The organism is Nitrogeniibacter aestuarii (assembly GCF_017309585.1).
Lineage (GTDB): Bacteria > Pseudomonadota > Gammaproteobacteria > Burkholderiales > Rhodocyclaceae > Nitrogeniibacter > Nitrogeniibacter aestuarii.
In genome coordinates, this window is the sequence record NZ_CP071321.1 from 4594237 (window position 1) to 4649119 (window position 54883).

A 54883-nucleotide genomic window follows, 5' to 3' on the forward strand; every position below is an offset into this window, starting at 1 on the left:
GCCATGCTCAGCCTCCGATGGCGGTGGCCGGGTCCACCCGCAGGGCGGCGCGGATGGCCATGAGGCTGGCCAGCCCGCAGATCACCATCACGATGATGAAGCCGCGCACCGCGTCTTCGGGCAGCAGCAGCACGTATTTGGGAAAGATCGGCGCCCACACGGTGGCGGCGATCTTGCCGACCACGAAACCGATCACCCCGAGGCCCAGCGCCTGCTGCAGGATCATGCCGGCGATGGTGCGGTCACGCGCGCCGATGAGCTTGAGCACGGCGATCTCGCGGATCTTGCCGAGGGTCATGGTGTAGATGATGAAGGCCACGATGGCGGCGCTCACCACAGCGAGGATGACCAGAAACATGCCGATCTGGCGGGCCGAGGTGGCAATGAGCTTCACGAGCAGGATCTGCTCCATCTCGGCGCGGGTGTAGGCGCTCAGGTGCTTCCAGCGGCGCACGGTGTCAGCGACGGCGTCCGGCGAGTGACCGGTGGCGACGCGCACCAGCACGGCGTTGACGCTGTGGTTGACGGTCTGCGCGTCGATCACCGAGTCGAGCAGGCCGGGCACGCCGGGGCGATTGAAGCTGGGGTTGGCGGCCAGGCGCTCGCGCTCGTTCACGATGGCGTCGTTGTCCTTGAGGAACTGGGCCTCCTGCGCGTCCTTGAGCGGCACGAACACCATCGGGTCACCCCCGGACGAGACCATGCGGCGGGTGAGCCCCACCACGGTGAAGTCCTTGCGGCGGATGCGGATGCGGTCACCCAGCCGGAAGCCGGTGCGCACATCGGCCACCGCCTCGTAGTGGCCGCGGGTGATGTGACGGCCGTCGATGAGATAGGCCGGGGCGCCGGGTTCCCCGGGCTCGAAACCCACCACCATGGCGCGCACGTCGCGCTCGCCCAGCGCCACCTGCATGGTGAAGTAGGTGACGTTGGCCGCCTGCGCCACGCCCGGCAGGCCCTTGATCGAGCGCACCACGTCGTCGCGGAGGCTCGACGATTCGGCGTAGGGGCCCTGGGTGTCCTGCTGCACCACCCACAGGTCGGCGCCGCTGTTGCCCAGCAAGGCCTGCGCGTCGTCCACCATGCCGCGGTAGATGCCGGCCATGGAGAGCGTGACGCCAATGAGCAGCCCCAGCCCCATGCCGGTGAACACGAACTTGCCCCAGCCGTGGAGGATGTCGCGCCCGGCGAGGCTGATCATCGCTTGAGCCCCGTGATGACCTCCACCGGTTTGATGCGGGCGCCGTCCTTGAGCGGGCGCTCGGCGTGCACCACCACGGTGTCGCCCGACGACAGGCCGTTGAGGATGCGGATGTTGCCGTCCAGGCTCTCTGCCCCGGTGCTGACCGGCACGAAGCGCGGCTTGCCCTCGGTGATGCGCCACACGCCCTTTTCGCCATTGATGTGGCGCAGGGCCGCGTTGGGCACGATGGGTCCGGCATCCGACGGTGGCAGGCTGATGGTCACTTCGGCCATCTCGCCCACCGAGCCTTCCTTGAAGGCTCGGTCACAGCGCACCCGGGCGATGCGCTCTTCGGTGACCGGGTCGCTCAGCAGCTCGACGCGTACCACCTTGCCCATATGGGCATCGCCGGCGTGCGAACGCAGCTCAATGCGTGCGTCCAGCCCTTCGGCCAGCCCGTTGGCCCGATTCTGGTCGATGCGGGTGCGCACCCACAGGCTGCTCGGGTCGATCATCTGCAGCACCGCCTGACCGGCCACCACGGTGTTGCCCGGTTCGGCCTGGCGAGCCGTGATGACGCCATCGACCGGCGCCACCAGGGTGAGATTGCGCTGCTGCGCGACCAGCGCCTCGCGCTCGGCCTGCAGGCGGGTCAGGTCGTCCTGGGCGGCCGCCACCGAGGCTGCGGCCGCATCGACCGCCGCGCGCGCCGAGGTGTTGGCCTGGGCGCGGGCCTCGACAGCGCTGGGGCTGACGAATTTCTGGTCGGCGAGGGTGTCGTAGCGCTTGGCCTCGATGGCCGTCACCTTGGCCTTGGCGGCCGCATCGCGCTGCTGGGCCTGGGCCGCGACCACCGCGTTGCCCGCGCGGGCGAGCGAGGCGTCCAGCGCGGCGACGCGAGCGTTCAGATCCACCGGGTCGAGCCGCCCCAGCACCTGTCCGGCCGTGACCGTGTCACCCACGTCCGCCTCCACACTGAGCAGGCGGCCGGCGGCGGTGGGGCCGATGGCATAGCTGCGCTGCGCTTCGACCGTACCGATGCCGAACAGGCTGGGCGTGACCGTGCCATCGGCGACCGTGTGCACGGTCACCCGGATCGGTGCCAGCGGGCCGGTACGGAACATGGCAAAAGCGAAGGCGCCAAGCAGCACGACAGCCAGCAGAATGAGCGGCCAGCGTCGGCCCAGGGCGAATTTCATGGCAGGTGGCTCCAACGGACGGGCGCTGCGAAGCATACGTGTATATCAGACTCTACTGATACACATTTTGGGTGCCGGACGATTTGATGCAACTCAACACGAAGCGATCGCGCCACGGACGGTTCAAGGCCAAACAGGGGGCATCGAGTTGTCTATAATCGGCGGCTGATCCACTTCCATCGCTGGTGACCGTGTCCGACACCCTGTTCGTCCTGTCGCAGTATCTGCTGCCCAAGAAGGCACTCACCCAACTGGCCGGCCGCCTGGCCCGCGCCCGTGCCGGCAAGGCCACCACCGGCGTCATCAAGTGGTTCATCGGCCGCTACCAGGTGGACATGTCCGAAGCCGAGAACCCCGACCCGGGCAGCTACCCGAGCTTCAACGAGTTCTTCACCCGCGCCCTTCGCGCCGACGCCCGGCCCCTGGCCGACGCCGAGATGCTGTGCCCGGTCGATGGCGCCATCAGCCAGTTCGGCCCCATCAAGGGCGAACAGATCTTTCAGGCCAAGGGGCATGACTATTCGGCCACCGCGCTGGTCGGCGGCGATCATCAGCTGGCGACACAGTTCGAGAACGGCCTGTTCGCCACCCTGTACCTGAGCCCGCGCGACTACCACCGCATCCACATGCCCTGCGACGGCGATCTGCGCGAGATGATCTACGTGCCTGGGGAGCTGTTCTCGGTGAATCCGGCCACCGCCCGCGGCGTGCCCGGCCTGTTTGCCCGCAACGAGCGCGTGGTGTGCGTGTTCGACAGCGTCGAAGGGCCTTTCGTGCTGGTGCTGGTGGGGGCGACCATCGTGGGCAGCATGGCCACCGTATGGCACGGCACCGTCAATCCGCCGCGTCGGCCGGATGTGACCAAGTGGCGCTACGCGGCTGGTGAGGTCAGCCTGAAGAAGGGCGAGGAGATGGGCCGCTTCCTGCTCGGCTCGACCGTGGTGATGCTGTTCCCTGAGGATCGCTTTCACTTCAATCTGGCCTGGCACCCCGCCGGGGCGATCCGCATGGGTGAGGCCATGAGCGCGACACCGGTCGAGGCCTGACGCACGAACACCCGGTGTCGGGCCAACTGCCTGTCACCGGGTTGTGTGCGTTGATGCGTGCGACTTACTTGCGCATGCGACGTCGTGCGATCGTGCCCATGAGACCCAGACCCGCCAGCATCATGGCGTAGGTTTCGGGCTCCGGCACCGGCGCGATGGCGAAGCTGATGCCGTAGATCGGCGTGGCGCCTTCGAGCTGTGCGTCGAAGGTATAGCCGGCGGCCGTGGTCAGACCGTTGTAGCCGTAAAACTCCGCAAAGTTGAAGGCGACGACCGAGTTCTGATCGGTTCGGTTGGCATTGGTGGAGCCTTCGATGAACGCCGCCGCGGTGGGATCGAACTGCTCGGAGCCGGCATCCCAGATGTCGCGACCGTACTGGGCAATGTGGTCGATCTGCAGCACACCGCTGTCATCGAACAGGCGATACGCGGTGGGGTCGTCATTGCCGATGAAGAAGTCGTTGCTCGGCACCACCATGGCGGCAAAACTGAAGTAGGGGTTCAGCTCGGTATCGATGGTGAAGGTGGTGGTGGCGGTCTGACCGGGCAGCAGCGGTCCGGGCAGGATGGAGCCGACCACGGCATCCGGGTCGGCGGCTTCGAACGCCGGGCGCCACAGGGCATCGCTTCCCCCTTCGGCGATGGTCTGGATTTCCGGGCCGGCCACGCCACCCAGATCGAAGCTGTCGAAGATGCCACTGTGGAAACCGACGCGAAGCGGCGCAAACGTCACGCTGTTTTCGGGCGCGAAGTTTTCAACCGTGACGGTGAGATTCACCTGGGCGGCCATGGAAGCGGAGCTGGCCAGCAGGCCGGCGGCGAGCGCCCACACCTGCGGACGTGAAACGAAACGGGAAGTCATGCGCAATTCTCCTTGGAAATGTTTCGAGCACCAGCGCAGGCGCCGACGGGCGCCCGAGCACTGAAGTTCGGGGAGATTGTTCGGCGGCGCACGTCACGCAGTCCTCACGGATGTCTAACTTTTCCGTGATAGTTTTGCGGCGCAACATGGATGTAAGTTTTCGACAGGCCAAGGGGTCAGACTTCATGTATTCGGCATTCCGGACATCCATTCGCCATGGCCAACGACGACATCCTGCTGATCGACAGCGACCAGAGCACCACCACCTTGCTGCGAACCCGGCTGGAAGCGCTGGGTTTTTCCGTCACCCATGCCAGTAATGGTCTCGAAGGGGCGCACCGCATCAGCCATGGCCGATGGCGGGCGGTGGTGCTCGAGCTGGACCTGCCCGGCGTGCATGGGCTCACGCTCATCAACCAGTTGCGCGAGACCGACCCGCTGACACCGGTGATCATCGCCAGCGCCAATGCCGATGCGGCGCACCGGGTGCTGGGTCTCGATCAGGGCGCCGACGACTACCTGGCCAAACCCGTGTCCGTACGCGAACTGGCCGCCCGCATCAAGGCGCTGGAGAGACGCGCCGAAGCCTTCCGCCAGGCCGGCAGCGAGGCGGTCAGCAACGGGGATCTGTGCATTGACCTGCTTACGCGCGAAGTGCGGGTGGACGGCACGGCGGTCACGCTCACCACCCGCGAATTCGAACTGCTGCGCTTCATGGTGCGGCATCCGGGGCGGGTGTTCTCGCGGGTCGACCTGCTCGACCAGGTGTGGGGCTATCGCCACCAGGGCTATGAGCACACGGTCAACACCCACATCAACCGCCTGCGCAACAAGCTCGAACGCAACCCGGCCCAGCCCCAGCGCATCCTCACCGTGTGGGGGGTGGGTTACAAATACGCGGCCGAACGCCCCGGCCCTGAATCACGGGCGTGAAGCGCGTCAGGACTCATCGACGAAGGGGACGAACAGGCATGCAAGGCCGATCGCGATGAAGAAAGCGCACCAGAAATAGAAGCGAAGGGGCGACGCGGCCCGATGGATGGTGGTCACCCCCCCGGTGTGCGAGCGCGACCCGACCCGGATCGAGCCCTTGAGCACGCCGTACAGGCTGTAACCGATCAAGACCAGCGCGAGCGGGTAGCGCAGGAATTCGAATATATGGATCAAGGGTGAGCCACCTTTGGCGTGATGAGCACCCACTGCCCGAATGCCGCCAGGACAGGTTCGAACACCCATCGCAGTCCGGGGAGACGGGTGCCGCCGGAGCGACGTTCGTCGTCCTGCAACAGCCAGAACGACACCGGTGCATCGTCCTCAACGATCGAAGAAACCTCGGCTTTCATCCGCGCTCATTCATTGTCGGCGACACGCGGACCCTGAACGAAGCGCAGCCTGTCACGTGCCGAGGGCACGACGCACTGTTCGTGTTTGCCGAACAGCCGATAGCGGTTCAGCGCGATCCGGTCGTACAGAAAATCCCGGAGACTTTCGGGCACCACGCGCAAGCTCGCGAGCCACCGCCACGGCGTCGGCAAGCGTGCGACGACGCGAAGAAAAGCGTCACTGCGCTCAAACGCCTTGCCGTCCTCGACCAGCAACATCGTGTCGTAGTGGTCGGTCGGGTAACCGAACCAGGCGAGAATGGCCTGGCCTTCGTCTGACTGGACGCTGCAAAGCTTGAACCGATGCGCCGTATCATGCTGAATGATGAACCGGCTCCAGCCGTTGCACAGCTTGCAGACCCCATCGAAGAGGATGACCTTCTCATCAGGACCGATGTTCGGAGGCAGTTTCACGCAGATTTCCCCAGTATTCCCGTCGGCCGGGCTCACTGCACCACCGCCCGGCTTGCCACCAGCATAGCCCCGCAGGTCGGCGTCAGCAACGACGCACCCGAACGGCTCACTCGTGTCACGCAACATGAACTCAAGCTTCCCCATCCGCTACGTCGAACCCGTCTACCGCCCGCCCAGCGAGGCCCGCTCGTTGATCCTGCCGGTCACCGACGGGTGTTCCTGGAACCACTGCACCTTCTGCGAGATGTACACCGCGCCGCAGAAGAAATTCCGCGCGCGCGACGAAGACGAGGTGATGCGCAACATTCAGGAGACCGGCGCGCGCCTGGGCGACGCCGTCCAACGCGTGTTTCTGGCCGATGGCGACGCCCTGGTGTTGCCGACGCGACGGCTGCTGAGCATTCTCGAGGCGATTCGCACCCACATGCCGTCGGTACGGCGCATCTCCAGTTACTGCCTGCCGCGCAATCTGCGCAAGAAGTCGCAGGCCGAGATCGACGCGCTGGCGCAGGCGGGGCTGAAGATGGTCTATGTGGGTGCCGAGTCGGGTGACGACGAGGTGCTTGCAAGGGTCAACAAGGGCGAAACCTTCGACACCACCCGCGAGGCGCTCGACAAGCTGGGCCAGGCGGGGATCACCCGCTCGGTGATGATTCTCAACGGCCTGGGCGGCCCGGCACTGAGCGACCAGCATGCCGACAACTCGGCCCGGCTCATGAACGCCACCCAGCCGGAGTATCTCTCTACGCTGGTGGTGAGCTTTCCGCTGGGCGAGCAGCGCTTTCGGGCGGATTTTCCCGAATGGACGCCGCTGGATCAGCCCGGCCTGTTTCGCGAGATGGAGCGCTTGCTGTCCGCGCTTGAGCTTAACAAGACCGTATTCCGCTCCGACCACGCCAGTAACTGGCTGGTGCTCAAAGGGACACTGGGGGCCGACAAGGCGCGATTGCTGGCGCAGGTACGCAGCGCCATTGAAGCGCCCGAGGCCGCGCCCCTGCGCCCGGCATGGGCACGCGGGCTTTAGGTGATCATTGCCACCTGATCCACCGGATCACTGATTGTGTGTTGCCGACCCCGACGCCATCCACCGTGTCGGTGCGCGGCTCAAGCGTCGGCCGATGGCGTCTCGTCTGTGGTTTCGGCGGCCGCAGAAGGCGGCGGTGGCGGCGGAGCGGTCCCCGACAGCAATTCGATCACCCGATCGGCAAGCACACCGGGCTTGAACGGCTTGATCACGTAGCCCTGGATACCCAGCTGGACGAAGCGTCCGATCATGCCCTTGTCGGCTTCCGCGGTCAGGATGATGATCGGCGTGGTGTCACCCTTTTCGCGGAGGGTCTTGACGACCTGCTCACCGCCCATGTTGGGCATGCCGATGTCGCAGATGATGAGATCGGCGGGCATTGACTCATGCATGTCCAGTGCCTGGCGCCCGTCCGACGCTTCGGCAATGCTCACCTTCAACTCCACGAGTGCGGATTTGACGAAGCCCCGGATGACCGAGATATCGTCAGCAACGAGAATCCGTTTATCCGCCATGAAAATGCCCGCAATGGAAGGTCGAGTCGACAATAACGACCATCGGCCCGTGGCCTTGAGGGTCACGAGTCGCTCTTCCCTGAAGCGCGCGGCTGTCGCATCATGGACGTCATGGCCTATCAGCAACAGATTTCAATCGAGACAGGCGGACGTGGCACCCGCAACATCACCGAAGCGGTGGACGCGGTGGTGCGCAGCAGCGGAGTCGATACCGGGCTGTGTCACGTGTTCGTGCAACACACCAGCTGTTCGCTCACCATCACCGAGAATGCCGATCCGGACGTGCGCCGCGACCTGGAAACGGTCCTCGCGCGTCTGGCACCGGATGGCGATCCGGCCTACGTGCACGACCTTGAGGGGCCCGACGACATGGCGGCCCACGCGCGCAGCGTGCTGACCGACACCGGGCTGACGGTGCCGGTGGGTCGCGGCCGCTTGCTGCTGGGCACCTGGCAGGGCATTTTCCTCTGGGAACACCGCACTGCTAGGCACCGGCGCAAGGTCGTCGTGACGGTGATCGGCTGAACGCCCTGCCATCAAACTGACAGAATGATGCGGCAGCATGGAGACCATGCTTCACGCATCGACACACAGGAGACACGCGTGACCACTGCACTGAGCCAGGACGTGCTCGAACAGGCTTTCCTGTCCGCACGCACCTACAACAGCTTCACCCCCCGCCAGATCGACGACGAGACCATCCTCAAGCTCTACGACCTGCTGCGCTGGGGCCCCACCTCGATGAACTGCCAGCCGGCACGCTACGTGTTCGTGCGCAGCGCCGCCGCCAAGGAGCGCCTCACCAGCACGCTTGCCGAAGGCAATATTGCCAAGACCATGGCGGCGCCACTGACGGTGATCGTGGCCAAGGACACCCGCTTCTACGAGCACCTCCCCAGCCAGTTTCCCCATGCCGAGAACGCCCAGGCAATGTTCGCCGACAACGAGGCTCTGGCGCAGACCACCGCGTTTCGCAACAGCACCCTGCAGGGCGGCTACCTGATCATGGCGGCCCGGCTGCTGGGTCTGGACTGCGGGCCGATGAGCGGCTTCGACGCCGACAAGCTCGATGCCGCGTTTTTCGCCGATGGGCGCTGGAAGGCGAACTTCCTGGTCAATCTCGGCTATGGAGATCCTTCGGGGAATCACCCGCGGGGGCCGAGGTTGGCGTTTGATGAGGTGGCGAAGATCGTCTGAGCAGGCGTGCTGCCAGCAATGGCCGTGGCGTGACCTCGAATGCAATTGCGATTGCGGAAGGATTGACCTTGCCTGTTCGTTGGTGGGGTTTCGCACCGGCGGGCGACCTACTTTCTTGGCGCGCAAGAAAGTAGGCAAAGAGACGCATCCCGCTTTTCGTGGCCCTTCGGGCTGCCCTCCCTGCCCGAACGCTCAGCAGGTGACTTCGCAAACTCGCCCTGCGGGCTCAGACAGCGAAGTCACTTACTCTGCTGATCATCCGGACGACTCGGCACGACAGAGGGATTGGGGCCGTGCCAACTGTTACGGCCGTACGTTCAAGTTTCGCTGTTCCCGGCGTCGCTGCGCTCGGCCGGGCGACGAAACCCACCCGAAAGGCACGCCCGGAGTGCCCTCGAAAGCGCCAATCGACAAGCACCGGGGGCGGGGAAACGGGCTTCGCTGTCTGAGCCCGAAGGGCGAGTTGGCGAAGCACGCCGCCACCGGGGTTTGGCGGTTGGGGATCGCCGCAGGCGACGCGACCGTGGGCTGTGCTTCTTTGCCTACTTTCTTGCACAAGCAAGAAAGTAGGTCGCCCGCCGGGGCGAGACCCGGCCAAGGCAAGCCAGGCACAGCCACAACCCCCGCAGCCAACAAAAAACCGGGCACACGGCCCGGTTCTTCATTTCGCTGAACAGCGACCCCAGCTTACTGCACCCGCACTTCCACCCGACGGGCTTCAGCCGGCTCACCTTCACCGAGGGTCACTTCAGGCTTGCGCAGCTGGATCATTGCCGCAGGCACGCCCTCGGCGATGAGTGCGTCACGCACGGCCATGGCGCGGTTCTTGGCGACTTCGGCATTGACCTGGGCAGTGCCCGACTCGTCATGGAAGCCGGAAATCAGCACCACGGCGTCGCCTGCTTCCATCTTGGTGATGACCTTGGACAGGGCCGCCACGTTGGCACGGGCATCGTCGGACAGGTCGGTCTGGCCCACGTTGAAGTACACCTTCAGCTGAGCATCACCCACCGGTGCGATGTCGGAGAACACCATGGTGGTCTCGGTCACCGGCGCATAGGGCTGCGCTTCGGCTTGAGCCTCGGCAGCGGCTTCGGCCTTGATCTCGCCCACCGGGGTCGGCACAACCTCGACCACTTCCACCCCCTGGCCCTGGTTCACTTTCCAGATCCCCAGGCCGATCACCAGCGCAATCACCAGCGCGATGACAAAGAAAACCACGCCAAGGGGAATACCCAGTTCGTCTTGTTCGTCCATGTTTACTGACCTCGATTCGAGCGTTTATGCAAAAGTCGTGTTGCGCGGCATTCTAGCGCAGGCACATGACACTGTCTGTGAGCATCTGATACCGGCTCAGGCGGTTTCCACCTTCTGGCCATGTTCGCGGGTGGCATTGAAGCCCACGTCCGGCCATTTCTCCATGGTCACCTGCAGGTTGTAGCGGGTGCTGGCGAGATAGACCGGGTTGCCGTCCACGTCGTTGCCCAGGCGCATGGCCTGTTCCTTTTCGAACTTGCGGCGGGTGGCCTCGTCCGGGAACACCAGCCAGCGGGCGGTGTAGATGTCGGCCGTCTCGAAGATCGCGTCCACCTTGTACTCGTCCTTCAGCCGCTGGGCCACCACTTCGAACTGCAGCTGGCCGACGGCACCGAGCAGCATCTGCCCGCCGATGGCCTCGAACACCTGGATGGCGCCTTCCTCGCCCAGCTCCTGCAGGCCCTTCTGCAGCTGCTTGGTCTTGAGGGGGTCCCTGAGCCGCGCGGCGCGGAACATTTCCGGCGCGAAGTACGGAATGCCCTTGAAGTGCAGCGCTTCGCCTTCGGTCAGGGTGTCACCGATCTGCAGCTGGCCATGGTTGTGAATACCGATGATGTCGCCGGCGTAGGCGGCCTCCATGTGCACCCGTTCGTTGGCCATGAAGGTCAGGGCGCTGGCGATCTTGAACTCCCGGTCCAGCCGCTGGTGGCGGGTTTTCATGCCCGGCTCGTACTTGCCCGAGCACACACGGAAGAAGGCGATACGGTCCCGGTGCTTCGGGTCCATGTTGGCCTGGATCTTGAACACGAAGCCGGAGAATTTCGGTTCGGCCGGCGCGATCATGCGCGCGGAGCCGTCCCGCGGCTGCGGCGGCGGCGCCCAGTCCACCAGCGCCTGCAGAATTTCCTGCACACCGAAGTTGTTGATACCGGAGCCGAAGAACACCGGCGATTGCTGGCCTGCCAGGAAGCGCTCGATGCTGAAGGGCTCGGTCGCCCCTTCGATCAGCTCCACGTCATCGCGCACCTGCCCGATCTCGTTCGGGAACAGCTCGTCGAGCTTGGGGTTGGACAGCTCGGTGATGATCTCGGCGCTGCTCTTGCGCTCCTCGCCGGCGGTAAAGCGCAGCAGGCGGTTGTCGAGCAGGTGATACACGCCCTTGAAGCTCTTGCCCATGCCCACCGGCCAGGTCACCGGGGCACATTCGATCTTGAGCGTTTCCTCGATTTCCTGCAGCAGGTCGAAGGGCTCGCGCACCTCGCGGTCGAACTTGTTCACGAAGGTGATGATCGGCGTGTTGCGCAATCGGCACACGTCGAGCAGCTTGATGGTCTGCGCCTCCACGCCCTTGGCGGCGTCGATCACCATCACCGCCGCGTCCACGGCGGTGAGCACCCGGTAGGTGTCTTCCGAGAAGTCCTCGTGGCCCGGGGTGTCGAGCAGGTTGATGGTGTGGTCCTGGTACTCGAACTGCATCACCGACGAGCTCACCGAGATGCCGCGCTGCTTTTCCACCTCCATCCAGTCGGAGGTGGCATGGCGGGCGCTCTTGCGCGCCTTCACCGTCCCGGCCAGCTGAATGGCGCCGCCGAACAGCAGCAGCTTTTCGGTAAGGGTGGTCTTACCCGCATCCGGGTGCGAGATGATGGCAAAGGTGCGCCGGCGCTGGGTCTGTTTGACCAGTTCGGGCGGATAGGGGGTGGCGGTCATGGTCGCGATCGATGGTTTGCCCCGAAAAACAGACTTTCGAAGCATGGAAGACAAAGCAGGGCTTTTACCGAAAGCAGGGCGCCGCGGCAAGTCTGTGCGACTGGCGGGCTCTGTCAAACGGCATAAAAACCCTTTTGACAGTGTGTAAACTTCCGTATTCTGTCGGTTCGACAAAAATCAACAGCCGTTTCGCGTGCCGAAGTCATGAACCAGACAACGCAGCCGCAGGCCCGAAAACACTCCCTGGTCAGCGCCCTCATGTGGCGCTTCACTTCGGTGATCGTGTTGTGCTTTGTCGTCTTCGGCATTTCGCTCTATCTCTTTGTCGTGGCACCCGCCACCCGCGAGCTGGCCGATAACGAAGTGCGCCAGGCGGCGCGCGAGGTGGCGGTGCGGCTGCGCCACGACGTCACCCAGCTCGAGCAGACCCTCATGACGGTGGCCGAGTGGTCTCAGCAAGGGCTGCTCTCGCGCGGTGACGTCACCGGCTTCAACCGGCTCCTGCAGCCCATCCTCTCCAACGACCCGCGTCTGTCCACCGTGCTGGTGGCGCAGGACGATGGCAGCGAGATCATGCTGCTCGAGCAAAGTGGCGGGCGCTGGAGCAATCGCCTGACCCAGCCCGCCAACAGCGAGAATCGCTACCGATGGCTGGTGTGGACCGAAGGCGACCCGTTGCCACGCGAGGAGACCCGCGAGAGCCATTACGACCCGCGCACGCGCCCCTGGTTCAAGGGCGCCATGGGGCTCGAACAGGAGATGCGCCCCTTCTGGACCGAGGCCTACCAGTTCTTCACCACTCGCGAACCGGGCATCACGCTCGCGACCCGCTGGACCGGTGCCGACGGCGCAACCCGGGTGGTGGCTCTCGACGTCCTGCTGGCCGATCTGTCGCGCATCACCACCGCCATCTCGGTGGGCGTGCGCGGCGGCGTGATGGTCTTCACCCAGGACGGCGAGACCATCGGCTTGCCGCGCTACCCCAGCTTTGCCAACCCGACCGCCATCCGCAATGCCGTGTTCCAGCCCGCCGACGCGCTGGGCGTGGAATTTGTCACCGCCGGCGTGGCCGCCTGGAACACGGCCGGCAGTGTTTCGGGCGCGGTGGGCTTCGATGCCGAACAGACACGCTGGCGTGGCTACTTCCAGCCGGTCGAACTCGGCGGGCACAGCCTGTGGATTGCCGCTTTCGCCCCCGAGGAAGACTTCGTCCCGGCCGGCGCCCGCGACATGGCGATCTTCGCCGGCCTGCTGCTGGCGGTCATGGCGCTGGGCGTGCTGCTGGCCGCGCGGCTGGCGCAACGGGTCAAACGCCCGCTGCGGGCGCTGGTGGCCCAGAGCGAACGCATCGGCAAACTGGACCTGCGCCCGGGCGAACCCATCAATGCCCCCTGGCAGGAGCTGGCCACCCTGGTCAGTGCCCAGAACAAGGCCCGTGAGTTGCTCGACGCCGCCCGCGCGGCAGAAGATCAGGCGGTCGACCTGCTCGAGGCCCAGGTCGCCGAACGCACCGATGAGCTCGCCCGCGAGCGCACCGCCCTGACCGATCAGTTGCTGTTCGTTCAGATCCTCATCGACGCCGTCCCCAACCCCATTTTCTACAAGGGGCCCGATGGCCGCTTCCTGGGGTGCAACCGGGCCTACGAGGCCACCTTCGGTACCACCCGGGCCTATCTGAACGGCAAGACGGTGCTCGACCTGGATTACCTGCCACCCAGCGATCGCGTGCTCTATCACGACGAGGACATGCGCGTGATCCGCAGCGTGGGACAGGTACAGAAGGAAATCGCCATGCCCTTCGCGGACGGCGAGGTGCACGACACGCTGTACTGGGTGTCGGGCTTCACCCTGTCGGACGGACAGCCCGGGGGCCTGCTGGGCATCATCGTGGACATCTCGGCGACCAAGCGCGCAGAGCGTCGCGCGCGCGACGCCGAGGCCCAGCTGCGCGCCATTCTCGAATCGAGCCCCATCGCAGTGGTCATCAGCAACACCAGCGGCATGCCGCTGTTCGCCAATTCCCGGGCCTGCGAGCTGGCCGGCATGAGCCACGAGCGTTTCATGCAGTTGCCGGTGTCGCAACGCTTCATCGATCCGGAGCAGCGCGACCAGGCCCTGACCCTGCTCGACACCCAGGGCGAGGTCCGTGACCGCGAGGTGGCCCTGCGCCACGCCAGCGGCGAGACGCGCTGGGCGCTGCTGACCATGGAACGGGCCGAGCTGGGCAGCGAATCGGTCATCCTCGCCTGGACCTACGACATCACCCCGCTCAAGCAGGTCGAGCGCGAGCTGCGCAAACTTTCCCTGGCCGTGGAGGAAAGCCCGGTGATGGTGGTCATCACCAGCCCGCGCGGCGATATTCAGTACGTGAATCCGCACTTCACCAAGGTCACCGGCTACACGCAGGCCGACGTGGCCAACGACCCGCCGGACATCTTCGACGCCAGCGGCAACAAGGATGGCGTGTTCGCCACCCTCTGGGACACCCTGCGCCAGGGCAGCGTGTGGCGGGCCGAATGCCAGAGCACCCGCAAGAACGGCGAACACTTCTGGGTATCGATTGCGGTGAGCGGGCTCAAGGACAATGCTGGGGCCATCACCCACTGCGTGTGGGTGCTCGAAGACGTGTCGGCGCGCAAGGCCACCGAAACCGCGCTGCGCAACGCCAAGCGCATGGCCGAAGAGGCCGCGCAGACCAAGAGCCGCTTCCTGGCCAACATGAGCCATGAAATCCGCACGCCCATGAACGCCATCATCGGCCTGTCGCACCTCACCCTCGAAACCGGGCTGGATGAGCTGCAGCACGATTACGTGGGCAAGATCCAGACCGCCGGCAAGACGCTGCTGCGGGTGATCAACGACATTCTCGATTTCTCGCGCATCGAGGCCGGGCGGGTGGAGATCGAATCGACGCCATTCACCCTCGACGAGGTGCTCGAACAGGTCACCACCCTGGTGGGTCAGCGTGCCCAGGAGAAGGGGCTGGAACTGCTGCTTGATGTGGACCCCGAGATCCCGAACCATCTGGTGGGCGACCCGTTCCGCCTCGGTCAGATTCTGACCAATCTGGTCGGCAATGCCGTCAAGTTCACCGAGCACGGCGAGGTGAGCATTCGCGTGCGCCTGCCCCGGCGCAGCGCGGGCCGGGCCACACTGGATTTTGCCGTTCAGGACACCGGCCTGGGCATCGATCCGGAGCATCAGCCCCATCTGTTCGACGCTTTTTCACAGGCCGATGGCTCCACCACCCGGCGCTTCGGCGGTACGGGTCTGGGACTGAGCATCAGCCGGCATCTGGTTCAGCTGATGGGGGGCGACATCAAGGTCAACAGCCACCCGGGGGCGGGCAGCACGTTCTCCTTTGCGCTCGAATTCGGCATTCAGGGCGAGATCGCCCCCACACACCTGCCGCCGCAGCTCGAAGGCTTGCGCGTGCTGGTGGTGGATGATCATCCGGCGGCGCGCGATGTGCTGCTGAGCATGCTGCGCTCCCTGCCCTTCCGCGCCGAGGCGGTCGCCTCCGGCAAGGCCGCCATCGACGCCATTGGCGAGGCCGACGCGAGCGACCCCTATGGTCTGGTACTCATGGACTGGCGCATGCCCGGCATCGACGGGCTCGAAGCGACCCGGCGCATCAAGCGCGATGCGCGCCTCAAACACCCGCCGGTGGTCATTCTGGTCACCGCCTTCGGGACAGGGGATGTGGCGGTGGATGCGGCCGAGGTGGGCGCAGAGGCCCAGGTCTTCAAACCATTGACCGCCTCCAGCCTGCTCGACGCCATCATGCACGCCTACGGACTGGAGCGCGCCATGGCCGCGCTGCCGGCCCCCAGACTGCCCGACCTGGCCTCGCTCAAGGGCTTGCGCGTCCTCGTGGTGGAAGACAACGACATCAACCAGCAGATCGCCACCAGCCTGCTGGCCTCTCGCGGCATCGAGACCGAAGTGGCCTGCAACGGACGCGTTGCCCTCGACCGACTCGAAGACGCCGATCAGCCCGCCATCGACGCGGTGCTCATGGACCTGCAGATGCCCGAGCTGGACGGCTTCGAAACCACCCGCTTGCTGCGCGCCCAGCCACGCTTTGCCGATCTGCCCATCATCGCCATGACGGCGCATGCCCTGGCCGATGAACGCGAGCAGTGCCTGATCACCGGCATGAATGACCACGTGCCCAAACCCATTGATCCCGACCTGCTCTTTGCCACCCTGGCCAAGTGGTGCGCGCGCGACGATGACGCCGCCCGTGACGCCGCCACCACGGCACCCTTGCCGGAGGTCGAAGGCCTGGACGTGGTTGCCGGCTTGCGGCGCATGGGGGGTGACCGGTCGCTGTACCTGAGGCTGATTCACCAGTTTGCCGAGGGTCAGGCGAAGGTGCCTGCCATCCTGCGCGAACAGGTACGCGCCAACGATATCGTGGGCGCCGAACACACCGCCCATACCCTGTGCGGCCTGGCGGCGAATATCGGCGCCGTGACGCTCGCGCGGTGTGCCGCCGACACCGAAGCCGCACTGCGCAAGGGCGACACGGCCCGGGACGAGCTTGCCGCCCTCGAGCGCGTCATGCGCGCCCTTGTGGCTCGCATCGGCGAGCAGATGCCCCGCCCCTCAGCGCAGGCACCGCTGCGTCCGCCGAGCCGCGATCTGGCGCCGAGCACCATGGTGGATCAACTCCTCGTGCTGCTCAAAGCCGCTGACGGCGACACCAACAGCTATTTCAGTCAGGTGCGCCCTGCCCTCATCGACGTGCTGGGTGAACGCACGGTCGGCGAGATGGCCCAGGCCGTTCAGATCTACGACTTCGACCGCGCAGCCACCTTGCTGACCCGTGCGCTCGAAGGCCACACCACCACGAGTTCAAACACATGAACGACGAAAACTCCTTCGGGATCGCCACCATCCTGATCGTGGACGATGCGCCGGACACCATCGAGCCCATCGTCAACTGCCTGCGCGCGGGCCCGTACCGCACGCGCATCGCCACCTCCGGCGAGCGGGCACTCGAACTGGCGCAGGTCGAACCCCTGCCGGACCTCATCCTGCTCGACGTGATGATGCCAGGGCTCAATGGCTACGACGTGTGCGAACGCCTCAAGGCCGACCCGCGCACCAACGGCATTCCGGTGATCTTCCTGACGGTGCGCACCGACGCGGCCGACGAGCAGCACGGCTTCGACGTGGGCGCGGTGGACTACATCACCAAACCCATCTCGCCGCCCATCGTGAAGGCACGTATCCGCAACCACCTGACCCTCAAGGCCGCGAGCGACTTCCTCACCGACCGCAATGCTTTCCTCGAGCAGGAGATCGACCGGCGCATCACCGAACTCAACGCGGTGCAGGAGGCCACCATCATCGCCCTGGCCTCGCTGGCCGAAACCCGCGACGCCGAAACCGGCAACCACATCCGCCGCACTCAGCTGTACGTCAAGGCCCTGGCCGACACGCTCAAGAACCACCCGCGCTTCGCCCACGAACTGAGCGACGAGTCCATCTACCTCATGTACAAGTCGGCCCCGCTGCACGACATCGGCAAGGTGGGCATTCCCGACAGCATCCTGCTCAAACCCGGTCCGCTCGACGCGGACGAATGGGAGATCATGAAGCGCCACACCACCCTCGGCCGCGACGCCCTGCTGGCGGCCGAATCCACCATGGGCAGCGAAGTGAGCTTTCTTCGATATGCCAAGGAAATCACGTTCTCGCACCAGGAAAAGTGGGATGGTAGCGGCTACCCGCAAGGCCTCAAGGGCGAGCAGATTCCCATCTCGGCGCGGCTCATGGCCGTGGCCGACGTGTATGACGCTCTCATCAGCGAGCGGGTGTATAAAGCCGCCTACAGCCATGAGGATGCGGTCGCCACCATCACGGCGGGCAAGGGCCTGCACTTCGACCCCGATGTGGTCGAGGCCTTCACCCAGATGGCCGACGTGTTCCGGCAGATCGCCATCCGCTTCGCCGACACCTGACCCAGACAACACCGAAAAAGAACAGCAATGCCCGACTTCAGAGAACTGTCCGCCCTCGTGCGCTCGCGCATGCCCATGGTGTGCATCGAAACGGTCGAGGAGCCCAAGGTGCTTCGACTGCTCGAGCGCCTCGCACGCGACGAAAACCTCGACCTGCATGTGTGGAGTGTGGCCGACGGCCTCGCCCAGACCAACTTCCGCTACGGCCCGGCCAAGCGCGTCAACAGCCTGTTCGGCACCGTCGAGCGTGCGCCCACGGAAATGGAACAGACCGAAAGCCACCGCCGCCCGGAGCCCGAGACCCGCAAGCTCGAAAACGCCCTGCACCATATCGACAAGGACGCCGGCCGCGGCCTCTACGTGCTGCTCGACCCGCACCCGTTTCTGGAAGACCCCATCGTCATCCGCCTGATGCGCGAGATCATCCTCGATCACCCCAATTCGGAGCGCACGCTGGTGCTGGTGGCACCCACCTTGCCCCTCACCCCGGAACTGAGCCGCCATGCCGCGCACATGAACCTGCGCATCCCCGACATGGAGGCGATCCGCAAGCTGTTCCGGGACGAAGTCGATCTGTACAAGCACCAGCAGGGCGAGAGCGTGCGCGGCGAAAAAACCACGGCCAATGCCCTCATGCACCAGGTGATCGGCCTGCCCGAAGACGACGTGCGCCGCCTCATCCGCAACGCCATCCGCGACGACGGCCGCATCACCGACGAGGACCTCGCCCGTGTCGCCCGCTACAAACAGGACATGCTCGGCGGCACCGCGCTCGACGTGGAACTGAGCCCCCTCGGCCCCGACGACATCGGCGGCCTGTCCGCCCTCAAGCGCTGGCTCGACACCCGCCGCCCCATCTTCACCGGCGAGCGCGAAGCCCCCGGCCTGCCCACCCCCAAGGGCGTGATGCTGCTGGGCGTGCAGGGCGCCGGCAAATCACTCGCCGCCAAGGTCGTCGCCGGCAGTTGGAAGGTCCCCCTGCTGCGCCTCGACGTGGCCAGCCTCTACGACAAATACACCGGCGAGACCGAGCGCAAACTGCGCGAAGCCCTGCGCACTGCCGAGGCCATGGCCCCCGCCGTGCTGTGGATCGACGAGATCGAAAAGGCGCTCGCCAGCGGCAGCAGTGAAGGCGACGGCGGCGTCTCCCGCCGCCTGCTCGGCCACATGCTCACCTGGATGGCCGAACAGAAGGCCCGCCTGTTCATCGTCGCCACCGCCAACGACGTCTCCGCCCTGCCGCCGGAACTGCTGCGCAAGGGCCGCTTCGACGAGATCTTCTTCGTCGACCTGCCCAGCCCCGAGGTGCGCAAGATCATCCTCGCCATCCACCTCAAGCGCCGCGACCTCAAGCCCGACGACTTCGATCTGGACACGCTCGCGCTGGTCACCGACGGCTATTCGGGCGCGGAGCTGGAACAGCTGGTGGTGGCGGGCATGTATGAGTCACTCGCCGACGGCGAGCCGCTGGACACGGACCGGCTGGTGAGCGAAGCGGGGCGCACACGGCCGCTGTCACATGTGATGTCGGACAAGGTGGCCGAACTGCGGTGCTGGGCGTCAGAGCGGTGCGTGGCGGCGGATTGAGGGTTGGTACGTCATTTCATTTTCATCCCACGCCAACCCGCACTCATCGAAAGATGTGAGCACCTACGCGTCGAGGATCACGTTAACCGCGCTTTTTCCTGCGCACGGCCGAAGCGATAAAACCGAGTCCGGCAAGCAGCATGACAGACGTTTCAGGCTCTGGCACGGCTGATACGTCTCCTGCACGAACAGCCCAGGCAAACGCGAGATGTTCCTTGGTGTTTCGATTCTGCTCGCCTGTTCCGAACTGGAAGTACCAAGCGTCGTTCGCTAAAGGGGCGTACTCCGTTCCACTCCAGTAGGTGCTTGCCTGGATGTTGCTAAACAACCCGATGTCATTTTGTCCTGCGGATGTCGCGTCCGTTCCATTCAGGGTTCCGTTCCCGAAAATACCGAAATCACCTCTCGGCAGAGCGTCGGTTCCGAATGTGCCGGTCAGGCCAAGGTTGACGTAGTACATGTAGCCAAGCTCGCTGAAGACGTTACTGCCACTGACCGTCTGGACGTTAAATCCGCAGTCGGTGGCCCCACCTTGGGAGTGGTTACATCCCGGACTGCCGGTGTCGATGACAAAGGGCAGGCGCCAGTCGCTGTAGCTGACCCCTCTGACCGCATCGAAGAACGTCAATGCGTCTGCCCAGGCCTGCGCCTGAACCCAGGTCATCTTTCCATCGGCGTCGTAACCGCTGGTCTTGGAATAGTTGGCGTCCTGCAGCCAAGTTACATCCAGGACATCATCGTAGATCAAGCCACCACCACGGTCATGAAGTGCTGCTTGGGCGCACGTAGTCAGCGCGACTCCGCCAACCAGAAGACAGGCCCTCATTTTTGAGATCATCCACACCATCCTATTTGATATCGTTAAGGTATTTCTCGTAACTATAGTTAATGCAAATAGGATTTCCATGTGAAGTCAAACTTGTCAATGCTGAGCATGTGCCGTCAAGGGCGACCGAATGGATTCAAAACATGAGAGCGCTGCTCACACCCTTTGCGGTTTGTTCGCCAAAACCTGAGTCGCCAAGGACGACGATGACGTTCCCGAGATAGCTATTCACCGTCGAACGATGACAGTAGTAGCAACGCGATGATTCGCTCATACCGCGCCATCGGGATCGACCTGCAGGCAACCCGGGCGATCGCCCGACTCCGGTAATCATCGGTTCATCCGCCACTGATCCCGGATTCTGCTTCGCTGCTTCCGGGCTGCGGCTTCAAACCAAACGTTCCGGGAATGTCCGTGCCAAAATCCCTCCATGCGCATTCTCGACCTCGGCGACACCGCCTTCACCGTTGAATTTGGCGACCGGATCGATCCGGCGCTGCAGGCGCAGGTCAATGCGCTCGATGCCGCGCTGAGCGCGGCGGCCGGGGCGGGGCACTTGCCCGGGCTGATCGAGTGGGTGCCGACGTTTCGGTCGTTGACGGTGATTCTTGATCCGGTTGTCGCGGATCGCACGGCCATCGAAGCGTTGGTTCGCGACTGTCTCAGCCGCCACCATGACACCCAAAGCACACCCGTCCGCCAATGGCGCCTTCCCGTCATCTATGGCGGTGAAAGCGGCCCCGATCTCGTCTCCGTGGCTCAGGCCGCCGGGCTGACGCCGGACGAGGTGATCGCCCGTCACACGGCACAGGATTATGTGGTTTACATGCTCGGCTTTCTGCCGGGCTTTCCGTTCATGGGCGATGTGCCCAGCGCGCTGCGCTTGCCCCGGCGTGCCGAGCCACGGGTTCGGGTGCCGGCGGGGAGCGTGGCCATCGCCAATGCGATGACGGCCATCTATCCGTGGGAGAGCCCCGGGGGCTGGCATCTGCTCGGGCGCTGTCCGGCGCCGCTGTTCGACCCGGCACGCGAGGTGCCGGCCTTGCTGGCGGCTGGCGATCGGGTGGGGTTCGAGGCGGTGAGCGCAACCGACATGGCGGACATCGAGGCGGATCTGGCCGCAGGGCGGCTGGACCCGCAGGACTGGTTGGTGTCGTCATGAGCCAGCTCACGGTCCTGTCTCCCGGCGTGATGAGCACGATCCAGGATGTCGGTCGCCGAGGCTGGCGACGGGCCGGCGTGCCCTGGTCCGGCGCGCTCGACGCGGCCTTGCTGGCGCTGGCCAACGCGCTGGTCGGCAATGCGCTCGATGCGCCGGCCATCGAATGCCTGGACGGCGGCCTCAAGCTGGGCGCGACCGATGGGCCGGTGATGGTGTCCATTGCGGGTGACGCCAGCATCGACCGCATCGACCAAGGCGGCGCGGTGTCGTCCATGGCCCCCTGGCGCAGCCATGTGCTGGCTCCCGGAGAGCAGCTGCGGCTGCGGGACACCGGCGACCGCCGGGTGTGCATGATTGGCGTCGCCGGCCTCTCGCTGGCCCCGGTGCTGGGCAGTTGTGCCACCTATGCCCGCGCCCACCTGGGCGGCTTTGACGGTCGCGCGCTCGCGGCTGGCGACCGCCTGCCTGCGGCGGATGCAGCGGGCCCCATCCGCCTGCTGCCATCGCCGCCGACGGTCTCGAACACGCCGATCCGGGTGGTGCCCGGACCGCAGTCGGACCATTTCACCGGCGCGGCGCGCGAGCGCTTTGTCTCGCAGACCTGGCAGGTGAGCCCCGAGGCCGACCGCATGGGCCTGCGCCTGGCGGGCGAGGCGCTCGCCCATGTGGATGCCGCGCATCGCGAAATCGTCTCCGACGCCGTCGTACCCGGCGCCATCCAGGTGCCGGGCAACGGCCTGCCCATCGTGCTGCTGGCCGACAGCCAGACCGCCGGCGGCTACCCGAAGATCGGCACGGTGATCTCTGCCGATCTGGGGCGCATGGGCACGCTCAAACCGGGCACCCAGGTGCACTTTGAATGGATCGGCGTCGACGCCGCCATCGAGGCCGCCCGCGTGGCCGCGGCCCAGCGCGCCACGCTGATTTCCGGCATCCGCAGCGTGCGCGACGATTCAGTGGTGGACCTGGACGCCCTCTACGGCAACAATCTGCTCAGCGGCATGGTCAATGCGTTGAATCCGGACACGGGAGACAAGTCAGACGCATGAAACTGAATCTCAACGCCGATCTGGGCGAATCCTTCGGTGCCTGGACCATGGGGGACGATGCGGCCCTGCTGCCCATCGTCGATTCGGCCAACATCGCCTGCGGTTTTCATGCGGGCGACCCCAAGGTGATGCGCGACACGGTGCGCGCTGCGATCGCGTCAGATACCAGCATCGGCGCCCACCCGGCCTACCCGGATCTGCAGGGCTTCGGCCGCCGGCCCATGCGCATGGCGCCGGCCGAACTGGAAGCGACGATCATCTATCAGCTTGCCGCCCTGGCCGGCATGGCCCGCACCGAGGGCGGCATGCTCACCCATGTGAAGCCCCATGGCGCCCTCAACAACCAGGCCTGCGAAGATCCGGCACTGGCCAAGTGCGTTGCGCGCTCGGTGCGCGACTTTGACCGCGACCTCATCCTGCTCGCCCCGGCGCGCTCTGCACTGGTCCAGGCGGGTGAAGAGGCAGGGCTGTTGGTGGCCTGCGAGATTTTTGCCGACCGTGCCTACACCGACGAGGGCCACCTGGTGCCGCGCAGTCAGCCGGGCGCGGTGCTGCATAACCCGGCGGTGTGCATCGACCATGTCCGCCGCATGCTCGACGCCGGCGGCATCGTTTCCCACCACGGCAAGACCCTGGCGAGCCCGATTCACAGCATTTGCGTGCACGGCGACAACCCGGACGCGGTGGACATGGCGCGTGCCTTGCGCGCCGCCCTGACGGCGGACGGCCACCTGTTTGCCCCCCTGCCCGAGATGGTCTGAGCGCGGGTCGGTCAGGGTCGCCCGGCCCCGCGTTCAGGCATGATCGGCGGGGCGCGCAAGACAGCCCTGCAGTTCATTGGCAAAGCCCAGACCGGCCTCGGTGTAGATGTTGAAGGTGTGGTCGACACCCAGGGCCTTGAGCGCCTCTTCCTCATCCCGGTATTTGGTGGTCGCGGCAATACGGCCGGCGTAACCCATGTCCCGCAGACGTCGGGCGGCGTTGAGGTTGGCGGTATGTGCCGGCAGCGCCAGCAGCACCCATTCGAGACCGTCGAGCAGCGCCGGCGCACGGGTCCAGAAATCCGGGTTGGTGGCGTCCCCGTTGACCACCTGACGCCCTTCGCTCGTGTGGCGTGTCACCTTGCCGGCATCGATCTCGACCCCGGCCAGCGCATCCGGGTAGCTGTCCTGAATGGCGTCATAGGCCGCCGTGCCCATGCGCCCCATGCCGAACACCACCACCTTGACGTGGGCCAGATCGAGATTCTCCTCGCCCGGCAGGCGCTCGGCATGCTCGAAGCGCTTGAGCAGGGGGCGCCAGCGCAGGTAGAGCGCGTCGCGGACGCTCATGAGCGGCGCGCAGAGCATGAAGGAGAGGGACACCACCACCGCAAACACCGCCAGCCAGGCGTCCGGCAAGGCACCCGAGGTGGCGGCCATGGCGCCGATGATCAGCCCGAACTCGCTGTAGTTGGCGAGGTTGAGCGACGTGCGCCACGACGTGCTGGCCCTGAGCCTGAAGCGGCTGAACAGACCGAAATACAGGGCGACCTTGACCGGCAGCACCAGAATGAACAGCAGCGCCACCAGGACCTCGCTCCAGCTGGGCAGCGCGGTCATGCCCACACTCAGGAAGAAGCCGACCAGAAACAGCTCCTTGAAGCCGAGCAAGGCCTTGGCCAGCTCGTTGGCCTTGGGGTGATTGGCCAGCAGCATGCCGAACACCAGCGCCCCCACGTCTTCCTTGATGCCCACCAGCTCGAACACCGCCGCCCCGACCAGGGCCAGGGTAAAGCCGAACAGGATCAGCAGTTCGCCGTGGCCGACGCGTTCGAGCACCCGGAACAGCAGGTGGCGGGCCGGGATCAGCGCCAGGAGCGCGATGGTCCAGACCGACGGCAGCTTGCCCAGGGAGATGGCCATGAACACGACGGCGGCGATGTCCTGGATGACCAGCACCCCGATGGCCACGCGACCGTGCATGGCATTGGTCGCCCCGAGTTCGTCCAGGACCTTGACCGCGAACACCGTGCTCGAAAACGACAGGGCAAAGCCGATCAGCAAGGCCGTGGGCAGATCGAGCCCGGCCAGCAGCGGCAGCCCGGTGGCCGCCAGCAGGCCAGCCACTGCCGCGATCAGGAGCGTCGTCAGCCCCATGTGGGCGATACCCACGCCCCAGACCACCGGCTCGGCCAGCGACCGGAGCCGCAGTTTCAACCCGATGGAAAAGAGCAGCAAGGTAATGCCCAGATCCGCCACCGCGCTGAGGAACTCGCCGCCCCGCGCACCGAACAGGTTGAGCACGAAACCGGCCCCCAGAAAGCCCACCAGCGGCGGCATGCCGACTGCCTTGACCCCCAGACCGCAGGCAAAGGCAATCGCGATCCAGAGCGGGTCACTGTAGTGGATGGAAAGCAGCTGCGGGTCCATGAACTCGGTTCGGCGTGGTGAAACGTCTCGCCAGTGTTCGGGAACTCGCGGGCCGGGTCAATCGGACGGGCGGTCACACCCGCCCACGCATCGTGACACTCGCACGGTGGACAGATGGGCCGGGCATCGCGCAGCATGGTCGTACCCGTGCAGAATGCGGCTTCGTCCTTGCGCCCCGACCGCCCTGACTGCACAGCTTCAACGAACCCGTACGGAGTCGACACCGCATGCCCATCTTGACCGTCCTGATCCTCTCCGTCATGGCACTGGGAAGTGGCACTGCCGCCGCCGAGGCACCGCCCGGGCCGCCAGTGACTTCGCCCCTGGCGGACACGCGCTGGTTCCTCGTCGATTTCCAGTCCATGGACGATACCCAGGGCCGCAGCGAGAACCCGCAACCGCTGGCCTACACCATGGCCCTTGGCGCCGATGGCCGCGCCACCCTCAAGCTCGACTGCAACCGCGCCCGCGGGCCATGGGCCTCACAACCGGCGGGCGACGGTGCCACCGGCAACTTCACCCTCGGCCCGCTCGGCGTCACCCGGGCCCTGTGCCCCGATGACACCCTGGGGCCGAAACTGGCCCGGGACGCCCAGTCCATCCGGGGCTACCGGCTCAAGGACGACCGCCTGCACCTCTCGCTCATGGCCGATGGCGGCATCTACACCTGGGCGCCGCTTCAGTATCCGAGTTTCGACTGCGAGCGTGCCGACAGCGCCGCGACCGAACTCATCTGCACCGACGCCACACTGGCCGCACTGGATCGAGAACTGGCGCGCCTCTACGCGCGGGCACTCAAGACACCGGCCATGCCGCAGCCGGCGCGCAAAACCCTGATCGCGACCCAGCGCGGCTGGATCAAGGGCCGGGACGACTGCTGGAAGGCCGACGACCTGCGCCAGTGCGTGCTCGCCAGCATGCTCATGCGCATTCACGAACTGCGCCCCCTCGGCGTCCCGGAGCGTGCGGGCACGGACGACATCAGCACCGCCCCCTTTCTCCTCGACTGCAACGACGCGCAGATCAACGCCTCGGTCATCTTCGTGACCGCATCGCAGCCGTATGCCTACCTGCAATGGAACACGGAAGGTATTGCAATGACAGCGACGCCGGTGGCATCGGGCAGCCGATACGCGGGCCGCTTTCTGGACACGCCGGTCTCGCTCTGGACCAAGGGACGCGAGGCGGTGGTAGAACATGGCAACACCCCGGCGCGAACATGCCGGCTCAATTCACAGGAGCACTGACATGCAACGGCACCTCTTCTGGCTGATCGCGATCAGCAGCATGACCCTCACCGCCTGCGGCGTCGGCGAATCCGGCACGGCGGCCGCCACGGCCGCCGCGGCCAAGGCCCGTGAGGCCGAACAGGCCCAGCGCCAGATGCAAGACATCAAGTCCCAGCTTCACTCGGCCGAAGCACTGCAGCGGGACCGCGACAAGGCCCTGGAGGCCGCCGGCCGCTGAGCAGGGCCACCATCCTTGGGCGCTGACCCGGTGTTGTGCTAAATTCTCGAGATTTTAAGCGTTCACGCTTCGAGGACACGCCCATGGCAGCGCAGATCAGACTCACCGTGCTCGACCAGAGCCCCATCCATCCGGTCGAGACCGCGCCGGGCTGCGCCAACGCCGGCCAGATGTCCATCGCGCTGGCCAAAGCCTGCGACCCGCTCGGCTATCACCGCTACTGGGTGGCCGAGCACCACAACAGCCCGCAGTTCGCCGGCCCGAGCCCCGAAATTCTCGTCGCCAGCATTGCCAGCGCCACCACGCGCATGCGGGTGGGCAGCGGCGGCGTGATGCTGAGCCATTACAGCCCCTACAAGGTAGCCGAGGTGTTCAATATGCTCGCCGCCCTGTTTCCGGACCGCATCGATCTGGGCATCGGCCGCGCCCCCGGCGGCGACATGCTGGCCTCCTCCGCCATGGCCTGGCCGGGCCCGCCGCTCGACCCCGGCCACTACCCGGCCCAGGCGGCCACGCTCAAGGGCCTGCTCGAAGGCAATCTGCCCGCCGATCACCCCTGGTCAGCCCTGCACATCAGCCCCACCATCGATACGCCGCCGCAACTGTGGATGCTTGGCTCCGGTGGCGGAAGCGCCGCGCTGGCGGGCCAGCTGGGCATGAACCTGGCCCTGGCCCGCTTCATTTCCCCCGACCACTGCCATCCCGGGATCTTCGAGGCGCATGACCGGGGCTGGCAGGACGCCGGCCACACCGGCAAGCCGAAGCGCATGCTCGCCATCGCCGGGTTCTGCGCGGACACCCTCGAAGAGGCCAGACTCCTGGCCGGCACCGCCGTCTACCGCAAGATGATGATGCAGGCCGGCGGCCAGGATGGGCTGCTCTCACCCGAGGCGGTGCAGGACCAGCGCAAGCGCTTCTCGCCCTCCGAGGAGGCCACCTACCGCCATATCGAGTCGGGCTACACCATCGGCGCGCCGGCGCAGTGCCGCGATGAAATCGAGACACTGGCCACGGCCTTCGGCACCGACGAGATCGCCGTGGTCACGGTCACCCACGACTTTGGCGCGCGGGTGAAGAGTTACGAGCTGCTGGCCGCGTGAGGCAGGGCCCAGCCGTCCCAGCGCGGCACCGCCCGCCGGACATGGCCCAGTCCTGAGAAGGCGCGATACAGGTCAGCCAGCCGAAACGGCTTGGGTACGACGGCATTGATGCCCACCCGGGCCAGTTCGCGCATCACGCGTTGCTCGGGCGACAGAGGGATGACCACCACCGGCGTACGGATGCCGTACTCGCGCAGGGCGCGTACGAACTGACCGCCGTGCATGAGCGGCATCTGCGCGTCGGTCACGATCACATCGAAGAAATTGCCTGGCTGACAGCAGATCGCCAGTGCGATCTGGCCGTTGCCGGTATGAATCACGTCAAAGCCGAAATCACGGCCCACATCGGCAACGATCTTGCGCACCGCAGACACATCGTCTACCACCAACATCCGTTTGGGTCTCATGCTGCTTTGTCTTGCTGTTGTTCTTGTTGCAGCAGTTATCGACGTTTGCGGCCCGGATCTTGATGTTATTTGTCATATTTTTCAATGACATATCATTTACTGGTTTAGTCTATCCATCATGCATTGGCGCTGGCGATACGCCCGTTCGAGGCACCTTCGTCCAGGCAGTCGCGACCCCGTTATGCGCGATGAACACCATTGCCTCGAACGGCGGCGCAGAAATTCGTACTTCACCACTGAGCACTCTGGCTTCGACACGCTCGACCGCGCTTCTGCGATCCATCAGCTCAGGGGGCACGTCCTCGAATTGCACGTACACCAAGTCAGAACTGATGACGGAATCGATTAAGGCCAACACGACGTCCGATTTGAGGCACCGGCCATCATGCACGTTGATCCACTCGTGGTCTTCCGAATACACGGCGTAGCCCATCTCGAACATGATGTCTTGAACTGAGTCGTCGTTCATGGGTCTGGGTCCGATACTCAAACGGGCACGATGCGTCACACCAGCGGCGGTTCATCCATCAGCGCGATCTGCTCGCGCAGGTTGAGGATGTGATCCTGCCAGTAGCGCGGGCTGTCGAACCAGCTGAAGGCATGGGGAAAGGCCGGGTCTTCCCAGCGCTGGGCGATCCAGGCGGCGTAGTGGATGAGGCGCAGGGTGCGCAGGGCTTCGGCCAGGTGTTTTTCGGCCGGGTTGAAGTCGCGGAACTGGCGGTAGCCTTCCATCACCACCTCGAACTGACGGCGTTGGAGATCGCCCTCGCCGGTGAGCAGCATCCACAGATCCTGCATGGCCGGGGCCATTCGGGCGTCGTCGAAGTCCACGAAGTGCGGGCCTTCGGGCGTCCACAACACGTTGCCACCGTGGCAGTCGCCATGCACCCGCAGCATCTCCACCGGGCCGGCCCGGTCGTAACAGCGGGCCACGCCCTCCAGCGCCTGATCGACCACACTCTTCCAGCTCGTCTCAAGCTCCATGGGGATGAAGGGCGTCTTCAGCAGCAGATCCCGCGCCTGCGAGCCGTAAGTCACCGGGTCGATACTCGGGCGTGACTCGAAGGGCTTGAGCGCGCCCACAGCGTGGATACGGGCCATGAAGCGGCCCATCCAGCGCAGCACTTCTTCGTCCTCCAGTTCCGGCGCGCGACCGCCCCGACGCGGAAACACGGCAATCCGGAAACCGCCGGCTTCGTTCAGGGTCTTGCCCTGCAGGCGCATGGGGGTAACGACCGGAATTTCGCGTTCTTCCAGTTCGAGCAGGAAGGCGTGCTCTTCCTCGATGGCCGCGTCGGTCCAGCGGCCCGGCCGGTAGAACTTGGCAATCACCGGCGGGCCGTCCTCCACACCCACCTGATAGACCCGGTTCTCGTAGCTGTTGAGGGCCATCACGCCGCCGTCGCAGGGCAGGCCGATGGCCTCAAGGGCGTCGAGCAGCGCGTCCGGCGTGAGGCTGGCGAAGGGGGTGGTATTCACTGCTTGGGTCATGCACTGTCCTTGTCGGTGGCGTAGGGCGCGTGGAGATCGACCGGGGTGCCGCGCTTGCGCAGACGGATGTTGAGCATCTCGACCACAAACGAGAAGGCCATGGCGAAATAGATGTAGCCCTTGGGCACATGATGACCGAAACCGTCGGCAATCAACACCACACCCACCACCAGCAGGAAGGACAGGGCGAGCATCTTGACCGTGGGGTGCCCGGAAACGAACTCGCCGATGGGCCCGGCGAAGAACATCATCAGGCCCACCGAGGCGACCACGGCCGCAACCATGACCCCCAGGTGATTGACCATGCCGATGGCGGTGATGATCGAATCGAGCGAAAACACCAGATCGATGATGATGATCTGCGTAATGACCGCAGCAAATCCGCTGGCGACCGCAGAAGAAGCCTCGCCCGCCTCCCCTTCGAGCAGTTGATGGACTTCCTTCGTGCTCTTCCACACCAGGAACAGCCCGCCGCCGGCGAGGATGAGGTCGCGACCCGACATGCCATGCTCGATCAAGGGCACGGTAAACAGCGGCGCCGTCATGCCCGCCAGCCAGGAGAGCACCGCCAGCAGGCCGATACGCATGAACATGGCCAGAAACAGGCCCAGCCGGCGGGCGAACTGGCGACGCTCGCGCGGGAGCTTGTCCACCAGGATCGAGATGAAGATGATGTTGTCGATGCCCAACACCAGTTCGAGCGCGGTGAGGGTGAAGAAGGCGACAAGCAGCTGTGGATCGGTGAGGAATTCGACCATGACGCGGCCCCGGAACGGAAAAACCGCCCGGATGGGCGGTGATGCGATGCATCATAGCAAGGCACCAAGCTTTGCGGTGGGCGCTGTGCATGGTCGAATGTGCTCACGCGCCAGCCTTTTGGAAACCTTGCGATGAGCCTCGATCTGATCTTGCCCGACAGCCTCGTGAAGGCATTCAAAACCGCCCGCCATGTGACGGTATTCACCGGCGCCGGTGTGTCGGCCGAAAGTGGCGTACCCACCTTCCGCGACGCTCACACCGGCCTGTGGGCACGCTTCGAGCCCACGGCGCTGGCCACTTCCGAGGCCTTCGAGGCCGATCCGGCGCTGGTGTGGGGGTGGTACGAATGGCGTCGCTCACGGGTGATGCGCGCCGCGCCCAATCCGGCCCACGAGGCCATTGTCCGCCTCGCCCGCCATGTGCCGGCGATCAGCGTGGTGACCCAGAACGTGGATGACCTGCATGAGCGTGCCGGCAGCCGCAGCGTGGCGCACCTGCACGGACGCCTGATGCAGCCGCGCTGCTTCGCCTGTGGCACCCCCTGGCGCTATCCGGATGGAATGCCGAATGAACCCGAGGACGGCCGCCGTGTCACACCGCCTGAATGCCCCGAATGCGCCGGCCCCATCAGGCCCGGTGTTGTCTGGTTTGGCGAACCCCTTCCCGCGGACGAATGGCAGCGGGCGCTCGGGGCCGCCGCGGGCTGCGATCTGTTCATCACCGTCGGCACCTCGGCCATGGTGTATCCGGCGGCGGAGCTGCCACGGATCGCGGCTGGACAGGGTGCCCGTGTCCTGCAGATCAATCCCCAGGCCACCGCACTCGATTCCCTTGCCGACTGGAACCTGGTCGGGGCAGCCGGCGTTGTCCTGCCGGCCCTGATCGGGGCCGTGTTCGACGACGCCTCCCCGACAACAGGCTAGGAGGTCATATGCAACTCACGGACAAGGTCAGCATCATCACCGGCGCAGCCAGTGGCATCGGATTCGGCATCGCCAAGCGCTTCGTCGCCGCCGGCGGAAAGGTCGCCATCGCCGACATCAACATGGACGCGGCCCGGAAGGCCGCCGCCGAGTTCGGCGAAGACCGGGCCATGGCCGTGGAGATGGACGTGACCAGCGAAGCGGCGGTCAACGCCGGGGTCAAGACCGTGGCCGACCGGTGGGGCAGGATCGACGTGCTGGTCTCCAACGCTGGCGTGCAGATCGTGCATCCGGTGGAGCAGTTCCCCTTCGATGCCTGGAAGAAGATGCTCGCCATCCACCTGGACGGCGCCTTCCTGACCTCCAGGGCCGTGCTGCCCTACATGTACGAACAGGGCAGCGGCTCGATCATCTTCCAGGGCTCGGTGCATTCCAAACTCGCCTCGGCCCTGAAAGCGCCCTATGTGACCGCCAAGCACGGCCTGCTGGGTCTGGCCCGGGTGATTGCCAAGGAAGGCGGCGAGAAGGGCGTGCGCGCCAATGTGATCTGCCCCGGTTTCGTGCGCACCCCGCTGGTGGACAAGCAGATCCCCGAGCAGGCCGAAAACCTCGGCATCTCCGAGGAAGAGGTGGTGAACGACATCATGCTGGGCGGCACCGTCACCAAGGAATTCACCACCATCGAGGACGTGGCCGAGATCGCCTTGCTGTTCGCTGCCTTCCCGAGCGCGGCACTCACCGGCCAGTCCTTGCTGGTGAGCCACGGCTGGTGCATGGAGTAAGGCATGGACGCCCGGGTCAAACCGCGGCGCCTCGAGCACGAGTTCGACCGGGTCGCCCTCGCCCTGCAAGGTGGCGGTGCGCTCGGGGCCTATCAGGCCGGCGCCTACGCAGCCCTGTTCGAGCAAGGTGTGCTGCCCGACTGGGTGGTCGGCGTCTCCATCGGCGCCATCAACGCCGCGCTCATTGCAGGCAATCCACCCGAACGGCGCATCCAGGCCATCGACGCGTTCTGGCATCGCATCACCCGCTTCATGCCGGGTCAGTTCGCCTTGCCCGACCTGCCCGTGTCGCCCGCCGTCACCAACTGGATCACCGCCAGCCGCAATCTCATGTTCGGCCAGCCCGCGTTCTTCAAACCCCGTGTGCCGCCGCCGCTGTTCTGGCCGCAGGACACGGAACAGGCGCTGAGCTATTACGACATCACTCCCCTGCGTGACACGCTGCTCGAGTTCGTGGACTTCGACCGCCTCAACGACGGTCCGGTGCGGGTCTCGGTGGGGGCGGTGGACATCTACAACGGCAACACCCACTACTTCGACACTCGGGAGCGCCGTCTCGGGCCCGAGCACATCATGGCCTCGGGCGCGCTGCCACCGGGTTTTCCGCCGGTGGAGGTGGAGGGACGCTGGTACTGGGACGGTGGTCTGGCGTCGAACACCCCGCTCGATTACATCATGCACGACACTCCCCGACCGGACACCCTGGTGTTCCAGATCGACCTGTGGCCGGCCAAGGGCGAGTTTCCGCGCAACATCATCGACGTGGGCGAGCGCGCCAAGGAGATCCAGTATTCCAGCCGCACCCGCCTGAACAGCACCCAGGCCGTTCGCGAGATGCAGCTCAAGCGCCGGGTGCGCAAGCTGCTCGACCGCCTGCGCCATGAGGACGAAGAAGCCGATGCCCTCATGCGAGAGCTCGAGGCCGACTGCGCCGGCGGCGTGGCAACCATCGTCCATCTCATCTACCAGGCCCGGCCGTATGAACACGACAGCAAGGACTACAACTTCGGTCGGCGCATGATGGAAGAGCACTGGCACAGTGGCGAGGCCGATGTGGCGCGGGTGTTCCGCCTGCCGGACCTGCTCGAGAAGCCGACGGTGGAGGTGGGTATCCGGGTGGTGGCAAGCGACAAGGTCGAGGGCCTGGGGACGCGGGTGAAGACCGACCGCTGATTGTCGGTTTCGTGACAATCAGGGAATCATGATGCATTGCACAAGTCGTTGATTCGGCTCGATTCTCAAACTGGTATCGCTTTTGCTGCGAACAGGGCATGGACACGAAGACCGTACGCCCTCCTGCCGACGACCGAAGCTCGCACAGCGGTGCCGTGAGTTCCTATCATGCGCGCACCGCGCACCGCTTCGAGGCCTTTGCCCAGGGGCCCGAATCGCTCGACTGGGATGCCCAGCCGGCCCCTTTCCGCCACTACGTCGGATGCAACACCGTCGACCTGCCCCGCCTCGACACCTTCGACAGCACACACCTGCGCCGCGGTTTCGGCGCCATCCAGTCGGCCGCCACCGTCCAGCCGCTGGATCTGGCGCACCTGGGCGCCCTGCTGCAGCTGTCGCTCGGCCTGACTGCCTGGAAATCGTTCGGCCCTGACCGATGGGCGCTACGCGCCAATCCGTCCAGTGGCAACCTGCACCCGGTCGAAGCCTGGGTGATCGCCCGCGGCGTGCCGGATCTGGTCGACGGTGTCCACCACTACCGCCCCGAACGCCATGCCCTGAGCCTGCGCGCCGCGGATGCGCCGGGTGTCGAGGCCACCCCGTCGCTGTCGATCGCGATCTCCAGCGTCATGTGGCGCGAGGCGTGGAAGTATGGCGAGCGCGCCTTTCGCTACTGCCAGCTCGACGTCGGCCACGCCCTCGGGTCGCTCCGCTATGCCGCCGCCGTGCTGGGCTGGACGCTCGCCGAGCAACGGCAGGTGGGGCATGACACACTGGCGCACCGGCTGGGTCTGGATCGCGAGGCCGACTACCCGGCCCGGCGGCAGCCCACGGCCGAGCGGGAGGAGCCGGAAGTGCTCCTGAGTGTCGGCCTCGGTGCCGACGCGCCCCGGCTCGACCCGGTCGCCGTGGCCGCCCGTGCCGATGAAGCCACCTGGTTCGGCACGGCCAGCACCATCGATCCGCACCCCATGTATCGCTGGCCGGTCATCGATGATGTCGCCACGCGGACCCGCCGGCGCGACGGCACACCTGCCCCCGACCGCAGCGAGCAGACCGCCATCCGTCCGAACGTCACGCCGCCCGACCAGGGCCCTGCCGTGACCGATCTCATCCTGCAGCGACGCAGCGCACAGCGCTTCGATCATGTGCATGTGATGTCGCGACGCGAACTGCGTACGGTGCTCGAGGTGCTCGACGCCCGTCTGCCGGTACCCTTCGACGTACTGCCCGAGCAGGCGCGGGTGGATCTGGTGATGATGATCCACCGGGTGGCCGATCTGCCCAGCGGGCTGTATCTGGTCGAGCGTCACAACGACACCGACACGCCATCGCGGCTGGCCGACACCTTTGCCGAGTTCTCCGACCTGGCCCCCATCCCCGACCTGCCGCTGCGCGAGTTGCGGGCCATTTCACCCCAGGTGCTCAAGCGCGTGAGCCGCACCCTGCATTGCCAGCAGGACATCGCCGCCACCGCCTGTCTGGCGCTGGGCATGGTGGTGCCGCTCGAATCCGCCCTGAAGCTCGACCCGGCCAGCTACCGTGACCTGCACCGGGCGGCCGGGCTCATCGGTCAGACCCTGTATCTGGTGGCCGAATCGCTGGGCCTGCGCGGCACCGGGATCGGCTGCTTCTTCGATGGCCCGGTGCGCGAGAGTCTCGCGCTGCAGGACCAGGGGCTGACCACCCTCTATCACTTCACCCTGGGCAAGGCGCTGGACGATCCACGCATCGAGACCACGCCGGCCTATACCACCCAAAAGGAGCCAACCGCATGATTGCCATGCCCCTGGCCACCCATCCGGTTCGCGAACGCCGTATCAGCCCTCACGACGCTGCCGACATGATCATGCGCTTCCGTGAGGGGGCACTGCCTGAACTGGCGATTTTCGACGTGCGCGACGCCATGAGCTTCAAGACGGTGCACGTGCCCGGCGCCCAGCACCTGACCGACAGCAGCTTTCCGACCCTCACCCGCGGTTTGACAAAACACACGCCGATTCTGGTCTATTGCTATCACGGCAATGCCAGCCAGGTGTGGGCGCAGACCTTCGTGGATTTCCGCTTCGTGGAGGCCTGGAGTGTCGATGGCGGCTTCGAGGAACTGTCGGCTCACCTGGGCTCCCGCCAGGCGGGCCGGGTCGATCCGCCACGGGCCACGAACGCCAGCGCGGCGCTGGTCAGTTTCATTTCGGCGCATGGCTTCAATCCCGACGATCTGGACGCCCCGCGCGACCATGGCCTGACCCCGCTGATGCGGGCCAGCCTGTTGGGCAACGTGCCGCTGGCCGATGAACTGATCCGCCTGGGTGTGGATCTGGACAAGCGCAACATGGACGGCAATACCGCCGTGTGGATGGCCTGTGTGTCAGGCAAGGCCGAACTGCTGCGCCGGCTGGCCGGTGCCGGCATCGATCTGGACAACCGTAACGACATGGGCGCCACCAGCCTCATGTTCTGTGCCTCGGCCGGCAAGACCGATCTGGTCGCACTGCTGCTTGAACTTGGGGCCGACCCGATGATCACCAATTTCGACGACTTGCGTGCCGGCGATCTGGCCGCCTCACGCGAGTGTCTGAGTCTGCTTCGTCATACCGTCAAATAACCCTTCAGAGGTGCATCATGACAACGACCCCAACCCCGCCGAAATACCGCAGCCTGACGGCGCTCATTCATTGTCTGCATGACGCGCTGGCGCACCGGCAGGTGCGCATCAGCGACGACTGGCGTGACGATGAGCAGGGCCTCGGGCTGGAGCTGCCCGAAGAGCCGGGCCTGGCGGCTTTCGTCCACACCTACGGGCAGACGCTGGGGCGCTACGCCATCGAGCTGAAGTTTCCCGAGGCGGGTCTGGCCGAACTGATGGGCGTGCCCCTGGCTCAGGAGGATCTCGACCTCGCCCATGTGATCTCGATCATCGGCACGCACTTCGACCTGCGCGTGCCCGCCTGAACCATTAGGGCTCGCGAACCGGGGGCAGGGCTTCGCCGTCGGGCACGAAGCGCAGGGCCACACCGTTGTTGCAGTAGCGCAGGCCGGTGGGTGCCGGTCCGTCGCGGAACACATGCCCCTGGTGCCCGCCGCATCGGGCGCAGTGGTATTCGGTGCGCGGCAGGATCAGCTTGAAGTCGGTCCTGGTGTCCACTGCACCCTCGATGGCCTGCCAGAAGCTCGGCCAGCCGGTGCCCGAGTTGAACTTGGTCTGCTGGGTGAAGAGTGGACTGTGGCAGGCGGCACACACGAAGGTGCCGGGGCGCTTTTCATCATTGAGTGGGCTGGTGCCGGCGCATTCGGTCGCTTCCTTGAAGAGGACCCGGAAGGTCTCCTCCGGAAGCACGCGGGCCCAAGCCTCTTTGCGGTGCTTCATGATGTCTCCGTTGGCTGCGGGCCACAGCCTACGCCGCTTCGGCCAGCGGAGGCAAACCGGCGATCAGCGCGTGCGACGGGGCGCCATGGCGTCGAGCCAGTCGGTGATCATGGCGCGTGCCACCGGCACCAGACGCGGGCCGTGCAGCGCGGTGGCCGAGCGCAGAGCCGGGATGTTGATGCCCGCTTCATGCAGTTCGAAGGCGTGGCCGATCAGCCACTGTTCGATGCGCGCCGGATCGACTTCCAGATGAAACTGCAAGGCCAGACCGAAACGCCCGACACTGAAGGCCTGGTGCGGCGTGTCGGTCGAGGCGGCCAGCAAGCGGGCGCCGGCCGGCAGGTCGAAGGTGTCGGCATGCCAGTGCAGGACCGGCAGGTCCCCCACGGCCGCGATCGGGGACGCACAGCCATGTTCGGTCAGTTGCAGCGGGCTCCAGCCCAGTTCGCGATGGGTAGCCGGATAGACGCGTGCCCCCATGGCCGAGGCCATGAGTTGCGCCCCCAGACCGATCCCCAGGGTTGGCCGATGGGCCACCAGCCGCTGGGAAACGATGCGGATCTCTTCGCCCAGATAGGGATAGCGCTCGGTGTCATACACCGAAATCGGGCCGCTGCACACCACCAGCAGGTCGGCGGCACGCAAGCGCTCGGGCCGGGCATTGACCCCCGCGTCGAGCACTTCGATCCGGTAGCCGCGTTCTTTCAGTGGCACCGCCAACAAGCCAAGATCTTCGAAGGCGGCATGGCGCAGGACGACGGCAACGGACATGGGAATACATTCCTGGGTGATGGGCGGGACAGAAGCGGCGCGCACCGGTCGGGCGACCCGTGGAGCGCCGGGCAATGCGGGTGAGTCAGCTTCCGTTATAGCTGAACGACACCCCGGGGGCATCCTTGAGATGACATTTCGGCCGCTTACCCGCCTTGAAAGCGGTCGTGCCCCCAGGCGATCACCCCTTGCGCCGCCACCCGGCCGCTTGCCAGGCAGGCGGTGAGCAGATAACCGCCCGTGGGGGCATCCCAGTCGAGCATTTCGCCGGCCACGAAAACCCCGGGACGCGACTTGATCATGAGTGCGGTATCCACCCCGTCCAGTGCAACCCCGCCGGCGGTGCTGATCGCCTCGTCGATGGGGCGCGGTGAAAGAAAGTGCAGCGGCAGCGCCTTGAGCGTGCGGGCAACCCGCGCGGGGTCGTCCCAGTGTTCGCGGGCGAGTGCGTCACGCAGCAGATCGGCCTTCAGGCCCTTGAGCCCGATGGTGCGCTGCCAGTGGCCACTCACGCTTCGCTTGCCCCGCGGGGCCGACAGTCGCGCACCGAGCTGCACTTCAGTCACATCGGGCATCAGATCCATCACCACCCGGCCGTCACCGGCATTGATCGATGCACGCAGCGACGCAGACAAGGCATACACCAGCGGCCCCTGCAGACCGTGACGGGTAACCAGGCATTCGCCCCGGCGTGTCCTTGAGTGTCCGTCCGGCGCGGTCACGGTCAGGGCCACGGCCTTGAGCGGCTCGCCGGCGTGGCGCTCGCGCGTCGAGGCGCTGATGTCCACATGAAAACCGCAGTTGGCCGGCTGCAACGGGGTGACCGGCACCCCGGCGGCATCGAGCACCGGCAGCCATCGACCATCGGATCCAAGACGCGACCAGCTCCCACCACCCAGGGCCAGCACCGTGGCCGCCGCCAGGACGTGCCGCTCACCGTCCGGGGTCTCGAAGCGCAGTGCACCGTTGTCGGTCCAGCCCAGCCAGCGATGGCGCACGTGAACGCGCACCCCCAGCTCACCGAGGCGGCGCAGCCAGGCGCGGAGCATGGGGGCGGCCTTCATCTGCACCGGAAAGACCTTGCCCGAGCTGCCGGTGAAGGTCTTGATACCGAGCCCTTCGAGCCATCGACACACGGCGGGCCCGTCCATCACGTCCAGCCAGTGGCCGATCCGCCCGTCCTGCGCATGGTATTGGGCATCGAATTCGGGCCGCGGCATCCGGTGGGTGATGTTGAGCCCACCGCGACCGGCCATGAGCAACTTGCGTCCGACCGTGGGCATGCGTTCATAGACATCGACCGACAGGCCCGAGGCCGCCAGTGTCTCCGCGGCCATCAGCCCGGCCGGTCCGCCGCCGATCACGGCGATGGTCGTTTGCTCGGTGCCGGTGCCCTGTCGATCCATGGTCGGAACCCATTGCCCAAAGCGCGGATCATACCCCCCGCGCGCACAAAGTTTAGAATCGTGCTGCATAGCAGCAGAGCCTGCCCATGACGCCGGCCTGCTGATCCGCTCAACCTCAACACGGAGATTTCATGGACAACGTCCTCAATACCGCAGGAGACTGGGCCATCAACGTCCTGTTCGCCCTGGCCATCTTTTTCATCGGTCGCCAGGTCGCCAAACTGATCATCAAGGTTTGCCGCCGCGTCCTGTCGCGCTCGCGCATGGACGAAATGCTGGTCAACTTCGTCCTGTCGATTCTCAGCGGTGTTCTGCTGCTGATCGTGATTGTCGCGGCCCTCGACCGACTGGGTGTGGACACCACCTCCCTGGTCGCTCTCATCGGTGCCGCCGGCCTGGCCATCGGCCTGTCGCTGCAGGATTCGCTCAAGAATTTCGCCGCCGGCGTGATGCTGATCGTCTTCCGGCCGTTCAAGGCCGGCGATTTCGTCGAGGCCGCAGGCACGTCGGGCGTGGTCGAAACCATCAGCATCTTCAGTTCCACCTTCCGCACCCCGGACAACCGCTCGATCATCATCCCCAACGGCGCGATCTATTCCGATGTGATCACCAACTACTCGGCCCGTGACACCCGCCGGATCGATCTGGTGATCGGCATCAGCTACGACGACGACATCCGCAAGGCCAAGGAAGTGGCCGAGGCGGTGATCAAGGGCGACGAGCGCGTGCTCGAAGACCCGGCCCCGTTCATCGGCGTGGCCGATCTGGGCGCCAGCAGCGTGGATCTGCACATCCGCCCGTGGGTGAAGTCCTCCGACTACTTCGCCACCATGTGCGACCTGAAGGAGAAGATCAAGGTCGCGTACGACGACAACGGCATCTCCATTCCCTACCCGCAGACCGATCTGCATGTGCATCAGGTCTCGGACAAGACCGGCGACGCCAAGCCGTTCGTGGTCGCCAGGAAGGCCGAAGACCGGGAAGAGGGCGGCGACGACTGATCCCCCTCAAGGCAACGAAAAGGCCACCTGCGGGTGGCCTTTTTCATGTCCGTCCGTTGGCAAAGGTTAGCCCGGGTAAGAACAGGTAAAAACGCTCGCGAGCCCGATTTGACCGGGCTTAAGCTCTGGTCATCACCGATTTGTCATCCCGATTCACGGCCACCACAATGAAACTCGATCGCGAATGGATTACCCCCGTCACTGCCGGCGCCTTCGTGCTGCTGGGCGTCACCGGCGTCCTCATGTTCTTTCATCTCGACACCGGTCTGAACAAGCTCGCCCACGAATGGCTCGGGTGGGTGCTGCTGGCCGCCGTTGCGCTGCATCTGACACTCAATTTCAAGGGGCTCAAGCGGCAGCTGTCCCAGCCCCGCGGCCAGATCCTGGCAGGGCTGTTTGTCCTCGTGCTGGGGTTGAGCTTTCTCCCCCTCGGCGGTAACGCCCCGGGCGGAAAGGCAGCCTTCATGGCCACCGCCGGTGCCCTGGCGGACGCCCCCATCGGCGTGCTGGCGCAGGTGGCCAGAGTGGACGAAGCAACCCTGAGCAAGCGCTTTGACGCGGCCGGTCACCCCCTGGGCGATGCAACCACGGTGCACGAACTGATCGGCGCCGACCCCGGCACCCAGGCCGCCTTGCTGGCGCAGGTGCTGCGTCAGCGGTAACTCAGTCGCCCGGACGCGGCTGGACGATCTGCCACAGGACACCGGCCGGATCGGTGAGGGTGAACATGCCCTCACCGTCCTGCCATATCACCCGCCCGAGCTTCACGTCGTACACGTCGTTGAGTCGCTGATCGTGTGCATGACGCCACCAGCGCTCCACGTCGTCGACCTCCAGTCGCATGACGGTGTTCTCGGCCACCACTGCCATGTAGTCGTGATGGAGGATGAAGGCCACGTCACCACAGGCGTATTCGGCCTTCTCCGGCGTCGACCAGCGGCAGGCAAAGCCCAGGTCGAGGTAGAAACGCCCGGAGCGACCCATGTGGATGGCGGGCAGCCAGGGCTTGAGGGTGAGGGCCCCGGGCACACTCACGGCGTGCGCCCGGTGTTTGCCGGGGGTTTCGGCCGCCGGGCCAGGCATTGATCGAGTTGACGCGCGAACTCGGCCACATCCGCCTTGGACAGGGGCGGGGGGCCGCCGCTGACCTGACCGGTGTCACGCATCTGCATCATGAAATCACGCATGGCCAGCGCTTCGCGCACATTCTCGCGGGTGTAGCGCTGCCCGCGCGAATCGAGCGCAATGCCGCCGCGCTCGACCACGTCCGCCGCCAGCGGAATGTCCGAGGTGATGACCAGGTCCCCTTCGCTCACACGCTCGGCGATGTAATTGTCGGCGACGTCGAAGCCGGAGGGCACCTGCACTGAGCTCACCCATTTCGAGGGCGGCATGCGGATGTACTGGTTGGCCACCAGGGTCGCGTGCACCTGTACGCGCTCCGCGGCACGGAAGATGATGGTCCGTATGGTGACCGGACAGGCGTCGGCATCGATCCAGATCTGCATGCCCTGAATATAGGGGTTTTTCACCGATCCGTGCGAACGATGCCGCAATCTCTTTTTGCAGCATCCCGGCGGCGCGTGTGCTATTTCTCTGGGTGACGGGAAAAATTCGGCGGAATCAATTGCGCTTCACCGTGTCACACACCCGTAGCAAGATGTTCGAGCCCCAGCGTGCTGCACCGGTTTGGCCTCTGGCGGCGTAAATAACAGACAGACACCCAGGAGGTCTCTTCATGAAGAAACGTATTCTCGCCATCGCCTTTGCTTCGACCCTGGTTGCAGCCGGCTGCCAGACGACCGAAACCCAGAACAAGACCATTGGCGCAGTAGGCGGCGCAGTGCTTGGCGGCGTCATCGGTAATCAGGTCGGCGGTACCCGCAGTACCGTGGTCGGTGCCGCGCTGGGGGGTGCCTTCGGCTATCTGGTCGGCTCCAAGGTGGGCGTGACCGAGCAGCCCGACGGCTCGGTGAAACTCGATATTCCGGGTGCCGTGCTGTTCCAGACCAACAGCGCCCAGCTGAACCCGAACTTCCAGAGCACCCTGAACCAGATCGCGGGCACGCTGCAGGAGCACCCCAACGCCACCGTAAATGTGGTCGGTCACACCGACAGCACCGGCTCCGACAGCTACAACATGAAGCTCTCGCAGGATCGTGCCCTGTCGGTCACCAACTACCTGGCCATGCAGGGCGTGGCCCCGGCGCGCATGACCGCCACCGGCCAGGGCGAGACCATGCCGGTGGCCGACAACGGAACGGCTGAAGGCCGTGCTCAGAACCGTCGCGTGGAGATGTACGTGCGCTGAAGTTGCCATCGCGTCGCGAACATCCGGGAACAGGCCCTGAACGGGCCTGTTTTTTTATGCTCAAGCTTTCGCATGACCCGTCGTTGTCAGAGTGGACAACTCGGGGAGAACTCCATGAAAAGAGCCATCACACCGACCCAGGTCGAGCGGGTGATGCGCGATGACGACTTCATCGTCTCAAAGACCAGCCCCAAGGGCATCATTACCTACGGAAATCCGATCTTCGTCGAATTTTCGGGCTACACGGAAGAAGAACTGCTCGGTTCCCAGCACAACATCATCCGTCATCCCGACATGCCCCGTTCCGCCTTCAAGCTGGCCTGGGACACCATCGCTGCAGGCAAGGAGTTCTTTGCCTACGTCAAGAACATGTCCAAGGACGGCGGCTACTACTGGGTCTTTGCCCACATCACGCCCGACTTTGACGCCAACGGTCAGATCCTGGGCTACACCTCGGTGCGCCGCTGCCCCAAGCGGCCGGCGATCGAGATCATCTCATCCGTCTATGCCTCCATGCTGGCCGCCGAAAAGGCCGCCGGGGCCCGCGACGCCATCGCTGCCGGCACCGATGTACTGCTGTCGGTCCTCAACGACAAGGGAATGAGCTATGAAGAACTCATCTTCGCCCTTTGACCGCCGGTGGGCGGTGCTCGCCCTGATCGCTGCAGGCGCCGGGGCGAGCTTCTGGGCGGCCTGGGCAGGCGCGCTCGTGCTGGGTCTGGCCGCCGCATTGCTGATGTGGCCGAGCGGTCGTTCGAATCAGGAGCTGGACCAACTCGATGCCCTGCTCCATGAGGTCGGCCGCGGGCATCTGACCGATCGTCTGCCGCACGAGTTCTCCGACGCCACGCTCGAATCCATGCGCATCAACCTCAACTCGGCGCTCGACCAGACCGAAACCGCGTTTCGCGAGATGCTCGGCGGCATGGAAGGCACGGCCAAGAGTCGTCCGTGGCGCCGGCTGCAGACCTCGGGCCTGCACGGCATCTTTGCCCGCGTGCTCGACCAGATGCAGCACATGCTCGACGAGTTGCACACCGCCCAGGTGGCGGTGGCGCGCGAAGCCCTGCTGTCGCGTATCTTCATGCGCTCGGAACGAGGCCTGTCGATGGCCATTCATCACGTCAGTTCTTCACTCGACAGCGTCTGCCAGCAAGCCACGGATTCCGGGCAGCTAGCCAACACCTTTTCGAGCTCGGCCATGAGCATGTCCCAGGCCGCCGAACGCATGTCGGCCGCGCTCGGTCAGGCGGAAACCTCGGCCAATCAGAGCAGCGGTGCCATGGCCGACCTGGCCACCAAGGCAGACGCCATCCGCAACCTCACCGGCACCATCGACAACATTGCCAAGCAAACCAACCTGCTGGCCCTCAATGCCTCCATCGAGGCGGCACGGGCTGGTGAAGCCGGGCGGGGTTTCGCGGTGGTGGCGGACGAAGTGCGCCAGCTGGCCGATGAATCACAACGTTCGGCCGAGGAGATCGCCAGTGCCATCACCGCCATGGCCCAGTCGATGAAGTCGGCGATCGAACAGACCTCGGTGCTCACCAGTTCGGTGTCGGAAGCCCGCCAGACCGCCAACGAGTTTGGTCAGGACCTGGCAGAAGCGGCTTCCTCGGCCCGTCAGGTGGGCGACATGGCCACCGATATCGTCACGGGTGCCCACACCATGGAAACGTCCATGAACGTCGTGGCGACGGCTCAGAAGGCGCGCTCGGACGCCAACCTGATCATCAATGGCGACCCGGTGGACGTGAGCACGCTCAGCGAGATGGAGCAGGAAGCCGCCCGTATTGCCGCCAACCGCCGCTGGATCAACGATGACGGCGACCGCAAGCATCTGGTGGATATCTACGAACACCTGTTCGCCAACCTGGAAGAACAGATGCGCTGAGCGACGCCTCAGGTGGCCATGGCCTTGATGAGCCGCTGGCCGAGACGGGCCACCCGGTGCCGGGTTGGCCCATCCAGCGCGGTGCCGGGCGGTGCCAGCACCTGACCGCTGATCAGCCGGCCCACCGGTGTGGCGCCCACGGTGCGGGCAGCGAGCTTCAGTTCGCCCATCGCATGAAACACCCACCGGCCGATCCACGCCGGCGCACTGCACGAGGTGATGAGGAGCGCCGGTTTCGGCACCACGCCCTGCTTGCGCAGCTTCGGCATCCGTGCACCCCAGGGCCAGATGCCATAGACCGTGAGACGTTCCAGATAGCGCTTGAAGAGTGCGGTCGCGGTACCGAAATTGGTGGGGGCCGCAAAGATGAAACCATCGGCGCGCTCCATGCGCTCAACCAGCCCATTCATGTCATCGTCGATCACACAGGGGGGCGGGTTGATGCCCGGCACCTGGGTGCATTCGCGACAGTTGTGACAGAACTCGATGCTCGTCTCACGCAGCATCACGGTCTCCACACGCAGGCCGGCGCCGGTCAGCAACCGCGACAACTCGGCGATCACCCGGTCGGTGTGGCCATCGGGGCGATAGGCGCCATTGATAATCATCACGGTCTTCATATCGGGCGGCAATCCCAAATAGGATAATGTCACCTTCAACTTAGATCAGATTGTGCGCTGCATCCAAACCCGAATTGTTACCGCAGCCAACGCCACACCGATAGCGTCGGCGAGAAAGTCGGCCGGGTCGGCCATGCGGTAGGAAGTCATGCCCTGGGCCAGTTCGATGAGCCCGCCATACGCGAGCAGGCCGGTCATGGTGACCACCGGCCGCCCCAGGCGGGAGGCCAGCCCCAGCAGGCCCAGACCGAAGAAGGCCAGGACGTGCTCGACCTTGTCCTGCCAGCTGAACACCATCAAGCCCTCGGGCACCGGCATCAGCGACAGGACGAAGATCACCACCAAGGCGGTGACAAAGGCGAGGCGAAAGAGCCTCGTGGTCATGTTCAGTCGGCCCTGGTCTCGCCGCCGAGGGCTTCAAGCACCGCCGGAATCAGCCGCTTGAGCTCACCGGCCATGAGGGCGAAGTGGGCGTCGAACAGCTCCTGCGCCGACTCGCCGCTGCCGTCGGCTTCTTCCTTGACCACATCCAGGAACTGCAGACGTTTGATTTCAGCCTTTTCGGTCAGCAGGAACGAGATGCGATCATCGAAGGTCAGCGCCAGCTTGGTGGGCAACTTGCCTTCGGTCAGGTGGGTTTTGATTTCGTCCCCATCGAGGGAATGGCGCACATAGCGCACGGCCGCCTTTTCTTCGGTCACGGACTTGAGTTCGCAGTCCATGTCGATGGTGAAACCGGCCGGCGCATCGCCGCCCGCGAGCCAGTCGCTCATGGCGCTGACCGGGCTGTTCTCGGTACGCACCAGGGTGAGCGGGAAGGCGTCGAGCGTCTGGCGCAAGGCTTCGAGCACGTCTTCGGCGCGGGTCACGCTGGGCACGTCCACCGCGAACCAGCCGTCCTTCGGATCGATCCACGCAAAGACCTTGCGCTTGCGGGTGAAGGCGCGCGGCATCAGCTCACGGGTGACCTCTTCCTTGAGGTCCTTCATCTGCTTGCGGCCGGGCTTGAAGCCCTGGGTCAGTTCCAGCGCGGCAGCGCGCTCTTCGGTCTCCTGCTTGACCACCGAGGAGGGCAGCAGGCGGTGCTCGCTGCACAGGCAGATCAACCACTGGCCGGCCACGCTATGCACCAGTGCGCCGTCGGCCATCGGCGGCACCCAGCCGCGGGACTCCGGATCCTGACTGCCACAGGGCACGAAACGGCGCTTGGTCAGCTGGTCTTCAAGGTCTTCAATCTTCATCTGCCACGGCGCGGGCAGGCGGTACAGCTGCAGGTTACGAAACCACATGTGTGCTCTGTCTTGTCTGTTGCTTAGTCGGTCTGGGTGGACTCGGCGATCATGCGGATCACGCGCACCGTGTCCACGTCCGACTGGTGATAGGCCGAGCGGATGAATTCAGCGTACTTCGCGTCTTCCCCCACGGTCTCGGACAGGCCGGTGCGGTAGGCAAAGCGCAGGAAGATCGCGTGGGTCTCCGGCTCGGGGTGTTCGATGGTGATGGTCAGCAAGCCGGCCGGATGCTCCTCGTTGGCATGGGATTCGAAGCTGATCCATTGCAGGGGCTCCCAGCGCACCGTGTCATGGATGACGACCTGCCCGAAGTCGAGCTTGCGGGTGAGAGCGGTTTCCTCGCGGCTGAGGATCTCGCACGCCTCCAGGCCCGGCAGGAAAGGACGCGGGTCTTCTGCGCGACACAACAGACCGAACCAGACCTCATCGCGGGTCAGGTTCGGCACCATCGGGTCGGCCAGGTCGTTGATCTCGATCAGGTGTTCAAAATGCATCGGCTTGCTCCTCGGATCGGCGCTGTCGTCGACAGGTGCGACCCGTCAGGAAGGGCGGAAGTTTAGCGCAAAGCGACGACGCTTCACGACAGTGCTTTGCTTTCAGTTACGATCACAGACATGCAAATCCATAAAATCCTTCAGTCACAGGGCTTTGGCAGCCGCCGCGATTGCCGCGCCCTGGTCCGCAGCGGCCTGGTCGAAGTCGACGGTCAGGTCATTGACGATCCGTTTGCCGAGTTCGATGCCGACGGTTTCGAATTCACGGTCGATGGCGAACCCTGGGAATACCGGGAAAAAGCCTACCTGATGCTGTACAAGCCCACGGCACACGAATGCACCCGCAAGCCGGAGTACTACCCCTCGATCTTCAGCCTGCTGCCCGAGCAGCTGGCCGAACGGGGTGTGCAGCCGGTGGGGCGCCTCGATCAGGACACCACCGGCCTGCTGCTGCTCTCGGACGATGGCCAGTTCATCCACACCTGGAGCTCGGGCAAGAAGAAGATTCCCAAGCGCTACCGGGTTGAGCTCAAGCATGCCCACACCCCTGAACTCATCGACGCCCTGCTCACCGGCGTGCAGTTGCATGACGAGCCCGAACCCATCAGCGCCGCGGCGATCGAGGTGATCGACGAACTGCACCTGTGGTTCACCATCACCGAAGGCAAATATCACCAGGTCAAGCGCATGATCGCAGCGGCGGGCAACCGGGTCGAAGGCCTGCATCGCCAGAGCGTGGGCGGGCTTGAGCTGCCCGAGGTGCTCGAACCGGGTGACTGGGCGTGGATGACCGAAAAGCATTTCACCGCCCTGGCCAGTTTCTCCGGCGGGGATGACTGATCCCTTCCTGATCACGATGGCCGTCATCGCCGTCATCATCGTCGGTATCTCGAAATCCGGCTTCGGGGCCGCCTTCGGCAATCTGGCGGTCCCGCTCGTGGCCCTGGCCACCACCCCGGCCCATGCGGTCGCCCTCCTGCTCCCCTCCCTGATGGTCATGGACATCCTCGGTCTGGTGGTCTTTCGCCGCCGGATCGACATGGCCTTGCTCAAGCAGATGATCCCGGCCGGTCTGACCGGCATCGCCATTGGAGCGCTCACCTTTCAGTGGGTAAGCGTTGACGGCCTGAAGCTCACGCTCGGGGTGCTCTCCATTCTTTTCGTGCTTCAGCGCTGGAGCGGTATTGCCAGCCGCATGCATGCTGCGGCGTCAGCGCGCCAGGATCGCTGGCTGGGTCGATTCTGGTCCCTGATCTCCGGTTTCACGAGTTTCGTGGCGCATGCGGGCGGTCCCCCCCTGTCGATGTACCTGATCCCCAAGCAGATGGACCGTGTGATCTACGTGGGGACGTCTGCCGTCTTCTTTGCCGTCATCAATGCCAGCAAATGGCTTCCCTACATCTGGCTCGACCTGTTTCCCCTGGACACCCTCATGGCGGGCGCCTTGCTGGCGGTGGTCTCGCCTGTGGGTTACTGGCTCGGTCTGAGGTCCCTGAAGTGGTTCGATGGTCCGGTTTTCTATCGCATCATCGAGGTGTCCCTGCTGCTGGCAGGGGCCAAGCTGATGTGGGATGGCTGGTGATTTTGGGGCACACCCGTTTAGTACACAGGGGTGTTAACTGTTTTATTAATATAAATAACAATAATGTTTACGCTCAGCGCTTTTCTGTGGAAAAGCACTTTTAATCCATAAAAATCATAAGCTTGTGGACTTGGCAACCTTGGGGACAAGCCACGGGAACCGCTGTGGATGCATTGTCGATGAATTTTTCGGCCGGTCTGAAATCAGGGCTTGTCCACAATTCGTCCCCGCGATTCACTGGGACTTGTCGACAGAACGCCGGGTTGACATCAGGGAGACTTCATGCGGTGGGACATCTTCTGCCGGGTTGTGGATAACTTTGGGGATATCGGTGTGTGCTGGCGCCTGGCGCGACAGCTGGTGAACGAGCAGGGACGCTGGATACGCCTGTATGTGGATGACTGGATGGCCTTGCGTCGTCTGTTGCCCGAGGCCCCTGAACGACCTGTTGCCTGCCTTCTGGATGGGGTGGAAGTCTTGCCCTGGTCGCTGGCCGAAGGCGACACCGATGCCGCGGATTGCGTGATCGAGGCCTTCGCCTGCGAACTGCCGTCGGCGTACCTGAATGCCATGCGCTGCCGGCGCCCGGCGCCGGTGTGGGTGAATCTCGAGTATCTGAGCGCCGAGGCGTGGATCGAGGACTGTCACGGCCTGCCCTCCCCCGATCCGGCGACCGGGCTGGCAAAGGCCTTCTTTTTTCCCGGCTTCACCTCGCGCACCGGCGGGCTGATCCGGGAATGCGACGTGTTCGAGCGGCGAGACGCGGCCCAGGCACTCGACGGTCGCCTGCTCTGGCAGACGCGCCACGCCACGCCCGGTGCGTCGGCCGCGTCGCGCTGGGTATCCCTGTTCAGCTACGAGAATCCCGCGCTGGCCGGATTGCTCGAGGCATGGCAGACCGATGCTCAGCCGACCTTGTTGTGGGTTCCGGAAGGCAAGGCGCTGCGACAGGTCGCGGACTGCCTCGGGATGGCGGCCGAGGCCGGGGCGCATGTGCGCGCCGGGGCGTTGACGGTGCGGGCACTGCCGTTCCTGTCGATGCGTGATTACGACGCCCTGCTGGCCTTGTGTGACATCAACTTCGTGCGGGGTGAGGATTCCTTCGTGCGCGCGCAGTGGGCGGCGCGGCCCATGGTGTGGCAGGCCTACCCCCAGTCGGACGCCACACACCTGGTGAAGGTGAATGCATTTCTGGCACGCTACGCGGCGGCGCTGGACGCGGACGCTCGTGCAAGGGTTCAGCGTTTCTGGATGGCGTGGAATCAGGGCGGTGACGTCTCGGCCCTGTGGAAGGACTACGCGGCGACCCAGGCCACGCAGGCTCGTCACGCCCGTCAATGGTGCCGGGAACTGGGTCGTCAGGGGGATCTCGCCAGAAGGCTGGTGGATTTTGTTGATCGCATTGTAAAATAACGGGTTTTTAATACCCTTTCGGCCAGTCGGGCCGTTTCAAGGATCCAGGTGTAAAGATGAAGACTGCTCAGGAACTGCGCTCCGGCAACGTGATCATGGTTGGCAGCGAGCCGCTGGTCGTGCAGAAGACCGAATACAACAAGTCCGGCCGCAACGCGGCGGTCGTGAAGATGAAGCTCAAGAACCTGCTGACCGGTTCGGGCACCGAATCCGTGTACAAGGCCGACGACAAGTTCGAAGTGGTCATGCTCGATCGCAAGGAAGTGACCTACTCCTACTTCGCTGATCCGATGTATGTGTTCATGGACGAGGAATACAACCAGTACGAGGTTGAGGCCGAGAACATGACCGATACCCTCAAGTACCTGGAAGACGGCATGCCCTGCGAAGTGGTCTTCTACAACGGTCGTGCCATTTCCGTCGAGATGCCCAACTCCGTGGTCCGCGAAGTCGAGTACACCGAGCCGGCCGTCAAGGGCGATACCTCGGGCAAAGTGCTCAAGCCGGCCCGGATCACCACGGGCTACGAGCTGATGGTGCCGGCCTTCGTCGAGATCGGCGACAAGATCGAGATCGACACCCGCACCGACGAGTACAAGAACCGCGTGAAGTAATCCGGTTCGCTCGATGACGGGAGAAAGGGGCACCTTCGGGTGCCCTTTTTCATTCGGTTTGCTGGTACACGGGCAGCGCTGCCAGCCCGGTCTTGAGGTGGTCGATGAGCAGACGCACCTTGGGTGAGATGTGACGTTGCTGCGGCACCATGCCCCACACGGCGGTGTCGGGTACCTGATGACCGGGAAGCAGGGCGCGCAAGCGCCCCTCGCGGATCGGATCGATCACGTAATAGTCGGGCAGGTGGCACAGCCCGAAACCCCGCAGCGCCGCGTCCAGCACCGCGCTGCCGCTGTTGCACTTCCAGTTGCCGTGGGGACGAAAGCTGATTTCGCGGGCACCGGACTGGAAGTGCCAGACGTCAGACGTGCCGATCAGGCAGTTGTGACGGGCCAGTTCGGACAGGCTGTGAGGTGCGCCGTAGCGATCCAGATACTCGGGCGAGGCACACAGATACATCTTGCGTGGCGCCAGGCGGGTGGCGACCAGGCGCGAGTCCGGCACCCGGCCGAGTCGGATGGCCAGATCCAGCCCCTCGTGGACGATGTCTTCGGTCTGGTTGGACAGGTCCATCTCCACCTGCAGGCCGGGGTGGGTGGCCATGAACTCATTGACCAGCGGCACGATGAAGCGCTCGCCGTAAGCCACTGCGCAGGTCAGGCGCAACAGGCCTTTCGGGGTGGAGGCCAGGTCCTGAACCACCCGGATTGCTTCATCGTAGCCGTCCTGCAGCTGACGGCAGTACAGCAGGAAGGCCTGACCGGACTCGGTGAGCGAGACCTGACGGGTGGACCGATAGAACAGTCGCGTCTGCAGTGATTCTTCCAGTCGAGCGATCTGGCGGCTGATGTGGGAGGTGGAAACCCCCAGCTGTTCGGCCGCTCGGGCGAAGTGGCTGTGCTGCGCCACCGCCACGAAGGCCTCCATGCCTTCCCATCGGTTCATCAAGCGCGTCCTTATTGTTGCTGTATGAAAACAATGTTTTCCATTTTAGCTAATTATTTTTCCTGAGCGAGTTACTACACTGCTTGGGCTATACCCATGCACCCCCACCCCATACCCGCATATAAAAATAGGGAGATACATCATGATCAAGTCGCGTGCTGCCGTGGCCTGGAAGGCTGGCGCCCCACTGGAAATCACCGAAGTTGATGTCGCACCGCCGAAAAAGGGCGAAGTGTTGGTCCGTATCGTGGCCACCGGTGTCTGCCACACCGATGCCTTCACCCTGTCGGGCGCCGATCCGGAAGGCATCTTCCCGTCGATCCTCGGTCACGAGGGTGGCGGCATCGTCGAGGCCATTGGCGAGGGCGTGACCTCCGTGGCCGTGGGCGACCACGTCATTCCGCTCTACACGCCCGAGTGCGGAGAGTGCAAGTTCTGTAAATCCGGCAAGACCAACCTGTGTCAGGCGATTCGCGCCACCCAGGGCAAGGGCCTGATGCCCGATGGCACCAGCCGTTTCTCCAAGGATGGCGAAACCATCTTCCATTACATGGGTTGCTCGACCTTCTCCGAGTACACCGTGTTGCCCGAGATTTCCCTGGCCAAGATCAGCAAGGATGCGCCGCTCGAGAAGGTGTGCCTGCTCGGTTGCGGTGTGACCACCGGGATCGGTGCCGTGCTCAATACCGCCAAGGTCGAGCCGGGTGCCACCATTGCCGTCTTCGGTCTGGGCGGCATCGGCCTGTCTGCCATCATCGGCGGCGCCATGGCCAAGGCCAGCCGCATCGTCGCCATCGACGTGAATCCGGGCAAGTTCGAAATCGCCAAGCAACTGGGCGCGACCGACTGCATCAACCCGCTCGACTACGACAAGCCGATCCAGGAAGTGATCGTCGATCTCACCGACGGTGGTGTGGATTACTCCTTCGAATGTATCGGCAACGTGAAGGTCATGCGTTCGGCCCTCGAGTGCTGCCACAAGGGCTGGGGCGAGTCGGTCATCATCGGCGTGGCCGGTGCCGGCGAAGAGATCTCCACCCGTCCGTTCCAGCTGGTGACCGGTCGTGTGTGGCGTGGTTCCGCCTTCGGTGGCGTGCGCGGTCGTTCCGAGCTCCCCGGTTATGTCGAGCGTGCCCAGAAAGGCGAGATTCCGCTCGATACCTTCATCACCCACACCATGGGTCTGAATGACATCAACGAAGCGTTCGATCTCATGCACGAAGGCAAGAGCATCCGTACCGTCATCCACTTCGACAAGTAATGCCCATGGATGCCAACCTGGAACTGATTGCCAGCAACAAGAGCTTCGGCGGCTGGCACAAACGCTACAGGCACCGTTCCTCGGCCACCGGCACGGACATGATCTTCGCGATCTATCTGCCGCCAGCGGCCGAGACCGGACCGGTGTCCGTCCTGTACTGGCTCTCCGGCCTCACCTGCACGGATGAAAACTTCATGCAGAAGGCCGGCGCCCAGCGCATGGCAGCCGAACTGGGTATCGCCATCGTCGCGCCGGACACCAGTCCGCGCGGCGAAGGGGTGCCGGACGATCCGGAGGGTGCGTACGACTTCGGTCTGGGCGCCGGTTTCTACGTGAATGCCACGCAGGCACCGTACAACCGCCATTACCACATGTATGACTACGTGACGCAGGAGCTGCCGGCACTGATCGAGCAGCACTTCCCGGTCACCGACAAGCGTTCGATCAGTGGTCACTCCATGGGCGGTCATGGTGCGCTGATCTGTGCATTGAAGAACCCCGGGCGTTATCTGTCGGTTTCCGCCTTCTCTCCCATCGTCAGCCCGAGCGATTGTCCGTGGGGTCAGAAGGCGCTGGGCAACTACCTGGGGGACAACCGGGACGCCTGGGCCGAGTGGGATACCTGCAAGCTCATTCCAAACGCACCGGAGCGCCTGCCCTTGCTGGTGGATCAGGGTGGAGAGGATGGATTCCTGGCCGAGCAGCTGCTCACCGAGCGACTCGTCGAGGCCGCGAAGGCCGCTGACCATCCAGCCACGATCCGCATGCAGGCCGGTTACGACCATAGCTACTTCTTTATTGCGACGTTCATCGAGGACCATCTGCGGCATCATGCTGCAGCATTGGACGCTGCCTGATTCCAGTGTCATTACCTCGCTTGTGGCCGACCTCATCAGGTCGGCTTTTTTTTCTTCAAGTTTTGTGATGTGAGACCGCTCACAGATGACATGAGTCCAGCTGTGGGACAATGTTGGCCTTTCCCGTTTCATTCGAATTACATGGAGGCGTCCATGGGCCGGGTGCCCTTGCTGGTTTTGCTCACTGCCTGCACGGCGCTGTTCGCCTGCACGCCTGAAGCCGACCCGCCGGACCCTCCGCAGCCAGTCGAAACCACCGAAGCGGTGCGCGACGCTGGTCAGGCCGCGAGAGACGCAGTCAAGAAGGCCGGCGAGGCCCTGCGTCGCCTGGGCGGTGGTAGCTCCGACAACGACACCGATGCCGCATCGGTCGAACCGGTACCCGAGATTGATCCGGTGGCACCGGCGGTCGAGCCCGTGGTGGCGCCACCCGTGCCGGACGTGGCGCCCGAGGGGGCCCCGCCTGCGGCGGATTCGGTGTCGTCCATCGAACCGATACCGGACGAGACGCAACAGCTCGAAGATGCGCAGCATATTCAGGTCGAGCGTGATGCCAGTGTGGCGACCCAGGAGGCCAAGGAAAAGATTTTGGAAGCCACACGCCGCGCCGCCGAGCGTGTACGCCAGGCGGGCGCCGGCATGGTCGATGCCTTCCGCAAGGATGAAGGCAAAGCACAGACCTCCAGTGATACGATGGGCCCATCAGAGGCCGGGAGCGAGACCGGGCCTGCGCCCACCGAGACCCCAGCCAACCCACCCAGGCCCGAATGACCGATTCTGCCGTACCCCGGCGCCGCTGGCAGGATGTGATCCTGAACCGGCGGATGCTCATCTGCATCTTCACCGGCTTCGCGTCCGGCCTGCCGCTCTACCTGCTGTTCAATCTTGTTCCCGCCTGGTTGCGGACCGAAGGCCTGTCGCTCAAGACCATCAGTGCGTTTGCCCTGATCCAGTTTCCCTACACCTGGAAGTTTCTCTGGGCGCCGCTGCTCGATCGATACGGCATCTTGCCGAAGCTGGGGCGTCGGCGCGGGTGGATGCTGGTCACCCAGGTCGCACTTCTGGCCTCGATCGCCTGGCTGGGCCGCCTGTCACCGTCCAATGATCTGACCCTGGTGGTCGGGCTGACCGTGATCATCGCGCTGGCCTCGGCGACCCTCGACATCGCCCTCGACGCCTTTCGCCGCGAAATCCTGCCCGATGAAGAGCTGGGGCTGGGCAATGCCATTCATGTGAACGCCTACCGGATTGCCGGGCTGGTGCCAGGGTCCTTGTCGTTGATCCTGGCCGATTATCTGCCCTGGGATCAGGTCTTCATGATCACCTCGGCCTTCGTGCTGCCGGGCATGATCATGACGCTCGTGGTGGGTGAGCCGAAAGCGGCGGATTACCGACCCCGCACCCTGCGCGATGCAGTGGTCGAGCCTTTCCACGAATTCTTCGGACGCCACGGTGTGCAGTCCGCCCTGCTGGTGCTGCTGTTCATCTTTCTCTACAAGCTCGGCGATTCACTATGCACCGCGCTGGCAACGCCCTTCTATCTGGACATGGGCTACAGCAAGACCGAGATCGGGGTGATCGCCAAGAACGCCGGCCTCTGGCCGATGGTCATCGGTGGCATTCTAGGTGGCATCTGGATGGTCAAGCTGGGCATCAATCGGGCCCTGTGGATCTTCGGTGTGGTGCAGGTGGTGACCATTCTCGGCTTCGTGTGGCTGGCCTGGCTGGGCCCGGCCCCTTCGGATGGGGGGCGACTTGCCGTGCTGGCCACCGTGATCGCCGGCGAGGCGGTGGGTGCCGGATTGGGCACCACAGCCTTTGTCGCCTTCATGGCCCGCACCACCCATCCGGCCTATACGGCCACCCAGCTGGCGCTGTTCACCAGCCTCATGGCGGTGCCACGCACCTTCATCAACGCCTCTGCGGGATGGCTGGTCGATTGGCTCGGGGGCTATCTGCCCTTTTTCTGGCTCTGCTTCTTTCTGGCTTTCCCCGGCATGTTGCTGTTGCTCAAGGTCGCCCCGTGGAACGAGCGGCCCGAAGACTCAAGGATGTTCTCATGACCCACCCGCTGGTCGATGCCGCCGCGCAGTTGCGCGACGCGGTCGATGCGCTGCATTTTTCTGCCCCGGTCACCCATGTGTATAACCCGCTGG

Annotated in this window: 60 protein-coding genes (2 of these 60 running past the window's edge); 34 read left to right on the forward strand and 26 right to left on the reverse strand. The window is 64.8% G+C overall.

Going from position 1 to position 54883, the window contains the following annotated elements; translation table 11 throughout:
• The 3 genes in view from J0W34_RS21425 to J0W34_RS21435 are tightly spaced (at most 2 nt apart) and all read right to left on the reverse strand, a layout consistent with a single transcriptional unit that may run on beyond the window.
• Positions 1 to 5, reverse strand: partial view of an ABC transporter ATP-binding protein gene (locus J0W34_RS21425; RefSeq protein ID WP_227817284.1) — the beginning only. The gene continues 712 nt to the left of window position 1, outside the view; only the first 5 of its 717 coding nucleotides appear in the window; its start codon is at positions 3 to 5; the stop codon falls past the left edge of the window.
• A 2-nt stretch (positions 6 to 7) separates the two neighbouring features.
• On the reverse strand, positions 8 to 1201 hold the full coding sequence (locus J0W34_RS21430) for an ABC transporter permease (protein WP_230970141.1): 1194 nt from the start codon (positions 1199 to 1201) through the stop codon (positions 8 to 10).
• Positions 1198 to 2382: an efflux RND transporter periplasmic adaptor subunit gene (locus J0W34_RS21435; RefSeq protein ID WP_230970142.1), complete on the reverse strand. Its 1185-nt coding sequence runs from the start codon at positions 2380 to 2382 to the stop codon at positions 1198 to 1200. The genes J0W34_RS21430 and J0W34_RS21435 overlap by 4 nt, the downstream gene beginning before the upstream one ends.
• Positions 2383 to 2573: 191 nt before the next feature.
• Here J0W34_RS21435 and asd point away from each other — a divergent pair, with 191 nt between their 5' ends.
• A complete protein-coding gene (gene asd, locus J0W34_RS21440; protein ID WP_227817287.1) occupies positions 2574 to 3428 on the forward strand; it encodes an archaetidylserine decarboxylase in 855 nt (284 codons plus the stop codon).
• A gap of 64 nt (positions 3429 to 3492) precedes the next feature.
• On the opposite strand, the gene J0W34_RS21445 is transcribed toward asd, so the two are convergent.
• The gene (locus J0W34_RS21445) at positions 3493 to 4290 is read right to left on the reverse strand and encodes an FxDxF family PEP-CTERM protein (protein ID WP_227817288.1); all 798 of its coding nucleotides are present in this window, start codon (positions 4288 to 4290) and stop codon (positions 3493 to 3495) included.
• A 216-nt stretch (positions 4291 to 4506) separates the two neighbouring features.
• On the opposite strand from J0W34_RS21445, the gene J0W34_RS21450 reads away from it, so the two are divergent.
• Entirely contained in the window at positions 4507 to 5223 is a 717-nt protein-coding gene (locus J0W34_RS21450; protein ID WP_227817289.1) for a response regulator transcription factor, read from the forward strand.
• 6 nt (positions 5224 to 5229) lie between these two features.
• Here J0W34_RS21450 and J0W34_RS21455 read toward each other — a convergent pair whose 3' ends face one another.
• The 3 genes from J0W34_RS21455 to J0W34_RS21465 are packed head-to-tail and all read right to left on the reverse strand — an operon-like array spanning position 5230 to position 6212.
• Positions 5230 to 5457, reverse strand: a complete 228-nt coding sequence (locus J0W34_RS21455) for a hypothetical protein (protein WP_227817290.1) — start codon at positions 5455 to 5457, stop codon at positions 5230 to 5232.
• On the reverse strand, positions 5454 to 5633 hold the full coding sequence (locus J0W34_RS21460) for a hypothetical protein (RefSeq protein WP_230970143.1): 180 nt from the start codon (positions 5631 to 5633) through the stop codon (positions 5454 to 5456). The genes J0W34_RS21455 and J0W34_RS21460 overlap by 4 nt, the downstream gene beginning before the upstream one ends.
• Before the next feature lie 6 nt (positions 5634 to 5639).
• A complete protein-coding gene (locus J0W34_RS21465) occupies positions 5640 to 6212 on the reverse strand; it encodes a thiol-disulfide oxidoreductase DCC family protein (protein ID WP_230970144.1) in 573 nt (190 codons plus the stop codon).
• Between J0W34_RS21465 and J0W34_RS21470 the strand changes: the two genes are divergently transcribed.
• Positions 6211 to 7110, forward strand: coding sequence for a radical SAM protein (locus J0W34_RS21470; protein WP_230970145.1), 900 nt, complete (start codon positions 6211 to 6213; stop codon positions 7108 to 7110). The two genes, J0W34_RS21465 and J0W34_RS21470, sit on opposite strands and share 2 nt — an antisense overlap.
• A gap of 80 nt (positions 7111 to 7190) precedes the next feature.
• Here the strand turns inward: J0W34_RS21470 and J0W34_RS21475 are convergent, their stop codons facing one another.
• A complete protein-coding gene (locus J0W34_RS21475; protein ID WP_230970146.1) occupies positions 7191 to 7625 on the reverse strand; it encodes a response regulator in 435 nt (144 codons plus the stop codon).
• A gap of 102 nt (positions 7626 to 7727) precedes the next feature.
• On the opposite strand from J0W34_RS21475, the gene J0W34_RS21480 reads away from it, so the two are divergent.
• Together J0W34_RS21480 and J0W34_RS21485 are read left to right on the forward strand one after the other, a co-directional pair.
• Positions 7728 to 8150 (forward strand): secondary thiamine-phosphate synthase enzyme YjbQ, encoded by a 423-nt coding sequence (locus J0W34_RS21480; protein ID WP_230970147.1) that lies wholly within the window; start codon positions 7728 to 7730, stop codon positions 8148 to 8150.
• A gap of 78 nt (positions 8151 to 8228) precedes the next feature.
• Positions 8229 to 8822 (forward strand): malonic semialdehyde reductase, encoded by a 594-nt coding sequence (locus J0W34_RS21485; RefSeq protein ID WP_230970148.1) that lies wholly within the window; start codon positions 8229 to 8231, stop codon positions 8820 to 8822.
• Positions 8823 to 9509: 687 nt separating this feature from the next.
• Here the strand turns inward: J0W34_RS21485 and J0W34_RS21490 are convergent.
• On the reverse strand, positions 9510 to 10079 hold the full coding sequence (locus tag J0W34_RS21490; protein ID WP_227817297.1) for an OmpA family protein: 570 nt from the start codon (positions 10077 to 10079) through the stop codon (positions 9510 to 9512).
• Positions 10080 to 10175: 96 nt separating this feature from the next.
• Positions 10176 to 11789, reverse strand: coding sequence for a peptide chain release factor 3 (locus tag J0W34_RS21495; RefSeq protein ID WP_227817298.1), 1614 nt, complete (start codon positions 11787 to 11789; stop codon positions 10176 to 10178).
• Positions 11790 to 11993: 204 nt separating this feature from the next.
• On the opposite strand from J0W34_RS21495, the gene J0W34_RS21500 reads away from it, so the two are divergent.
• The 3 genes from J0W34_RS21500 to J0W34_RS21510 are packed head-to-tail and all read left to right on the forward strand — an operon-like array spanning position 11994 to position 19348.
• Complete coding sequence (locus J0W34_RS21500) at positions 11994 to 16661, forward strand: response regulator (RefSeq protein ID WP_230970149.1); 4668 nt, start codon at positions 11994 to 11996, stop codon at positions 16659 to 16661.
• On the forward strand, positions 16658 to 17761 hold the full coding sequence (locus J0W34_RS21505; RefSeq protein WP_227817300.1) for a response regulator: 1104 nt from the start codon (positions 16658 to 16660) through the stop codon (positions 17759 to 17761). The genes J0W34_RS21500 and J0W34_RS21505 overlap by 4 nt, the downstream gene beginning before the upstream one ends.
• A 27-nt stretch (positions 17762 to 17788) precedes the next feature.
• A complete protein-coding gene (locus J0W34_RS21510) occupies positions 17789 to 19348 on the forward strand; it encodes an AAA family ATPase (protein ID WP_230970150.1) in 1560 nt (519 codons plus the stop codon).
• Positions 19349 to 19430: 82 nt separating this feature from the next.
• Here the strand turns inward: J0W34_RS21510 and J0W34_RS21515 are convergent, their stop codons facing one another.
• Positions 19431 to 20186, reverse strand: coding sequence for a PEP-CTERM sorting domain-containing protein (locus tag J0W34_RS21515; protein WP_230970151.1), 756 nt, complete (start codon positions 20184 to 20186; stop codon positions 19431 to 19433).
• A 418-nt stretch (positions 20187 to 20604) separates the two neighbouring features.
• Between J0W34_RS21515 and pxpB the strand changes: the two genes are divergently transcribed.
• From pxpB to J0W34_RS21530, 3 genes are read left to right on the forward strand one after another with little or no spacing between them, the layout of a single operon-like run.
• Positions 20605 to 21336 carry a 5-oxoprolinase subunit PxpB gene (gene pxpB, locus J0W34_RS21520; RefSeq protein WP_230970152.1) on the forward strand — a complete coding sequence of 244 codons (732 nt, stop codon included), beginning with the start codon at positions 20605 to 20607 and terminating at the stop codon, positions 21334 to 21336.
• Positions 21333 to 22385: a 5-oxoprolinase subunit C family protein gene (locus J0W34_RS21525; protein ID WP_230970153.1), complete on the forward strand. Its 1053-nt coding sequence runs from the start codon at positions 21333 to 21335 to the stop codon at positions 22383 to 22385. Before pxpB ends, J0W34_RS21525 begins: the two co-directional genes overlap by 4 nt.
• Positions 22382 to 23146, forward strand: a complete 765-nt coding sequence (locus J0W34_RS21530; protein ID WP_230970154.1) for a LamB/YcsF family protein — start codon at positions 22382 to 22384, stop codon at positions 23144 to 23146. Before J0W34_RS21525 ends, J0W34_RS21530 begins: the two co-directional genes overlap by 4 nt.
• A 33-nt stretch (positions 23147 to 23179) precedes the next feature.
• Here J0W34_RS21530 and J0W34_RS21535 read toward each other — a convergent pair whose 3' ends face one another.
• Complete coding sequence (locus J0W34_RS21535) at positions 23180 to 24796, reverse strand: cation:proton antiporter family protein (protein WP_230970155.1); 1617 nt, start codon at positions 24794 to 24796, stop codon at positions 23180 to 23182.
• A 227-nt stretch (positions 24797 to 25023) separates the two neighbouring features.
• Here J0W34_RS21535 and J0W34_RS21540 point away from each other — a divergent pair, with 227 nt between their 5' ends.
• From J0W34_RS21540 to J0W34_RS21550, 3 genes are all read left to right on the forward strand, one after another.
• Positions 25024 to 26043 (forward strand): META domain-containing protein, encoded by a 1020-nt coding sequence (locus J0W34_RS21540; protein ID WP_230970156.1) that lies wholly within the window; start codon positions 25024 to 25026, stop codon positions 26041 to 26043.
• A gap of 1 nt (position 26044) precedes the next feature.
• Positions 26045 to 26263, forward strand: coding sequence for a hypothetical protein (locus J0W34_RS21545; protein ID WP_227817308.1), 219 nt, complete (start codon positions 26045 to 26047; stop codon positions 26261 to 26263).
• Positions 26264 to 26346: 83 nt separating this feature from the next.
• Positions 26347 to 27363, forward strand: coding sequence for an MsnO8 family LLM class oxidoreductase (locus J0W34_RS21550; RefSeq protein ID WP_230970157.1), 1017 nt, complete (start codon positions 26347 to 26349; stop codon positions 27361 to 27363).
• Here the strand turns inward: J0W34_RS21550 and J0W34_RS21555 are convergent.
• The 4 genes from J0W34_RS21555 to J0W34_RS21570 all read right to left on the reverse strand — a co-directional run bounded on the left by J0W34_RS21555 (position 27342) and on the right by J0W34_RS21570 (position 30019).
• Entirely contained in the window at positions 27342 to 27770 is a 429-nt protein-coding gene (locus J0W34_RS21555) for a response regulator (protein ID WP_230970158.1), read from the reverse strand. The genes J0W34_RS21550 and J0W34_RS21555 overlap by 22 nt on opposite strands.
• 109 nt (positions 27771 to 27879) lie before the next feature.
• The gene (locus J0W34_RS21560) at positions 27880 to 28239 is read right to left on the reverse strand and encodes a hypothetical protein (RefSeq protein WP_227817311.1); all 360 of its coding nucleotides are present in this window, start codon (positions 28237 to 28239) and stop codon (positions 27880 to 27882) included.
• 35 nt (positions 28240 to 28274) lie between these two features.
• On the reverse strand, positions 28275 to 29261 hold the full coding sequence (locus J0W34_RS21565) for a serine/threonine protein kinase (RefSeq protein WP_230970159.1): 987 nt from the start codon (positions 29259 to 29261) through the stop codon (positions 28275 to 28277).
• Positions 29258 to 30019 carry a TerC family protein gene (locus J0W34_RS21570; protein WP_227817313.1) on the reverse strand — a complete coding sequence of 254 codons (762 nt, stop codon included), beginning with the start codon at positions 30017 to 30019 and terminating at the stop codon, positions 29258 to 29260. Before J0W34_RS21570 ends, J0W34_RS21565 begins: the two co-directional genes overlap by 4 nt.
• 132 nt (positions 30020 to 30151) lie before the next feature.
• Between J0W34_RS21570 and J0W34_RS21575 the strand changes: the two genes are divergently transcribed.
• From J0W34_RS21575 to J0W34_RS21600, 6 genes are all read left to right on the forward strand, one after another.
• Positions 30152 to 30943, forward strand: a complete 792-nt coding sequence (locus J0W34_RS21575; protein WP_230970160.1) for an SIR2 family NAD-dependent protein deacylase — start codon at positions 30152 to 30154, stop codon at positions 30941 to 30943.
• Between the two features lie 8 nt (positions 30944 to 30951).
• A complete protein-coding gene (locus tag J0W34_RS21580) occupies positions 30952 to 31725 on the forward strand; it encodes a 3-hydroxybutyrate dehydrogenase (protein WP_230970161.1) in 774 nt (257 codons plus the stop codon).
• Positions 31726 to 31728: 3 nt separating this feature from the next.
• Entirely contained in the window at positions 31729 to 32898 is a 1170-nt protein-coding gene (locus J0W34_RS21585) for a patatin-like phospholipase family protein (RefSeq protein WP_230970162.1), read from the forward strand.
• Between the two features lie 98 nt (positions 32899 to 32996).
• A complete protein-coding gene (locus tag J0W34_RS21590; protein ID WP_230970163.1) occupies positions 32997 to 34676 on the forward strand; it encodes a nitroreductase family protein in 1680 nt (559 codons plus the stop codon).
• Positions 34673 to 35503, forward strand: a complete 831-nt coding sequence (locus J0W34_RS21595) for an ankyrin repeat domain-containing protein (RefSeq protein WP_230970164.1) — start codon at positions 34673 to 34675, stop codon at positions 35501 to 35503. Before J0W34_RS21590 ends, J0W34_RS21595 begins: the two co-directional genes overlap by 4 nt.
• Before the next feature lie 17 nt (positions 35504 to 35520).
• Complete coding sequence (locus J0W34_RS21600; protein ID WP_227817319.1) at positions 35521 to 35850, forward strand: hypothetical protein; 330 nt, start codon at positions 35521 to 35523, stop codon at positions 35848 to 35850.
• A 4-nt stretch (positions 35851 to 35854) separates the two neighbouring features.
• Here the strand turns inward: J0W34_RS21600 and msrB are convergent, their stop codons facing one another.
• The 3 genes from msrB to J0W34_RS21615 form a co-directional block, all read right to left on the reverse strand.
• Complete coding sequence (msrB, locus tag J0W34_RS21605) at positions 35855 to 36265, reverse strand: peptide-methionine (R)-S-oxide reductase MsrB (RefSeq protein ID WP_230970165.1); 411 nt, start codon at positions 36263 to 36265, stop codon at positions 35855 to 35857.
• Positions 36266 to 36328: 63 nt separating this feature from the next.
• Positions 36329 to 37036 carry a glutamine amidotransferase gene (locus tag J0W34_RS21610; protein WP_227817321.1) on the reverse strand — a complete coding sequence of 236 codons (708 nt, stop codon included), beginning with the start codon at positions 37034 to 37036 and terminating at the stop codon, positions 36329 to 36331.
• A 146-nt stretch (positions 37037 to 37182) separates the two neighbouring features.
• The gene (locus tag J0W34_RS21615) at positions 37183 to 38442 is read right to left on the reverse strand and encodes a TIGR03862 family flavoprotein (protein WP_230970166.1); all 1260 of its coding nucleotides are present in this window, start codon (positions 38440 to 38442) and stop codon (positions 37183 to 37185) included.
• Between the two features lie 131 nt (positions 38443 to 38573).
• On the opposite strand from J0W34_RS21615, the gene J0W34_RS21620 reads away from it, so the two are divergent.
• Together J0W34_RS21620 and J0W34_RS21625 are read left to right on the forward strand one after the other, a co-directional pair.
• Positions 38574 to 39443: a mechanosensitive ion channel family protein gene (locus J0W34_RS21620; protein ID WP_227817323.1), complete on the forward strand. Its 870-nt coding sequence runs from the start codon at positions 38574 to 38576 to the stop codon at positions 39441 to 39443.
• Positions 39444 to 39610: 167 nt separating this feature from the next.
• Positions 39611 to 40105 (forward strand): DUF4405 domain-containing protein, encoded by a 495-nt coding sequence (locus J0W34_RS21625; RefSeq protein WP_230970167.1) that lies wholly within the window; start codon positions 39611 to 39613, stop codon positions 40103 to 40105.
• A gap of 1 nt (position 40106) precedes the next feature.
• On the opposite strand, the gene J0W34_RS21630 is transcribed toward J0W34_RS21625, so the two are convergent.
• Positions 40107 to 40478 carry a VOC family protein gene (locus J0W34_RS21630; protein ID WP_230970168.1) on the reverse strand — a complete coding sequence of 124 codons (372 nt, stop codon included), beginning with the start codon at positions 40476 to 40478 and terminating at the stop codon, positions 40107 to 40109.
• Positions 40475 to 40975, reverse strand: a complete 501-nt coding sequence (locus J0W34_RS21635) for a YaiI/YqxD family protein (RefSeq protein ID WP_321573670.1) — start codon at positions 40973 to 40975, stop codon at positions 40475 to 40477. Before J0W34_RS21635 ends, J0W34_RS21630 begins: the two co-directional genes overlap by 4 nt.
• A gap of 206 nt (positions 40976 to 41181) precedes the next feature.
• Here J0W34_RS21635 and J0W34_RS21640 point away from each other — a divergent pair, with 206 nt between their 5' ends.
• From J0W34_RS21640 to J0W34_RS22305, 3 genes are all read left to right on the forward strand, one after another.
• Positions 41182 to 41754 carry an OmpA family protein gene (locus J0W34_RS21640; RefSeq protein WP_227817326.1) on the forward strand — a complete coding sequence of 191 codons (573 nt, stop codon included), beginning with the start codon at positions 41182 to 41184 and terminating at the stop codon, positions 41752 to 41754.
• A 114-nt stretch (positions 41755 to 41868) separates the two neighbouring features.
• On the forward strand, positions 41869 to 42387 hold the full coding sequence (locus tag J0W34_RS21645) for a PAS domain-containing protein (RefSeq protein WP_227817327.1): 519 nt from the start codon (positions 41869 to 41871) through the stop codon (positions 42385 to 42387).
• Positions 42362 to 43648 carry a methyl-accepting chemotaxis protein gene (locus J0W34_RS22305; RefSeq protein ID WP_321573671.1) on the forward strand — a complete coding sequence of 429 codons (1287 nt, stop codon included), beginning with the start codon at positions 42362 to 42364 and terminating at the stop codon, positions 43646 to 43648. The genes J0W34_RS21645 and J0W34_RS22305 overlap by 26 nt, the downstream gene beginning before the upstream one ends.
• 8 nt (positions 43649 to 43656) lie before the next feature.
• On the opposite strand, the gene J0W34_RS21655 is transcribed toward J0W34_RS22305, so the two are convergent.
• From J0W34_RS21655 to J0W34_RS21670, 4 genes are read right to left on the reverse strand one after another with little or no spacing between them, the layout of a single operon-like run.
• Complete coding sequence (locus J0W34_RS21655) at positions 43657 to 44256, reverse strand: flavodoxin family protein (protein WP_230970169.1); 600 nt, start codon at positions 44254 to 44256, stop codon at positions 43657 to 43659.
• A 57-nt stretch (positions 44257 to 44313) separates the two neighbouring features.
• Entirely contained in the window at positions 44314 to 44652 is a 339-nt protein-coding gene (locus J0W34_RS21660; protein ID WP_230970170.1) for a VanZ family protein, read from the reverse strand.
• A 2-nt stretch (positions 44653 to 44654) separates the two neighbouring features.
• Positions 44655 to 45557, reverse strand: coding sequence for a recombination-associated protein RdgC (locus J0W34_RS21665; RefSeq protein WP_230970171.1), 903 nt, complete (start codon positions 45555 to 45557; stop codon positions 44655 to 44657).
• A 23-nt stretch (positions 45558 to 45580) separates the two neighbouring features.
• Positions 45581 to 46054, reverse strand: a complete 474-nt coding sequence (locus J0W34_RS21670) for an SRPBCC family protein (protein WP_227817331.1) — start codon at positions 46052 to 46054, stop codon at positions 45581 to 45583.
• Between the two features lie 120 nt (positions 46055 to 46174).
• On the opposite strand from J0W34_RS21670, the gene J0W34_RS21675 reads away from it, so the two are divergent.
• The 4 genes from J0W34_RS21675 (at position 46175) to efp (ending at position 49663) form a co-directional block, all read left to right on the forward strand.
• The gene (locus J0W34_RS21675) at positions 46175 to 46894 is read left to right on the forward strand and encodes a pseudouridine synthase (protein WP_230970172.1); all 720 of its coding nucleotides are present in this window, start codon (positions 46175 to 46177) and stop codon (positions 46892 to 46894) included.
• Positions 46887 to 47636 (forward strand): sulfite exporter TauE/SafE family protein, encoded by a 750-nt coding sequence (locus J0W34_RS21680; protein WP_230970173.1) that lies wholly within the window; start codon positions 46887 to 46889, stop codon positions 47634 to 47636. Before J0W34_RS21675 ends, J0W34_RS21680 begins: the two co-directional genes overlap by 8 nt.
• A gap of 282 nt (positions 47637 to 47918) precedes the next feature.
• Positions 47919 to 49049 carry an elongation factor P maturation arginine rhamnosyltransferase EarP gene (gene earP / locus J0W34_RS21685; RefSeq protein ID WP_227817334.1) on the forward strand — a complete coding sequence of 377 codons (1131 nt, stop codon included), beginning with the start codon at positions 47919 to 47921 and terminating at the stop codon, positions 49047 to 49049.
• 56 nt (positions 49050 to 49105) lie between these two features.
• Positions 49106 to 49663, forward strand: coding sequence for an elongation factor P (gene efp, locus J0W34_RS21690; RefSeq protein WP_227817335.1), 558 nt, complete (start codon positions 49106 to 49108; stop codon positions 49661 to 49663).
• Positions 49664 to 49712: 49 nt separating this feature from the next.
• On the opposite strand, the gene J0W34_RS21695 is transcribed toward efp, so the two are convergent.
• Positions 49713 to 50609 carry a LysR family transcriptional regulator gene (locus J0W34_RS21695; RefSeq protein ID WP_227817336.1) on the reverse strand — a complete coding sequence of 299 codons (897 nt, stop codon included), beginning with the start codon at positions 50607 to 50609 and terminating at the stop codon, positions 49713 to 49715.
• Between the two features lie 139 nt (positions 50610 to 50748).
• Here J0W34_RS21695 and J0W34_RS21700 point away from each other — a divergent pair, with 139 nt between their 5' ends.
• The 5 genes from J0W34_RS21700 to J0W34_RS21720 form a co-directional block, all read left to right on the forward strand.
• Positions 50749 to 51870, forward strand: a complete 1122-nt coding sequence (locus J0W34_RS21700; RefSeq protein ID WP_456238060.1) for an S-(hydroxymethyl)glutathione dehydrogenase/class III alcohol dehydrogenase — start codon at positions 50749 to 50751, stop codon at positions 51868 to 51870.
• A gap of 5 nt (positions 51871 to 51875) precedes the next feature.
• Positions 51876 to 52727 (forward strand): S-formylglutathione hydrolase, encoded by an 852-nt coding sequence (fghA, locus tag J0W34_RS21705; protein WP_407941117.1) that lies wholly within the window; start codon positions 51876 to 51878, stop codon positions 52725 to 52727.
• Positions 52728 to 52880: 153 nt separating this feature from the next.
• Positions 52881 to 53498 carry a hypothetical protein gene (locus J0W34_RS21710; RefSeq protein WP_230970174.1) on the forward strand — a complete coding sequence of 206 codons (618 nt, stop codon included), beginning with the start codon at positions 52881 to 52883 and terminating at the stop codon, positions 53496 to 53498.
• Positions 53495 to 54790, forward strand: a complete 1296-nt coding sequence (locus J0W34_RS21715) for an AmpG family muropeptide MFS transporter (RefSeq protein ID WP_227817338.1) — start codon at positions 53495 to 53497, stop codon at positions 54788 to 54790. Before J0W34_RS21710 ends, J0W34_RS21715 begins: the two co-directional genes overlap by 4 nt.
• A protein-coding gene (locus tag J0W34_RS21720) for a uracil-DNA glycosylase family protein (protein ID WP_230970175.1) crosses the window boundary here: on the forward strand, positions 54787 to 54883 show its beginning. Its footprint extends 620 nt past the window's final position; 97 of the gene's 717 nt are visible here — the first part of the coding sequence; its start codon is at positions 54787 to 54789; the stop codon falls past the right edge of the window. Before J0W34_RS21715 ends, J0W34_RS21720 begins: the two co-directional genes overlap by 4 nt.

Bases quoted from the DNA above. Each gene is read 5' to 3' on its own strand.
- J0W34_RS21430 (WP_230970141.1), bottom strand. From the start codon at position 1,201: ATGATCAGCCTCGCCGGGCGCGACATCCTCCACGGCTGGGGCAAGTTC.
- J0W34_RS21435 (WP_230970142.1), bottom strand. From the start codon at position 2,382: ATGAAATTCGCCCTGGGCCGACGCTGGCCGCTCATTCTGCTGGCTGTC.
- J0W34_RS21445 (WP_227817288.1), bottom strand. From the start codon at position 4,290: ATGACTTCCCGTTTCGTTTCACGTCCGCAGGTGTGGGCGCTCGCCGCC.
- J0W34_RS21450 (WP_227817289.1), top strand. From the start codon at position 4,507: ATGGCCAACGACGACATCCTGCTGATCGACAGCGACCAGAGCACCACC.
- J0W34_RS21460 (WP_230970143.1), bottom strand. From the start codon at position 5,633: ATGAAAGCCGAGGTTTCTTCGATCGTTGAGGACGATGCACCGGTGTCG.
- J0W34_RS21470 (WP_230970145.1), top strand. From the start codon at position 6,211: ATGAACTCAAGCTTCCCCATCCGCTACGTCGAACCCGTCTACCGCCCG.
- J0W34_RS21465 (WP_230970144.1), bottom strand. From the start codon at position 6,212: ATGTTGCGTGACACGAGTGAGCCGTTCGGGTGCGTCGTTGCTGACGCC.
- J0W34_RS21475 (WP_230970146.1), bottom strand. From the start codon at position 7,625: ATGGCGGATAAACGGATTCTCGTTGCTGACGATATCTCGGTCATCCGG.
- J0W34_RS21480 (WP_230970147.1), top strand. From the start codon at position 7,728: ATGGACGTCATGGCCTATCAGCAACAGATTTCAATCGAGACAGGCGGA.
- J0W34_RS21490 (WP_227817297.1), bottom strand. From the start codon at position 10,079: ATGGACGAACAAGACGAACTGGGTATTCCCCTTGGCGTGGTTTTCTTT.
- J0W34_RS21495 (WP_227817298.1), bottom strand. From the start codon at position 11,789: ATGACCGCCACCCCCTATCCGCCCGAACTGGTCAAACAGACCCAGCGC.
- J0W34_RS21500 (WP_230970149.1), top strand. From the start codon at position 11,994: ATGAACCAGACAACGCAGCCGCAGGCCCGAAAACACTCCCTGGTCAGC.
- J0W34_RS21505 (WP_227817300.1), top strand. From the start codon at position 16,658: ATGAACGACGAAAACTCCTTCGGGATCGCCACCATCCTGATCGTGGAC.
- J0W34_RS21510 (WP_230970150.1), top strand. From the start codon at position 17,789: ATGCCCGACTTCAGAGAACTGTCCGCCCTCGTGCGCTCGCGCATGCCC.
- J0W34_RS21515 (WP_230970151.1), bottom strand. From the start codon at position 20,186: ATGATCTCAAAAATGAGGGCCTGTCTTCTGGTTGGCGGAGTCGCGCTG.
- pxpB (WP_230970152.1), top strand. From the start codon at position 20,605: ATGCGCATTCTCGACCTCGGCGACACCGCCTTCACCGTTGAATTTGGC.
- J0W34_RS21525 (WP_230970153.1), top strand. From the start codon at position 21,333: ATGAGCCAGCTCACGGTCCTGTCTCCCGGCGTGATGAGCACGATCCAG.
- J0W34_RS21530 (WP_230970154.1), top strand. From the start codon at position 22,382: ATGAAACTGAATCTCAACGCCGATCTGGGCGAATCCTTCGGTGCCTGG.
- J0W34_RS21535 (WP_230970155.1), bottom strand. From the start codon at position 24,796: ATGGACCCGCAGCTGCTTTCCATCCACTACAGTGACCCGCTCTGGATC.
- J0W34_RS21540 (WP_230970156.1), top strand. From the start codon at position 25,024: ATGCCCATCTTGACCGTCCTGATCCTCTCCGTCATGGCACTGGGAAGT.
- J0W34_RS21545 (WP_227817308.1), top strand. From the start codon at position 26,045: ATGCAACGGCACCTCTTCTGGCTGATCGCGATCAGCAGCATGACCCTC.
- J0W34_RS21550 (WP_230970157.1), top strand. From the start codon at position 26,347: ATGGCAGCGCAGATCAGACTCACCGTGCTCGACCAGAGCCCCATCCAT.
- J0W34_RS21555 (WP_230970158.1), bottom strand. From the start codon at position 27,770: ATGAGACCCAAACGGATGTTGGTGGTAGACGATGTGTCTGCGGTGCGC.
- J0W34_RS21560 (WP_227817311.1), bottom strand. From the start codon at position 28,239: ATGAACGACGACTCAGTTCAAGACATCATGTTCGAGATGGGCTACGCC.
- J0W34_RS21565 (WP_230970159.1), bottom strand. From the start codon at position 29,261: ATGACCCAAGCAGTGAATACCACCCCCTTCGCCAGCCTCACGCCGGAC.
- J0W34_RS21570 (WP_227817313.1), bottom strand. From the start codon at position 30,019: ATGGTCGAATTCCTCACCGATCCACAGCTGCTTGTCGCCTTCTTCACC.
- J0W34_RS21575 (WP_230970160.1), top strand. From the start codon at position 30,152: ATGAGCCTCGATCTGATCTTGCCCGACAGCCTCGTGAAGGCATTCAAA.
- J0W34_RS21580 (WP_230970161.1), top strand. From the start codon at position 30,952: ATGCAACTCACGGACAAGGTCAGCATCATCACCGGCGCAGCCAGTGGC.
- J0W34_RS21585 (WP_230970162.1), top strand. From the start codon at position 31,729: ATGGACGCCCGGGTCAAACCGCGGCGCCTCGAGCACGAGTTCGACCGG.
- J0W34_RS21590 (WP_230970163.1), top strand. From the start codon at position 32,997: ATGGACACGAAGACCGTACGCCCTCCTGCCGACGACCGAAGCTCGCAC.
- J0W34_RS21595 (WP_230970164.1), top strand. From the start codon at position 34,673: ATGATTGCCATGCCCCTGGCCACCCATCCGGTTCGCGAACGCCGTATC.
- J0W34_RS21600 (WP_227817319.1), top strand. From the start codon at position 35,521: ATGACAACGACCCCAACCCCGCCGAAATACCGCAGCCTGACGGCGCTC.
- msrB (WP_230970165.1), bottom strand. From the start codon at position 36,265: ATGAAGCACCGCAAAGAGGCTTGGGCCCGCGTGCTTCCGGAGGAGACC.
- J0W34_RS21610 (WP_227817321.1), bottom strand. From the start codon at position 37,036: ATGTCCGTTGCCGTCGTCCTGCGCCATGCCGCCTTCGAAGATCTTGGC.
- J0W34_RS21615 (WP_230970166.1), bottom strand. From the start codon at position 38,442: ATGGATCGACAGGGCACCGGCACCGAGCAAACGACCATCGCCGTGATC.
- J0W34_RS21620 (WP_227817323.1), top strand. From the start codon at position 38,574: ATGGACAACGTCCTCAATACCGCAGGAGACTGGGCCATCAACGTCCTG.
- J0W34_RS21625 (WP_230970167.1), top strand. From the start codon at position 39,611: ATGAAACTCGATCGCGAATGGATTACCCCCGTCACTGCCGGCGCCTTC.
- J0W34_RS21640 (WP_227817326.1), top strand. From the start codon at position 41,182: ATGAAGAAACGTATTCTCGCCATCGCCTTTGCTTCGACCCTGGTTGCA.
- J0W34_RS21645 (WP_227817327.1), top strand. From the start codon at position 41,869: ATGAAAAGAGCCATCACACCGACCCAGGTCGAGCGGGTGATGCGCGAT.
- J0W34_RS22305 (WP_321573671.1), top strand. From the start codon at position 42,362: ATGAAGAACTCATCTTCGCCCTTTGACCGCCGGTGGGCGGTGCTCGCC.
- J0W34_RS21655 (WP_230970169.1), bottom strand. From the start codon at position 44,256: ATGATTATCAATGGCGCCTATCGCCCCGATGGCCACACCGACCGGGTG.
- J0W34_RS21660 (WP_230970170.1), bottom strand. From the start codon at position 44,652: ATGACCACGAGGCTCTTTCGCCTCGCCTTTGTCACCGCCTTGGTGGTG.
- J0W34_RS21665 (WP_230970171.1), bottom strand. From the start codon at position 45,557: ATGTGGTTTCGTAACCTGCAGCTGTACCGCCTGCCCGCGCCGTGGCAG.
- J0W34_RS21670 (WP_227817331.1), bottom strand. From the start codon at position 46,054: ATGCATTTTGAACACCTGATCGAGATCAACGACCTGGCCGACCCGATG.
- J0W34_RS21675 (WP_230970172.1), top strand. From the start codon at position 46,175: ATGCAAATCCATAAAATCCTTCAGTCACAGGGCTTTGGCAGCCGCCGC.
- J0W34_RS21680 (WP_230970173.1), top strand. From the start codon at position 46,887: ATGACTGATCCCTTCCTGATCACGATGGCCGTCATCGCCGTCATCATC.
- earP (WP_227817334.1), top strand. From the start codon at position 47,919: ATGCGGTGGGACATCTTCTGCCGGGTTGTGGATAACTTTGGGGATATC.
- efp (WP_227817335.1), top strand. From the start codon at position 49,106: ATGAAGACTGCTCAGGAACTGCGCTCCGGCAACGTGATCATGGTTGGC.
- J0W34_RS21695 (WP_227817336.1), bottom strand. From the start codon at position 50,609: ATGAACCGATGGGAAGGCATGGAGGCCTTCGTGGCGGTGGCGCAGCAC.
- fghA (WP_407941117.1), top strand. From the start codon at position 51,876: ATGGATGCCAACCTGGAACTGATTGCCAGCAACAAGAGCTTCGGCGGC.
- J0W34_RS21710 (WP_230970174.1), top strand. From the start codon at position 52,881: ATGGGCCGGGTGCCCTTGCTGGTTTTGCTCACTGCCTGCACGGCGCTG.
- J0W34_RS21715 (WP_227817338.1), top strand. From the start codon at position 53,495: ATGACCGATTCTGCCGTACCCCGGCGCCGCTGGCAGGATGTGATCCTG.